Origin of the sequence: Prolixibacter sp. NT017 (assembly GCF_009617875.1) — a bacterium.
In the GTDB taxonomy this organism is placed as follows: Bacteria; Bacteroidota; Bacteroidia; order Bacteroidales; family Prolixibacteraceae; genus Prolixibacter.
The window spans coordinates 230,686-288,356 of the sequence record NZ_BLAV01000001.1 but is presented as its reverse complement, the minus strand read 5'-3'; the positions used below and the strand labels follow the sequence as shown (position 1 = coordinate 288,356).

Genomic DNA, 57,671 nt, shown 5'->3' with positions numbered 1-57,671 from the left:
CGAAGTAGACAATTCGATGGCTGCTGACTCATTGACTTCGCAGCAAATTGAAGATTACATTGTTATGAATTACTCTGATTGGGAAATCATTCGAAACTACAATCAATAAAATACCGGAATAATGAAAAAGCTGATACTAATCGCCATATTGTTCCTGACCGGACCTTCGCTTTTTGCTCAACATCACTCCAAAAAAGATTTTCCCGGATGGGATGCCATCAAAAACCAGAAAATCGCGTTCCTCACAGAACAACTTTCATTGACCCCCGAAGAGGCGCAAAATTTCTGGCCTGTTTACAACATGCTGGAAGATGAACGGGCAAAGATTTGGCACGAAAAGAGGGATTTGGAAAACAAGTTCCACACCGATTCAGTGAATATGACCGAAGCCCAATTTCGTCAAATGGCCGAAAAATACGCCGATATCCATCTCCGCGAAGGACAAATGATGAAGGAGTATAACGACAAACTACTCAAAGTACTTCCTGCCAATAAGGTCGTAACACTTTATTTCGCCGAGCAGAAATTTATGAGTTACCTGATGCGGGAATATCGACGAAAACATGATAAAGACTAAAAGAAAAGCCGGAGCGATAAACTCCGGCTTTTTTGTTTATCAGGCAAATCTGCCTTTATCCAAAAAGTCGATGGTTTGATTGATGCCCTCATACATCAGCGTGTCTTCTTCTACAAAGTCAACGCGGGTGCGGTACTGTTTCAAGAAATCTTCCAGATAAGGAGAAGTCTTCATCGGGCGTCGAAACTCCAATGCCTGCGACGCATTGTAAAGCTCGATAGATAGAATCTTCAAGGTATTGTCTGCCACCTTCAACACCTTGGTTGCCGCGTTTCCTCCCATACTCACATGGTCTTCCTGCTCATTCGACGAAGGAATGGAGTCGACTGATGCAGGCGTACACAACTGTTTACTTTGACTTACAATAGAAGCAGCGGCGTATTGCGGAATCATGAAACCAGAATTCAATCCTGGATTCGCCACCAGAAATTCAGGCAAATCACGTTCGCCGGAAATCAAGCGGTAGGTTCTTCTTTCTGAAATACTACCAAGCTCCGACAATGCTATCGACAAGAAGTCAAGCGAGAGCGCCAGCGGTTCACCATGGAAATTACCACCAGACACAATCATATCGTCATCCGGGAAAATGGTTGGGTTATCAGTCACCGAATTCATCTCCACTTCGATTACGTTTGCCACATAATCGACAGCATCTTTCACTGCGCCGTGAACCTGCGGGATACAGCGGAATGAATAAGGATCCTGAACGTGCTTTTTGGGTCGGTTTATCAGTTCACTTCCCGAAAGGATGGAACGAAAATTACGTGCTGTTTCAATTTGACCATGATGTGGCCGGATTCGTTGAATGCGCTCTTCAAAAGGTCCGATTAGGCCATTAAATGCATCAAGCGACAACGCTCCGATAACATCTGCGTATTTGGCAATGCGGAAAGCCTTGAGCAAAGTATAAATGCCGTGCGCCAGCATAAACTGTGTTCCGTTCAAAAGAGCAAGACCTTCCTTTGCCTCAAGGCGGATAGGCTCCCAACCTAATGTTTCCAGCACATATGACGCTTCCATCCGCTCGCCGCGATAGTAAACTTCACCTTTGCCAAGCAATGGAAGAAACAACATGGCAAGTGGTGCCAAATCACCTGACGCTCCGAGTGAACCTTGCTCGCAAACCACGGGAATCACATCGTGGTTAAACATTTCGATAATGCGCTGAACTGTTTTCAGCTGTACTCCCGATTTCCCGTAAGACAGAGCATGCGCTTTGAGGAAGAGCATCAGCTTCACCACTTCGTGCGGGATTTCGGGTCCTACGTTGCAGGCATGCGATAAAACCAGGTTCTCCTGAAGTTTACTCAGATCATCTTTTGAGATTTCGCGATCGCACAGGGCGCCAAAGCCCGTATTGATTCCGTAGATCGGTTCCTCACTGCCGGCCAGCTTTTTATCCAGCCAGGCTTTGCAATCGATGATCAGCTTTTTCGATTCCTCGGAAAGAGCGAGTGTTTTATGATTTTCCAGCAACTCCTCAACATCTTCAAACGTCAGTTTTGCCGGAGAGATGTAATGAATATTTTCAGACATAAAAATTCCGGATAAATTGTTCAACATAAATTCGTCGCATCCCAGGAAGTGGAATACGCCATTTTGCTAACGTTTCATCCGGATTCACGGGAAGCGAATATCGCCTCCCACCGTTTTAACCTTTCGATAGGATTTATTTTCCCGGCTTCTTTTCATGACGCCTGAAAAATAAGAACCTCATCGAAAATAAAAAACCTATTTTGTCAGGGTTTCGAGCAACTGACGAGAATCAAATTGTTGCTGATTACCTGTTTCCATGTTTTTCAGAGTGAAAAGGCCGTCTGCAATCTCATTTTCACCAGCCATCGCTACAAAGGCAATTCCTTTCTTGTTGGCGTAATTCATCTGCTTCTTCATCTTGGCAGCTTCCGGATAAATCTCCGCATTTACACCAGCAGCACGCAGTTTGGCCAACATCGGCAAACAATATTTCTCTTCTTCCGGACCGAAATTCACAAACATAAGTTTGGTGCTGGTTACACGGTCTTTCGGGAAAAGATCGAGTTGGGTCATGACATCATAAATACGATCGGCACCGAATGAAATTCCCACACCGGACACATCGGGCAAACCGAAAATACCAGTCAGGTCATCATAACGGCCGCCGCCGGTGATGGAACCAATTTCCATGTCTTTGGCTTTTACCTCGAAAATCGCTCCGGTATAATAATTCAATCCACGAGCCAGCGTTAAATCGAGCTCTACTTCCGTACCCAAATCAAGTTGTTTCAGGTAATTGAAAATCGTTCGAACTTCCTCGATACCCTTCAGGCCTGTTTCCGAGCTGTTAATCACCCGCTCAATCTGCTCCAGTTTCTCTTCGTTGGTTCCGCTTAATTTCAAAATGGGTTGCAGTTTGCCAATGGCTTCGCCCGAAACTCCTTTTTCTTCCAACTCGGCATTCACCTTCTCCAGACCAATTTTATCGAGCTTATCGATTGCTACGGTAATGTCGACAATCCGATCTTTCTCGCCAATAGTTTCCGCTATTCCCGAAAGGATTTTCCGGTTATTCAACTTTAAAACCACGTTGATATTTAAACGACGGAAAACCTCATCGACAATCTGAATCAACTCTACTTCGTTCAGCAACGAATCGGAGCCAATCACATCCACATCGCACTGGAAAAATTCGCGGTAACGGCCTTTCTGAGGACGATCGGCGCGCCAAACCGGCTGAATCTGGAAACGTTTGAACGGGAAGGTAATCTCGTTGCGGTGTTGCACCACGTAACGGGCAAACGGAACGGTCAAATCGTACCGCAACCCCTTTTCCGAAATTTGATTGGTAACTTTTATGGAATCTTTTCCAGCCAGTTCACTATCGTTAACTTTCGACAAGAAATCGCCGGAATTCAATATTTTAAAAAGAAGTTTATCCCCTTCTTCCCCGTACTTGCCCATCAAAGTAGAAAGGTTCTCCATGGCCGGAGTCTCGATGGACTGAAAACCATACAAACGAAACACCTGTTTGATGGTATCGAAAATGTAATTTCTTTTCACCATTTCTTCCGGTGAAAAATCGCGCGTTCCTTTGGGGATAGATGGTTTCTGTGCCATGAGTTGTTTATGATTTTCTTTACTATGCTTATCGTTTCACTGAGAAACTGCAAAATTAAAGAAAATATTGAAACCACTAAGATTCACGGTAGTTTACCACTTATTTATAAGGCAATATCTCCAACCAATTTCCTACCGTGAAATTCACCGGATGGCACCAGGCTTTTTACCTGCTCTAGATTTTCGTTGGTTACTTTTCCTGCAACAATAATGCGCATATTATCGCCGCCAATTTCCAGCATCTGCTTTAGCATTACGGCTCCTTCAAGTGCAGTTGGCTTTCCCCCGGAAGAAAGTATCCGGTTCACACCTAACTCTTTCAATTGCCGGGTTGCCCCGGGAATATCTTCTACCACGTCAATTGCCTTGTGAAACGTTACCTGCATCGGACGAGCTAATTCAATCAATTCACGCGTTCGCGGAATATCAATCTGCCCGGAGGTGGTGAGTAAACCCAAAACCACTCCCGTTGCTTTCAGTTCTTTACAAACCGCGATATCATCCTTCATCAAATCGAACTCATCATCCGTGTAAACAAAATCGCCACCACGTGGACGAATCATTACCATAAAAGGAACCGGCAACACCTCTTTGCATTTCTTTATCGTGCCATACGACGGCGTTGTTCCTCCTACTGTCAGATTTTCGCACAGCTCAATACGAGTCGCTCCGGCATGAACCGCATTCAGGGCTTCAGCCAGACTCTCCACGCACACCTCTTTAATCATATTTCGCTAAAAATTGATTACTGAATAAACCGAATGGTCATCGGATACCGGTAACTCCTACCTTCAGAATTTCTCACCGCGGCTACAATCACCACAGTTATCCAAAAAATAAGCAGTGCCGGTAAAATAATAATGCCAATAATGGCAAATACCAGCGGAATGCAAATCAACAGGTAAATCGTCATCGAAATTTGAAAATTAATCGACTCTTTTCCCTGTTCTTCCACAAAACGGTAAATGTCTTTTTTCATCAGGTAAACCAGCAGCGGTCCGAGGATATTCCCCAGTGGTACAACAAAACCCAAAAATGAGGCAAAGTGGCACATCATACCCCAGGTTTTCTCGTCATGATCGGTTACAATGAGTTCCATGGCAAAATGTTTTTATAAAAATAAGGGAAAAAAACGGCACACCCAATGCATTTCAGCTTCATTATAGTTAAATACAGGTTAACCACCTTTCGCAAAGATGAAGAAAGAATTAAGTTCCCGTGATTCGTCTCTGCTGCCTGTTCCAAAATGAGTTTACACCTGAAATAATTTCTACCTTTGGGCAAAATCAAATAAATACATGGCACAAGAAACTGAGCGGAAATTTCTCGTTACAAACGAAGACTGGCGCATTATGGCACCTCCCGTCCACTATATTCAGGGATATTTAACCATCGATCCGGAAAGAACTATCCGGATTCGGATTGCCGGCAACCGTGGCTATCTGACCATCAAAGGAAAAGTGGAGAGCTTTACACGGCCTGAGTTTGAGTACGAAATTCCGGTTAGCGATGCCCGTGAACTGATGAACCTAAGTGTTACTCAGCCGGTGGAAAAATTCAGAAGTAAAATTCCTTTCGAAGGAAAAATATGGGAAGTAGACGAGTTTATTGGAGCCAACGAGGGTTTGATTATGGCTGAAATAGAGCTCGAATCGGAAGATGAAGGTTTTATGCTCCCGCCCTGGATTGGAGAAGAGGTAACCGGAGATCCGCATTATTTTAATTCCTATCTTGCCAAAAATCCATTTTCGGAATGGTAAATGCATGTGAGTTTACCTGAGTTTCATTGATTACTTTCGAAGCATATTCTAATGTACACCAAACGTTTCGCAATTTTTCTCCTGGGCATATTAAGTCCCGTCCTGCTGCATGCACAGTCGCATGCAAACGGAAAAACCTATCGTCCCAAACTGGTGGTGGGAATTGTAGTAGAAGACATCCGGCCCGATTACATCGACCGTTATTGGGATAAGTTCCGGACAGATGGTTTTCGACGACTGGTCAACCAGGGATTTGTTTGCCGGAACAATCACATCGATAATCTTATTCAGCGCCCGTCCGTTGGAATGGCCACACTTTTTACCGGTGCCGCTCCATCGTTAAACGGAATTGTGAACGATCAGTGGATCGACCGGTTGAAGAAGAAAGTAATCAACTGCACACACGACGACTATTACACCACGGTTGGTTCGAACAGTGCGCAAGGCGACCGTTCGGCGATGAAACTGATGACGCCAACCATAGGCGATGCCCTGAAAATAATGACCAACGGGAAAGCCAAGGTCTACAGTGTTGCATTGAATGCCCCGGCTGCTATTTTTTCAGCGGGTCATTCGGGTGATGGAGCTTACTGGTTCGACACGGAGAGTGGCAATATGATTTCCAGTTCATACTATGTCGAAAATTTCCCCGACTGGGCTTTCAACTTCAATAGTCAAAAACTGGCTGACGATTATCTCAGCCGGAAATGGGAGACCTTGTACCCCATTTCAAATTACACCGAGAGTATTCCGGACAATTACATTCTCGAGCCCGGCTATTACGATAAATGGAATACATTCCCCTACGATCTTTCCAAAATTCAAAAACGTTCAGGCGATTACCGCGTGTTAAAAACCACTCCTTTCGGGAATCTGATGGTTTCGGACTTTGCCACTTCACTCATTGCCAACGAAGGACTTGGACAGGACAGTGTCCCCGATATGCTTACAGTGACGTTTTCGTCGATGGACTACGAACGGAATTCATTTGGTCCGGCTTCAGTTGAAATGGAAGATACGTACCTGAGAATGGATCAGAATATTGCGCACCTGCTGAATTACCTTGACAGAACAGTTGGCAAGGACAATGTAGTTGTGTTTTTGACCGGAACATCCAGCGCGTCTTATCCTTCTTCTTACCTAAAAGAAGAATTTCATATGCAGGCCGGAACTTTCAATCCGGAAGGAGCCGTCGCACTGCTGAAAGCCTACCTCAACATTAAATACGGGCAAGGCAACTATGTGGAGACCTACATGAACCAGCAGGTTTACTTCGATCGTGACCTCATCAGTGAACGAAATATCGATTTGGCAGCCATGCAAAAGGACGCAGCGACTTTCCTCAATCAATTTCAGGGAGTGGCCAGTTGCCGTGCAGCATCCGATCTCGAATCGGTCAACTTACTGGGAAGCGCTTTCGCTCCGTTCCAGAATAGTTACAATCCGAAGCGTTCAGGAGATGTGCTTCTTCGTTTCGAGGAAGGCTGGCAACCCAAAGAAAAATACCGCCGCATCGATTACACTGAAAACAGCCAGGTTCCTCTGATATTTTGGGGCGGACACGTAAAACACGGAACACTGAACCAACGCACCAATATTATGGATGTGGTTCCAACTTTGGCTGATTTCCTCGGAATCATGCCTCCGAATGCAGCCAGAGGCAGCATTATCAATGTCAGAAAGTAATATTCTACTCATCATAAATGTATTAAGCCGGCACATAAATACCGGCTTCTTTTTTGCTTCTCCATTTTAAGGAATCTCCACCCAAACGTTAAACAACTGTTAATCAATAGGCCACAACTTGATTTATTTCAGATTATTCTGTAATTTACAAAGTTGCAAGGCATGGCGAAGAGAAAAAAGAAAAAGGAAGTATCATCATCTGTTTGCAAACAGCAAGCCAACGACCAAACTTTTATCCTGCATTTTAATGATTTGCTTACCTGATTTATTCAGGAATACATGAGCGACCGGAAATCTGTTTCAGACTGCAATTTCGCGCCATCTAATGGTAACTTAATGGGAATCCTTCGCTTTTCTCAACACCTGTGTCTACGATATTGCGACTATTTACAAATTCAATTATTAACTTAAAATTATTCACATGACACATGCCGGAACCATATCGATACCGGATATCGATTTTGACTACAAAATGTGGAAAAACCGGATTGCTTTTTTACGGAACAAAATCCGTTTATACCAAGCCCGGATTAAGGAGTTGAAGGCGGCATCGCCTGAGTGGAAACACGAGCAAAATCTATCGGAGCTGGAATTGGCATTTCACAGCCTGCGCAACGATTTAATCGATGTTTTAAATGAAATCAAAGTTCAGGAAGAGCAAATTCCGTCACACGCACCGGATTATCCAATCAGCGAGACCCACCAGGATTTTGATTCGCACGAAAACATTAACCTGATGATGAAAGATGCTTCGATGAAGATGGACGAACTGGAAAGAGCATTTCTTCCCTACCGCCTATGAGGTAGATTTTCTTTTTATTAACAGACGTTCAGTCTCTTTAACCAGACTGACACGTAACTTTACAGCAATATTCTTAGAGATATTTAAAACGATTAAGGCTGTAAAAAAGAGGATGACCATTTGACCATCCTCTTTTTTGTTTTTTATTCTCCGCTTTCCAGCGAATATTCTTTCAAATAGCTTTTCGGCGTTTTTCCGTAAGCTTTCTTAAATGCTTTAATAAACTGACTGATGTTTGAATATCCCAACGAATATCCAACTTCCTTCACCGAGTATTCACGCGAGATTAACTGCAGACGGGCCACTTCCATCCGCGCTTCCAACCGGTATTGATACACCGATTTTCCGAATACCTGCTTAAAGGTTTTGTGTAGTTTGCTCTCACTCATCACAGCAATGGATGCCAACTCCGGAATACCGGGATGTGCATTCAAATCAGAAAGGATTTGTTCCCTTACCTGAAGTATGCGGGTAATATCGTCGGGCTTGGCTGTAAATTCAAATTTCCCCTGGTATTTTTCCTCCAGACTATCCAGCAACAAGCTGATAAACTCGAGAGATTTTCCGTGAAGGAATATTCCCCTTACGGAAGAATTCACCGATGGAGAAATGAGTTTGGCCGCTATTTTTTGCAAATCGGGTGTAATTGGATGCTGTAACAGGAACGGGCGCCCTGAATAGAAAACACCTTCCAGATACTCATTATCAATGTCCGGAAAAAACTCCCGCACCGAAGGTGAAGAAAAAAGCAAGGTGACTACCGAAGTCGTTTTTCCAACCTCGAAGCCCAGCAACCTGCTCTGCTCTGCCGATCCGAAGAAAACCCCGTTGGTAGCAACCATATTCGGCCCCAGTCGGTGATCGTTGTAAAACAGTGTCGACTGATCCTTTTGATTGAAAAGATGAATCTGAAAGTATCCTTCCATAAAAGACGGGACCTTCAATAAAATGGAAGGGACAGGATCCTTCAGTTTCAACTCAGTAATGGCCGCGTAGAACGAAGGAGTAAATTCCACCAGTTCAAAGAAGCCTTCACCCATCGATTGAGGGATAATAACCTTGTTTCCTTTTATTTCACCACCGGTCTGCTTGGCAAAATCGCTTAACCAGTCGCTAAGCTTTGTCGATTGAATACGGAAGTTCATTATTCATCCATTTTTGATAGAAAACACTCATGAAACCTAAAAGGTTTATGACTTATGCAATATACTGTATATAATTAGAAGAATATCTGCATATGTTTAATAACAAATCATCCTCTTATGTCAATTTAGTGATTAATAGTGATTTCTGGTAATAATATCTTCTGCATTTTTTCTCAGCTTTTTCCGAAGAGGTTTATCAGTATATCCTAAAGCTATGATTAACGGAATACGTTTACTGTCCGGAACTCCCAGTGTATTACGAACTTTGGCTTCATTAAACCAGCCAATCATGCAGCTTCCCACACCTTCGGCAGCTGCGGCCAGACAAATATGTTCTGCAACAATTCCAATATCCATCAACGGGAAATGCTTCTTTTTTATCCATCCGCCGGCTTTGGACGTAAAGTTCGGCTTCTCCTCCACGATAACGATTTGAACCGGTGCCTGCCATGAAAAATGGTTCATTCCCAATGCGCGACTCGATGCGGCTTCAGCAATTTTATGCCGTTTGTCTTCATCATCAACCACAATTAAATGCCAGGGTTGCGCATTGCAGGCCGATGGAGCCAACCGGGCACACTCCAGAATCCGTTCCAGCTTCTCCGGTTCGACGGGCTTATCGGTGTAAGAACGATCGCTTTGGCGTTGGGTTACCAGCTGCAGAAAATTCATATCGAAACCATTTGGATACAAACAAGAAAAGCAGCTCCGAAAACCGGTAACTGCTTTTCCCTCATTTGTAAGTTATATTACTTCAGTAAATCAAGCTTAACTAAATCCTGTACATCGAGCATTCCGACCGGTTTGCCGTCCTGTACAACTACAAGGTTATCTACCTGGCTTTCCTCGATCAGACCAGCTGCTTCTTTCAGCATCGCCTTTGAATCGATGGAAAGTGGATTTGCCGTCATGTGCTTTTCGATCTGCTCGTGCAGGATATCCTGCCCATTGTCGCGAAGCTGGCGACGCAAATCACCGTCGGTAAAAATACCTTCCAGCCCGCCGTCTTTGTCGACTACCGAAACGGCACCCAAACCGGACTCACTCATTTTGATTAAGGCCTCCATCACCATTGCTGATTTCTCAATCACCGGATTGTGATCAGAAATCACCTCTTTCACCTGCATGGTAATCATTCGGGTATCGGCAACAAACTGGTCTGTTCCCACTTTCGTGAAATTGTTATCAGCCAGTTTCTTCATAACCTTCCACGGGATGGTAATGTTATGAGCGCCCAGCAACATCGCATTACGAATGTGTTCAGCATGACGCACTGACGAAAACATCAGCTTCGACTCATAACCATAATGATTAATTGTCTCAACGATATCCCCAACCAATTCCAGCGCATTATGTCCCTGATCCTGCATCCGGCCAACCAGCACACATACATAATTGGCACCCGCGGTTAATGCCAGCAATGCCTGTTGGATATTGTATACCAAGTGAATATTCACCATGATATCCTCATCGCGCAACATTTTGCAAGCGCGGATTCCTTCCATGGAGACTGGAATCTTGAAAACAGTTTTCTTTTTATCGAGCCCCAGGGCCAATTGCCTGTGAGCCTCTGCGACAATATCTTCAGCCTTTTCACCAAGCGCCTCAATCATCAGTACCGGCACCATTTTCGACAATTTCACAATGGCGCCGTCAACGTCTGTCAGGCCATTCAGGTGCATAAATGTCGGGGTGGTTGTAACGCCATCGATGAATCCAAGCTTGAGCGCTTCTTCAATTTCTTCGAAGTTGGCTGAGTCAAGGAAAAATTCCATTCTTTGTGAGTTTATTTGTTTAATTAATCACGATATTTTACTTCCAGATCATGGAACTCGATGAGCGGTTTCAGGAACGATTCCACATCATCGATACACATCTGACTGGCAGCGTCACATAACGCTCTCGAGGGATCGGGATGGGTTTCGAGGAAGAGACCATCGATGCCTGCAGCCACACCAGCCCTTGCCAGGGTAGGAATAAATTCCCTTGAACCACCTGCCGGATCGGCACTTGGGATTCCATATTTACGGATGGAGTGAGTAACGTCGAAAATAACCGGGTAACCAGTTTGACGAAGATGATAGAAACTCCTCGGGTCAACAACCAAATCGTTGTAGCCAAAAGTATACCCACGTTCCGTCAGCAAAATCTGATCATTTCCTGAACTCACCGCCTTTTCAACCGGTTTGATCATGTTCTCAGGTGCCAGAAATTGTCCGTGCTTGATGTTAATCACCTTCCCGGTCTTGGCAGCCTCAACAACCATTGTACTCTGCATGCAGAGATAGGCCGGAATCTGAATGATATCGACCACGTCGGCCGCCATTTTTATCTGCTCCGGATAATGCACATCGGTAATGATAGGCACCTGGAACTGTTCCTTTATTTTCCGAAGAATTTCGAGGCCACGCTCCATTCCCGGGCCCGAATAAAATTCGAGCGAACTCCGGTTGTCTTTCTGAAAAGATGATTTGAATACGAGCGGAATATTCAGTTTCTGTGACAGGTCAACCAGAAATTCAGCTGTGACCATCATTGTTTTGACGTCTTCCACCACGCATGGTCCGGCAATTAGAAACAATTTATCGGAGCCACAGGCAATATCACCAACGTGTACTATTTTCTTATCCATGGTACCAAATTTACATTTTCATGTATAAATCCCTGAGTTTTTCGCGGGTAATTACTTTTTCCCACTCGGGACCAGCCACGTGCGCCCACATGAAAGTCAATGTCAGAGCCACATCCACCATCTTCTCGATATCTTCGGAAGAATAATCTTTTAAGACACCTTTCGGCAGATCCACTTTGTTTATCTCCATCATCTTGCGGAATTCTTTCACTTCCTCCGGATAGAACTCATCCAGCTGGTTGAAAACAATACAGTTTCCGATTCCGTGGTGAATTCCGGTTACGGTAGCCAATCCATACGAAATAGCATGGCAGGCCCCCACTTCGGAATAAGTTAGCGAGAGTCCACCCAGATAAGAGGCGACCATCAGTTTTTCATCATTTTCCGGTGTGCGGCTATTTCCCGAAAGGAAAATTTCCTGACATAGTTGCAACGACTCACGACCAAGAGAAGCTCCCATGACTGTTTTCCGGTTTCCGTTCAGTGCCTCCACATTATGAATGTAACAATCCATTGCCGTGTAGAAATGCTGCGGATCGGGAACTGAACTAATCAGATCCGGATCAAGTACGACCTGGTCAGCCGGAGTAAAATCGCCTTTAATTCCCAGCTTCTTTTCCGGACCAGTTAAAACGGTCGTCATCGAAACTTCGGCACCGGTTCCAGAAATGGTCGGTACCACCGTACAATGAACACCTTTGTTTTTAATCAGGTCCAAGCCCTGGTAACGGGCAGATGAACCGGGATTGGTAAACATGAGACGGGTCGCTTTGGCATAGTCCATCACGCTTCCGCCGCCGATTCCGACAACCGAAACAGGAGCCATCCCCTTCTCGTTCATCACCTCTTCAACCAAAGCATCCACCACTTTTGTTTTTGGCTCGTCAGTTACATCCATAAAGCGGATCAAATCCCCATTTTTCATTGGAATTCTTTTCACCAGGTCTTTTCCTTCAAAATACTCGTCGAGCAGAAAAAGAACATAGGAACCAGCGTCAACTCGAAGCGGTTCGAAGATATCATCTAACTGAGCAAATGCGTTCCGGCCGTAAAGTACACGGCCAACGGCTTTATAATTCCTGAGCATCCATTATTTGTTTAGTGCGCTTTGCAGTGCAGTTCTTAGTTTCGCTTGCAACTCTTTTACTTTTTCATCACTCCAGTTCACCATAATCTGAATCATTACCAGACGTTCCATAATGGCATCCGTTGCAGGTAATGAGAGATTCTCGTAATCGGGCACATTATCCACAGCAGTCAACGGCAGCGGATAAATCGATTTCAGCTTTTTCAGATGCTCCCATTGTCTGTGATAATGGAAATTGTTCTGATACCAGTAAGCCGAACCAATTCCCTGCTCCTGAATCGCGTCGAATACAGCACGTGCTTTTGCTGCATCCGGCAGGAAGAAGCTCAGGAAAGTAGCTGAATCGCCTTCCGGATCAGGCACTTCTCTGAGTTGAATTTCGTCGAACTCACCGAGTACTTCCTTCAATGCAGCCTGATTTTTCCGCTGCTGTTCAATAATGTATGGCAATTTACGCAATTGTGCCAAAGCAACTGCTGCGTGTAGCTCCGATCCGCGGAAATTAAATCCGAGTATCGGATGCTGCTCTGCGCCGCGGTTATTCCCAATGTGATCGTGTCCATGATCGGCGTACATGTGTGCTTTTTCAAACAACTCATCGCTATTCATGGCTACAGCACCACCTTCACCTGCAGTGATGATCTTGTAAAAGTCAAATGAGAACGCAGAAACATCACCAAATGTTCCGAGCATTTTGCCTTTATAGCTTCCGCCTAATGCCGGAGCCGCATCTTCAATCAGTTTCAGGTTATGTTTTTTACACACCTCAACGATCTCGTCCATGCGCCCCATTGACCCGAAAACCTGGATGAGCAACACGGCTTTGGTTCTTGGCGTAATAGCTTTCTCAATTGCTTCGGGACTCAAACACAAAGTCTCGTCAATATCAGCAAATACAGGAACACCACCGGCCATCAACACCGCTTCTATAGGTGCTATAAACGTATATGGAGGCACAATTACCTCGTCGCCAACACCGATACCACTTACTGCCAGCGAGATGGCATCTGCTGCTGTCCCACTGGAACAGAAATGGGCATGTTTGCTACCCAGATATTTGGCGAACTCCTGCTCAAATGTTTTCGCTTTCCAGATATTTTTCCGTTGGTCATCGTGATTATAGCGAAAGAGAATGCCTGTCTCCAGCACATCCATAACCTCTTTTTTCTCCTCCGCACCGAAAAGTTCTGTTCCGGCCATAATAAGTATATTTTAGATTATTTTATTTTGAAAATTTGGAATAAAAACAAAGCGAATGCTTTGCTAACTATGTAGAAATGAATTTAAATAATTGTAACATCAGTCGTGGATTTTAGCTCTCTAAAATAACGAACTTATTCCTGATTGAAAAGACCCCTCTTTTTTTCTTTGTACAGATGGCTCTCTCATTGATTCCCGGAAGGCTAAACCTCGAAAGTTTCATGCACATTTGCAATGCTGCAATGTATCAATCTGTTGATTGTCGCCAACCATTTTTCAATAATTGCTCTCTCGCGTTAATAAAACTAACATTTTGATACATCACAGCCCTCCTGCTGATTCATTTAATCGTCCTGCCCGGTTTTTATGCCTCCTGCACATACATTTCGTCTTCTGCCGAACAATTTGTCAATCTCTGCAGAGGTATCTACCATCTTTGCAGCTATTTTGGCTGTCTTTGCATGGAAATCCCCCCTCTTTGCAAGGATAATTCCCCTCTTTGCTGTCATTCTGATAGTCTTTGCCAGGAAAACAACTCTTTTTGCACAACTTTTGGTCATCTTGGCATTAAAAGCTCCATTTCAGGCGGGCAAACCATGCCTTTCCATAATCTCCGAACTCTGTTCCGGGACTGCCTTCAAACAGTTGTCCCATAACAAAGAAATCCAGGTTATCGGTAATGGAAAGCGTCGCACCTGGTCCAAGATAGAATGAGCCGTCGCCCGGATTGACTATCGATGAAAAATCGGCATTGATGAGTGGCGTAACCGGATAACTGACCTGTCCAAAGAGTGACCATTTTGCCAGCGACAACATCTTAGCCGAAAGGTTGGCATTCATCAGGTAATTCATCCCGCCAGCCGGGCCGTTCGTGCCATGACTGTTATACAGAACACTGCTGTGGATATAAAGGCTGTTTGTAAACGTATAATCAGCCGATACCGAAGCTACCGTCGAAGCAAACGAGACATCCTTCTTATCGGGCAATGGTTCAAAATGAGTGATTTCGCCGCGAAAACCCGCTCCATGGATATCGCCGGCCCAACCAGTTCCGACAATCCAGTCGGTGCCAACCCAACCACCGATGACCTGAAAATCATAATTGTGCAAATTAAACCGGTAACGCCCGGCCAGTGCCATTTGATCGCTGTTACGACCTCCTTTGTAGACCAACTCTGCTGAGGACATTACCCCGGTGTAACGGGTAATTTTAATTGCATCCGTTCCAGGCCGTTCTTCGTAATCGAAATCAAAATAGTCGAAAGCATTGAACACATCGTTTGGATTCCATACCAGGTTGATTCCCCAGTTGATACGTTGCCGGCCGACACGAACATTCCACTTATTAAAATTCATATCGAAATAAATCCGGTCAATCGTCGTATTCACAAACCAGCCTTTCCCGGTAGCCCAGTTCCACGACAAATCCATCCATCCATTGTCCTTTTCAATCATGCTGGCATATTCCGGATAATCATTAATAAATTTTCCGGAAAACAACCGATTGCGAAACTCGAAGGTTGTAGTTAACCACGAATTGGTGTACCATTTAAAATTCAACCGGTTGTGCAGCAGGTTGTAGGTAATATTATCGAAGGTTTGCCCGGGGCCAAGCGTAACCGGCATCTTCAGATTATAAAAGGTCTGCATATCCTTTATATAACCATTGAAGGCAAGCTTGCTGTCCTGAGCTGACACGTTCCCAATTGCACCAACGAGCGCGATGAATATCAGATATTTCCTAAGTCTCCTTAACAACATTTCTTCTACACTTTAAGAATGTTGGCTATTTACTCGTTCGAATGGCTTACTCCCGCTTTTTCTCTCACCTCGTCCGAAATCACTTTACCGTCTTCGAGGACAATTACGCGGTGCGCCTTTTTGACTACGCGGGCATCGTGGGTTGAAAACACAAAGGTGATGTTCTCTTTGTGGTTCAACTCTTCCATGATGTCAAGCAGATTCTCGGTTGAATGAGAATCGAGGTTGGCTGTCGGTTCATCGGCCAGCACATAACGGGGCTTCGAAGCAAGTGCCCGGGCTACAGCGACACGTTGCTGCTGTCCGCCGGAAAGCTGTCCGGGACGACTATTCAGACGATCTCCCAGTCCTACCGCTTCCAGTAATTCCCTGGCACGCGCATGTCGTTCAGCACTCGGAACTCCCTGCAAGTGCATAATAAACTCGACGTTTTCCAGAGCCGTTAACACCGGTATCAAGTTATACGACTGAAAGACAAAACCAATGTGATGGAGACGGAAATCAATCAATTCCGAATCTTTCAGTTGGCTCAAATCGGTTCCGTTAATCAAAACCTGCCCCGAGGTAGGACGATCGAGCCCACCAAGCATATTCATCAGGGTCGTTTTTCCTGAACCGGAAGGCCCGACCAATGCCGAAAATTCACCTTCTTCGATGTTCAGGGTAACTCCGTTTACCGCATGGACCTCAACCTGGGTTCCATCGTAAACTTTATGCAAATCATTTATTGTTATAATTGACATGGCTTGACATATTTTACTATTGTTTTGGAGATTATTCAGTTCGTAAGGCTTCCGCCGGATTCAGTTTTAATGCTTTGAGTGCCGGATAAATGGCCGCCACAATTCCGGTGACAAAAACCAGTATCATCACATTAATCGTAATACCCCAGTCGATAATCGGATGGACCGTTGTTCCGTAACCCAACGCTTCAAAACCGGTTTTGTAACTATCGAAACTGATACCGGTATGATTGGTCCAGATAGTGACCAACAGGCCGATGCCTACCCCGAGCGTGCCACCAATAATGCTCATCATCACCGACTCCCACATGATCATCCGGAATATCCGGCCCTTTTTCATGCCAATAGCCATTAACATTCCCAGCTCTTTTACCCTTTCCAGGATGGCCATCAAGATGGTGTTGACAATGCCGAAGCCAAGCGCCAGCAAAATAATGATGATGAACACATACAGGTAGTAATCGTACACATCATTGATGTAACCAAATTCCGGATTCAGCTTCTTCCATGTCAATACCTCCAGATTGGGATACATGTTGCTCAACTTGTTCTTTACCTGATTCAGATATTTCTGACTGGAAAGATGGACAGCAATTTCCTGGGCGGCTCCCGGAGACAGTGCCGCCAGCTGATCCAAATCGTTGAAGCGAACATAAACGTGTGTCTCATCGAAACTGGTATTTACCGTCTGGTAAATTCCGGCAATCCGAAAAGCGCCGCTTGTAATATTTCCTTCATCATCCTGGAAAGTGAGGACTATTTTGGAACGGACATGCACATTCAGTTTGTCAGCCAGTTTCTGTCCGATAACCACCGGGTTGCGGGAGATTCCTTCGAACCATTTTCCTTTTTTGATATAGGTATACAGGTTGGAAACCGTTTTTTCCCTATCGGGATCGGTTCCAATCAATTTCACTCCGGAGCCGGTTTCTGCGGAAGCCACCATTGCCTGAATGACAATCCGCGGGCTAACACCGTTGACGCCTTCAATTTTTTCAATGTCTTTTGTTTTCTGAAAGACATCTTTGACCTGGTATTTCAGCTCATCAGCCTCGCGAAATTTGGGATGATGAATCTGAATGTGGCTCACCTCTGTTTCAATACCGCGATTGAGCCGCTCCTTCATCATTCCCTTGGCAAAGCTGACCATGAAGATGCCGGCGAACATTCCAACCACCATCGCCAAAATGACCACCAGGCTCCGTGTTGGATTCCGCCAGATATTTTTCCATGCTACATGTATAATCATGACAGTAATTTTTCGGTTAATCAATCAGGCCCGCAAGGCTTTGTTTTCTTTCAACATCAAAGCACTGGCAAATGGGTAAATCGAAATCACCATGATGATGATGAAAATGATTAATACCTGGAATGTGAATACTTTCGGTGCCAGCGAGAAATACATATAGGGCTCAAATCCCATATCGACCATCATCTGGCCGGCTTGTCCACCTAGTTTAATCGGGTGGAAATACTGGTAGTACAGAATGGGTAACGCAGCGAGCGAACCGCTTAGGATTCCCAGCAACCCGATGATGAATGTCTCGTAAATCAGCATCCAGGCGAGACGTGTTTTTTGCATTCCCACCGACACCATGACACCAAATTCACGCCTTCGTTCAGCAACCATCATGATAATGGTTCCCAGAATACCGAATCCGATAACGAGGAACAGGATGATTTTCATGATAGCTCCACTGTCACGGTCTCCGTTGATTTGCTGTACCAATTCCGGTTGCATTTCATCCCAGCTCATGATTCGGTACGGACTGTGAATCTTTGCTTTTAGCTCCTTCACGATATGCGGGACTTCGTCGGCTTCATTCACCAGCATAGCCAGCGAAGTCAGCAAATGGTCAGCCGAATAGAAATTCTGAGCAGTGCTTAAATCCATGTAAATCAACTGGCGGTCGAGTGTTGGCGACGGGTGCTTGAATATTCCCCGGATGGGAAAAAGTCCGGCCGCATTGATTCCGTGATAACCTTGCCCCAGTAAGACCAGCGTATCGCCTACGTCAACCTGGAGATATTTGGCCAGCGTTTCTCCCATCAGAATTCCGTCACTTCCTTTTTTCAGATATTTGCCCCGAACCATCTTTTTGCTGATTTCAGTCAGTTGGTCCTCTTTCTGCGGATCAACGCCAAGCACCATCGCTCCTTTGGTTAGCTGTTTGCTGGAAGCCAGCGCAAACGACTCTAATCGAGGTACGACCAACTGGATTCCCGGAACTGAAGCAATTTTGGCTTTCAGCGAATCGGTCTCTTCGAAGGTGTTGTTAATGGTTTTATTCTCCCAGAAATCCTCATTCTGTACCTGTATATGACCGGAATAAAACCGCACAGCATTCTCGACCATTTTTTCGTACGAGCCTTCCTGCATCGAGGTCATGTAAGTGGAGAGAATCACCCCAAAAAATATCGATGCGATGGTAATGATGGTCCTCCGCTTATTGCGCCACAGATTGCGCCAGGCCAGTTTTATATCTGTTTTCATGCGTTGGTATTTTACCTGATTAAATAATTCCCGGCAGCTTTTTTAGTGAACCCGCTTCATATTCTGAATACTGAAAAAGCTGTCCTTAATGGGAACATTGAATTTTACCTCATTGAATTCCATGGTCGTTTTATGCCCTTTCTTATCAACCGGAACGATCTCATAGTAAGTAGGCAGTGTGCGATCACCCATCTTTTTAATCTTCGACAAGGTCTCCACATTCACCAGGTAACCGTCTTCATCGTAGTACTCATTTTTCAGTGTGTAATAGTGCTCTTTGCTGATCCATGTAATTATTTTTCCCCACACAACAGCGGCATCCTCCTTCGGAGTCATCTCTATTTTGTAACAATCGTAACCGTTGAGCTTCTCTTCACCAATTACTTTGTGGTTATAGTCTTCCACAATCGATGACTCCTTCACCAGGTCGTCGTTTGTTAGGTCGGACCCCATCCACGATTGCATCATCATGCTCGGCGGAATCTTAATCATTCGCTCGATGGACGGTACCCAGTTCCAAATTTCCTTATCTCTTTTCAGGAAAACCTGACCTTTTTCCTTCGCCGGTTCGAGAACATAAATAAGCGAATACTCATTCCCTTTCGACCAGCCTTTGAATTTTAGCGTTCGTTCCCATTTGGGCCGGATAATCTTCATGGTCATCACCGATTCGTTCGACTGTCCACGAAGAAGATCGTTGGCCTTTTTAACAATTTCCTGTGCATCCTGAGCTTGTGCGGTCAGACTGCCGAACGCCATAACCAGAAGAAATACGATTACCTTTTTTGTTTTCATGATTCAGTCAATTTATAGTCTGAAGATGTGTTCTATCTAAATTCCCTTCCGGGAAAAATACATCACTGTTTCCGATTAGTTTTTATGATGAACTGCTGCGTTCTTAGCGTAAAGCTTAACGATGCGGTTTCGTACCGGAGTGATGTCAAAATCTATCGGGCTAAACAACAATTGAAGAGTAGCTCCCTTTAGAGTTGATGACAGAAAGAACAACTCTTCAATCGGTTCCTCATAACCTTCTTCTTCCAGGTAACTCAATAATATTTGGACAACAGGTCGGGAGCTTTCTTTCAGCTGATTTTCGACAAACTCAACCACATGTGGTTGCATCAGAATGTGAATATAAAATAACCAAAACTCCCTGTTGTTATTGATGCTTTCAATAAGCCGATCGATAAAATATACGAACTCATCTTCGGTAAGAACGCCGTCGTGATTGATGTCCAAATTCTCATATATTTCCTGAAAACCAACCTGGGCAATCTCTTTCAGCAAATCATCCTTACTCTCGAAATAGTTGTACAGTAAACCTTTCGAGATGTCAGCTTTCTCAGCAATTTTGGCAACCGAAGTGGCATGATATCCTTCGCTGGCAAACAATTCCAGGGCCACATCCATTATTTTGCGTCTCTTCTCCTGACGCATCTGTTCATATTGTTCGGGCGTACGTGGCATAGCATTCTTTTTTATGACTGAACGCACAGTCATTTTTTGACTGAACGAACGGTCAAAGTTAAAAACAAAAAAACGAGTTTGTCAAGTTTTTGGGTAGTAAAAAATTGGAATCGAGAAAGAAGGATAGAAAAGGACCAATAAAATAGCCCTGTTCAGGAGACAAAAAATTTTTGAAGGAAAAGGCTGAACAAGCCTACCGAATGAAGAAAACGGCGATGCCACCAACAGTAATAAATGCGCCTAATACTTCCCGCCAGGTAAGTTTCTCTCCGAAAAAAATCACCGAAGGCAAGAGGATGAAAACCGGAACGGTAGCCATCAACGTAGAGGCAATTCCGGCCGAGGTATGCTGAAGAGCGACCATACTGAGTCCGACTCCAATGAAAGGCCCGAAAAAAGCGCCAATTAAAATGGGCTTCATCGCATTAACGTTTTTAATCGTCGAAAAAACGCCCTTCCATCTCCGCATTACCGTAAAAATGAGCGAGAATCCTAACACGCCGGCAATTACCCGGATTTGTGAGGCAGAAAATGCATCATAGCTCGCCATGCCAAATTTCGAAAGAACCGCACCGGAGCCCTGCCCTATTGCTCCTCCAAACGCCAACAGTATTCCTTTCATGGGATATTTGAACCGACGATTATTTTCGCTTTTGTCACCACGATTGAGAATCACCATGGCAATTCCGGTAAGAACAAGGAGCAAGCCGACCGTATTCAGTAAGGTAAAGCGTTCTCCCAGGATAATGTAACCTAACAAAGCAGCCACGGGTGGTGCCAGTGACATCATCAACATGGAAATCCGTGCACTGACAAAAGCATAAGATTGAAACAGGAAAAAATCTCCCAGCACAAAACCGATAAGACCGGATATGCCCAACCATTTCCACGCTTCGGGAGAAGCATCCGTTGGAAGCCAAAGACCGCGGCTCATCCTCATGTACAGCACATAAAAAATAAACGCCATAAAAAGGCGTATGATATTGACATTTAGCGAACCGACTTTACGTGTAGCTACCTGGAAAGCCATAGAAGTGACTGTCCAGAACATGGCAGTAGCAATGCCAGCTATTTCTCCAATGTAGTGCATCTATATCCTCAATCCAATCAATACACGGCAGGTTTTTCCTATGTCCTGCACCTATATCGCAATGGTTTTTTATTATGAAGCCCCGAAAGTAAGAATAATCCGGTTACTTGCGCAGATCTTTCGCTCCGAGTATGGTATTAACCAATGATACCAACAAACTAAAAATGATGGCCCAAAACAATCCGGAAACGTAAAACCCGTCAACCAAAGCACCGGCCAACATCACGATTAGGCCATTCAGGATCAACAAAAATATCCCGAGCGTCACAATTGTCAGAGGAAGAGTTAGGATAACCAATACAGGTTTCACCAGCAGGTTCAATAGCGCCAGAACAACTGCCACGACCAGGCCATCGAAAAAACTGTTAATTTCAATTCCCGGGAGGATATAAGCAACCACCAGTACCGCGATGGTATTGATTAGAATCTTAGCGAGTACATTCATAAGACTAATTTTTTGGTTAAATTAATGCTTTCTGATAAAACTCTTTATAAAAATCTTGCTTGTTCCGCTTTTGCAAATTTAATTAGCACTTTTTACAATAATTGCATCTAATTTTGTTAGCTGATTCAAGAAACAATCTGTTATGAGACTAATCATTCAACCGGCACCTGATGATGTAGCACGCTGGGCTGCCAATTACATTGTTCGCAAAATCAACCTGGCCAATCCTACAGAAGAAAAACCTTTTGTGTTGGGACTCCCTACGGGCAGCACACCACTGAACACTTACCGCGAACTAATTAAGTTGCATCAGTCAGGAAAGGTTTCTTTCCAGCACGTCGTCACATTTAACATGGATGAATATGTTGGGCTTCCGGAAGAACATCCCGAAAGTTACCATTCTTTTATGTGGACCAACTTCTTCAAGCATATCGATATACAAGAGAAAAATGTCAATATCCTCAATGGAAATGCGGAAGATATAAAAGCCGAATGCGCCCGCTACGAAGAAAAAATCAAATCGGTTGGCGGCATTGATTTATTTATGGGTGGCGTTGGAGCTGACGGACATATTGCCTTTAATGAACCGGGGTCCAGTTTAGCTTCACGAACAAGAGACAAGGAACTGAATTACGATACACTGGTCGCCAACTCCCGCTTTTTCGACAATGACATCGATAAAGTGCCCAAATCAGCATTGACTGTTGGTGTAGGAACCGTAATGGACGCAAAAGAAGTGCTTGTTCTGGTAACCGGACACAACAAAGCCCGCGCATTGCACCAGGCAATTGAAGGTGGAGTCAATCACATGTGGACCATCACCGCTTTGCAACTTCATCCGCGTGGCATCATTATTTGTGACGAAAATGCCACGGTTGAACTTAAAGTTGGAACCTACAAACACTTCAAAGACATCGAAAAAAATAATCTTTCACCTGACGCAATTTGGGAGAAAGACGGCAATTTAGGCTGGTAGAATCTGTTTTTAGTCATTCTGAACTAAATGGTTGTCCAACAAATTACCACTCCATAAGAACACACTAGATACTGAAATACTGACAATTAAATAAAACAACAAGGAAATTACATTTGAAAATCGCGATAAATTTTCATCCGTTAGATGCATTGAACATCATAATTTCATATATTTATAGCAAGAAACAGAACAACTAAAAAAAGAGCGATGTGAAAACGGTTGTTTGAAACAAATTTCTTAATTTTATGTTCTGTTATTAAAAGTGACCTGTAATTATCCCTCCTCATATCTGTCTTGGTCTTTTATGAACAGTTGCCTGTCAATCCCCGACGGGCAACTTTCTTTTTTTTAGCCATAACAGTCATGTTTTAAAACACAGCAGAATGCCTGTTTATGAATTAAGTCGTTCAAAATTTATTGGCTACCTTTAATGCCCCAATAAAAATGTTAACTTCCAGATTTTGAATGAACTTATCAGTATACAGATTATATTATTTACAATCTGTCCCCCGATCTGATCCGAATTTCGTTCAACCCAAGAACATAGTTTTACGTTTAGATATAATCTACCATTGAAAATAAAGATTAGTTTTGCAACAAATTCATCATAGTTAATTCGAATTAATATTCAACACTTTATGGCTAAGAATGTATACAAATTCGGTAATGGCCAGGCGGAGGGTCGTGCCGATATGCGTAATTTACTGGGAGGTAAAGGAGCCAATCTGGCAGAGATGAACCTGATTGGAGTACCAGTTCCTCCGGGCTTTACCATTACCACAGATGTATGTACGACTTACACCAAAGAAGGTCGTGATGCTGTACTCAAACTCATCAATGATGAAGTAAAAGATGCAGTTGCACATATCGAGGAATTGACCGGAACCAAATTCGGGGACAAAGAAAATCCGTGTCTGGTTTCTGTTCGTTCAGGAGCAAGGGCTTCCATGCCGGGCATGATGGACACCATCCTCAACCTCGGTCTGAATGATATGGCAGTGGAAGGAATGACAAAGAAAACCGGTAATGCACGTTTTGGTTGGGATTCATACCGCCGCTTCATCCAGATGTATGGTGACGTGGTAATGGATCTGAAACCGAAGAATAAAGAAGATATCGATCCTTTCGAAGAAATCATCGAAGCGATGAAGGAAGAAAAAGGCATCGAGCAGGATACCGAGTTCACCGTTGACGACCTAAAAGTTCTGGTTCTTCGTTTTAAAGAAGCTATCAAAAACGAAACCGGGAAAGAATTCCCGACCGACCCGTGGGAACAACTTTGGGGAGCCATTACTGCTGTATTCGACAGCTGGATGAACGACCGTGCCATCCTGTACCGTCGTTTAAACAACATTCCTGAAGAATGGGGAACTGCTGTTAACGTTCAGGCAATGGTATTCGGTAACATGGGTGACAACTCGGCTACAGGTGTAGCATTTACACGTGATGCTGCAACCGGCGAGGACCTGTTCAACGGTGAATACCTCATCAATGCACAGGGCGAAGATGTTGTTGCCGGTATCCGTACTCCGCAGCAAATTACCAAAGAAGGTTCACTGCGTTGGGCAAAACTGGCAGGTGTTAGCGAAGAAGAGCGTGCAAGTAAATTTCCTTCTCTGGAAGAATCGATGCCAGCCGCTTACAAAGAGCTGAACGAAACACAGCACAAACTGGAAGAACACTACCAGGATATGCAGGATCTGGAATTTACTATCCAGGAAGGCAAACTCTGGTTGCTTCAAACCCGTAACGGAAAACGCACCGGTGCTGCTATGGTAAAAATCGCCATGGATATGCTGAAAGAAGGCAAAATCGATGAGAAAACTGCCATTCTTCGTCTCGAAGCCAACAAACTCGATGAGCTTCTTCACCCGATTTTCGACACGAAAGCTCTTGAGCAGGCAACTGTAATTGCCAAAGGTCTTCCTGCATCTCCTGGTGCAGCTACCGGCCAGGTTGTTTTCTTCGCTGATGAAGCTGAAAAATATGAGAACTCAATTCTCGTTCGTATCGAGACTTCTCCGGAAGATCTTGAAGGTATGAACGTTGCCCGTGGTATTCTGACCGCACGAGGTGGTATGACTTCTCACGCAGCTGTTGTTGCCCGTGGTATGGGTAAATGCTGTGTTTCAGGTACCGGAGGTATCAAGATTGATTACAAAAACCGTTCTTTCGTCGCTGACGGAAAAACATATAAAGAAGGTGACTGGATTTCTCTGAACGGAAGTACAGGAGAAGTTTATGATGGTAAAGTAATTACCAGAAATCCGGATTTGAGCGGAGATTTTGGTCATATTATGGACCTGTCAGACAAGTTCACCCGCATGCATGTCCGCACTAACGCCGATACGCCAAAAGATGCCCAGGTAGCCCGCAACTTTGGAGCTCAGGGTATCGGTCTATGCCGTACCGAGCATATGTTCTTCGAAGGAGAGCGTATCAAAGCCATGCGTGAAATGATTCTGGCTTCCGATGAAGAAGGAAGACGCAAAGCACTAGACAAACTGCTTCCTTATCAGCGTGAAGACTTTGAAGGTATATTCGAAGCAATGGCTGGTTACGGAGTAACTGTTCGTTTACTTGACCCGCCGCTTCACGAGTTTGTACCTCATCAGCAGGCTACTCAGAAAGAGCTGGCTAGCGAAATGGGTGTTGCCATCGACGTTATCCGTTCGAAAGTAGCTGAGCTGGAAGAATTCAACCCGATGCTCGGACACCGTGGTTGCCGTTTGGGTAATACCTACCCGGAAATTACCGAAATGCAGGCACGCGCTATCATCGAAGCAGCATTGAACCTGAAAGCAAAAGGTGTTGATGCCCGTCCTGAAATTATGGTTCCGCTGGTAGGTACCATCAAGGAGCTGAAACTTCAGGCTGACATCATTAACGAGGTTGCAGAGAAAGTATTCGAAGAAAAAGGTGCTCGCATCGATTACAAAGTGGGTACCATGATTGAAGTTCCGCGTGCAGCTCTCACTGCTGATGAGATTGCTGACGTTGCCGAGTTCTTCTCATTCGGAACCAACGACCTCACCCAGATGACCTTCGGTTACTCTCGTGATGACGCCGGTAAATTCCTGCCGATTTACATCAAGAAAGGTATCCTGAAAAACGATCCGTTCCAGGTACTCGACCAAGAAGGTGTTGGACAGTTAGTTGATTTGGCAACCAAACGCGGTCGCGAAACCAACCCGAAACTGAAAGTAGGTATCTGCGGTGAGCACGGTGGTGAACCAAGCTCTGTTGAGTTCTGCAACGGTGTAGGCCTCGACTATGTAAGTTGTTCTCCTTATCGCGTTCCGATTGCACGTCTGGCAGCAGCTCAGGCCAACCTGAAACAAGGATAAAGCACAATCAAATATTGCTTTTCAAAATAAAAGAAAAGGGTGTCCTAGCGGGCACCCTTCTTTTTTGCTACTTTTTGCAAGCTATTCTGATTGATTAATAACGGTCGACATATCCATACATTTCGGGATATCCATGGTAATTGGCAATCCGGTATCCACGTGAACCCAGTTCAAAATAGACATCTCCTAACCGGAACATCAATTGACCATTCACTCTTACCCTTACGGCTCCTCTCGGTATCGTTGCAAATACCATATCACGAGGCAACTGAATCTGCACGTATCCGTATCTAGGATAATAAGTGTAGAAGTTTCCACCGAAACAGTAGATATCTCCATACTTATGCCTGATTACCATCGGATGACGACGTCCCCACGGAGCCCTGGCATAAACCCTTACTCTTCCGTTGTAACGGGGAATTCTGTAGTGCCGGTGATTTACGTATACCGGATGCTCCCTGTGCCAGCGCCGGTCATTATCCCAGTGTCCATTTCTATTCCAATTCCGGTCGTTATCGCGATTGTAACGCGGCGTATGGTACGCGTAATTTCGATCATGGTCACGATCCCGGTTGTGATTATTTTTTTTAAACCGATCATCATTTCTTTCGTTACGGTTGCTTCTTTCCCTATTACTTGAACGATGATCTCTGTTTTCGTATTTCCCTTTGGAATGTTCACGCCTCTCAGGCTGATATTTCCGGGTGCGCCTCTGTGCAAATGCAGGATTTACAGCAGCGACTGATAAAACAGCCATCAAAAATACAGTAGCGCTTATTTTATGGAATTGTGTCGTTTTCATAGTTTTCGGGTTTTTAAAGTTAAACTTCAATATTTCCCGACGTCGTCGTAATGGTATACCTCATTCTTTGCTCAAGCAAAATCAAAGCCCGTGCCAAAACCAGGTAAATTGTTAAAAAAAGATAAGAGTAAAGATTACACCCAAAACCCAAAAACACTGTATACAAACAAATTACGATAACACTATTTTTTACATCTGCATTTCATTTTAATCTTAATGGATATCGAATCCTTTCACAAAAGTTTCCGGAAACATTCGTAATCCCTTTATACTGAAATGAGAAAAAATCAAATAATCGTGTATCTTTGCCCCCTGAAAATCAAAAACAACATGGGAAGGATTCTGGCCCTCGATTACGGCAGAAAGCGAGTTGGAGTAGCGGTAACCGATCCGCTTCAGTTAATCGCCAGCAGGCTCACGACAGTAGCAACACACGAAATCTGGGATTTTCTGAGTGACTATTTAAAAAAGGAAGATGTTGAATTGCTCGTTATCGGTTACCCGGTACAATTAAACAACGAACCATCTGAATCAATACGGTACATCAATCCGTTTCTGAAAAAATTCAGCAAACTCTATCCCGACATGCCTGTTAAGCAAATTGATGAGCGTTTTACATCGAAAATCGCTTTTCAGAGCATGATTGATGCCGGCTTGCGAAAAAAGTCGCGTCAGGACAAAGCAATGGTAGATGCCGTAAGTGCCACCATCATTCTACAATCTTATTTGGAAGAAAATAAATACAAAAAATAAATAGCATGATTTTACCTGTAACCGTTTTCGGCGACCCGGTTTTACGAAAAGTGACACCGGACATTGACAAAGACTACGAAGGTCTGCAGGAACTTATCGATAACATGTTCGAAACCATGTATAATGCAGAGGGAGTAGGACTGGCCGCACCACAGGTTGGTTTATCTATCAGGGTTTTTGTGGTCGATGCCACGCCCATGGCTGAAGAAGAACCAGAGTTGAAAGACTTCAAAAAAGCATTCATCAATCCTCATATCATCGAAAAAGACGGTGAAGAAGTGCTCATGGAAGAAGGTTGTCTGAGCATTCCGTTTATCCGGGAAGAGGTGAAACGGAAAGGCCGTATCCGCATGAAATATTTCGATGAGAATTGGGTGGAGCATGACGAAGTGTTCGAAGGATTTGCCGCCAGAGTTTTGCAACACGAGTACGATCACCTCGATGGAATCCTGTTTGTTGACTACGCTACTCCTCTGAAGAAGCGCTTGCTGAAAAGTAAACTGACGGCGATTACCAAAGGGAAAGTGCAGCCCTCGTACCGGATAAAGCTTCCAAAAATCTGATTCAGGTAAATTCGCTTCTGATATTCAAGGTATTTTAGTGAGATTATCGTAATTTAAATCATGTGATTACGGTAATCTCATTTTTATGACCAGCCTGACTGACCATCTTCGTCGAATTCCTTTCTTCCGTTTTCTCCTTCCATTCGTCGCCGGAATTCTGGCGGGTTATTCCATTGAAGGCCTCCAATTATTAACTGGCCTCGCCGGGCTCACTATTCTTTTTCTCTTACTAGTAACATTTCGTCGAACGGGCTACAGGACAGCGCCTTTGTTCGGTACTCTCCTCTATTTTTTCCTGTTCATTTTCGGATGGTACTGGCACCAGCAACGACAATATCAGCCAAAATCGATACCAGACAAAACAAGCCATTTTGCCGTTGTTGCCGGTTTCCCGGAAAAAAAAGCGAACTCATTCAAAACCATTTTGCAACTCCTTCCCGAAAAGCAAAACATATTAACCTACCTGGAAAAAGATTCAACAGCAGCGAACCTGATTCCAGGGCAGGTAATCGCCTTTCATCGTCAGCCGACAGCTATCGAGCCGCCGAGCAATCCCGGCGAATTCAATTACCGGGCCTACATGCTCAGACATCATATTACGCACCGACTTTACCTCCGGACGAAAGATTATTTCATCACTACGGGAAAAGTAGGATTAAATCTCCAGCAAAAAGCGCTGATCGTCCGGGAACATTTCCTAAGCATATTTGAACGATATGGCTTCTCCGGCGACGAAATGAGTATATTATCGGCGTTGGTATTGGGCGATCGCGAAAATATCGATCCGGAAATAAAATCAGATTTCGCCAACTCGGGCGCGATTCACATTCTGGCGGTATCGGGCTTGCACGTGGGAATTATCTACTTCGTTTTCAGCTTTCTGCTCAAATTACTAAAAAAATATCGAAAAGGTCGTTTAGCCCGGCTGTTCGTTTTGCTTGCAGTTATCTGGATTTACGCTTTCATTACCGGTTTGTCTCCTTCTGTTCAGCGAGCGGCCACCATGTTTTCATTCATTGCCATTGGCGAAAACGTCAACCGGCAGAACAACATTTACAACACGCTCGCTGCATCAGCATTTTTGCTGTTACTCGTGAATCCTAACCTACTTTTTGAGGTAGGCTTCCAACTATCGTATGCAGCAGTTCTTTCCATCGTATTCTTCCAGCCACTAATTTACCACACCATCTACATAAGCAACTGGTGGCTCGATAAAGTCTGGGGGCTACTGACAGTTTCCTTAGCCGCGCAGATTGGCGTTTCACCGCTTTCCATCTACTACTTTCATCAATTTCCCGTTTATTTCTGGTTGACCAATCTTTTCGCTATTCCGTTAACCACATTAATTATTTACGCCGCATTTCTTTTGCTTACTCTCTCATTCATTCCGTTCATCGGCAAAGCAATTGCCCTGTTACTACACATATTAGTTAAAGCCCTGCTCGCTTCTGTTTGGACAGTCAACACACTTCCCGGAGCAGTTATTCCCAAAATTTCATTCACCGCCCCTATGTTGCTCACTTCTTTTCTCGTCATCATCTTTCTCACACTGTTTATTATCAGGAAACAAAAAATTTTCCTCCAGCTGATACTGGTCTCATTCATCATCCTGGCAGGAATAACGACGATTAACAAGTATCGAATTTTAACCCAACGCAAAATCGTTTTCTTCCATGTTCCCCGAAAAACACTGATTGCCGCCGTCCACGGTAAAAGCATCGTTTGGATTTCTTCGGAAGATTCGGTAATAACCCGACAAAAAATGAGCATTTACATGAAACCCTTCGAGCAATTGCATGGTATAAAATCGTCAGTCATTATTCCTTTATCAGGAAAAAGTGCGCAGCAATTTCCATTTCTGAAAAAGAAAAACAATATGATAAACTTTGCCGGCATGAAGATTTGGAGTCCTGAAAAAGCAGAATTAACAGAGTTTATGCCGCCAACCGACCTGATTTATCTGCACGAAATCTATCGAAAGGAAATTGCAAAATTCGAGGCAAAAGAATCCCCTGTTGCACAACTTGTTACGAACACCCCATTGTTTTCTGATAAACGATTAGAAAATGAAGAAAAAAGTAATATGCTCCCGAAAAACATACACTCGCTTCCCGATAAAGGTGCGTTAAGCGCAAATATCTTGATTTCAGATAAAAACAAAAAAAGTGGCATCAAAATTGGATATATAACTCATTAATAATTTACTTTGCGGTGCATTTAAAATTTGGCTGGGAGAATTATGAAAATTGTAATTGCCGGTGCCGGTGAGGTGGGAACACACCTCGCTAAAATGTTATCTAAAGAAGATCACGATATTGTCCTGCTGGACGACAACGAGGAAAAACTGAACAATATTTCCTCCATGCTCGATGTACTGACGGTGATTGGAGCAGCAATATCGGTTAGCGATCTCAAGGAAACCGGCGTTCAGCATGCCGACTTGTTCATTGCGGTAACGCCCTATGAAGAGCGTAACATTGTGGCCTGTCAGTTGGCCAAACACCTTGGGGCCGGTAAAACGGTCGCCCGTATTGATAATCAGGAATTTCTTTTTCCTCAAAATAGAGAATACTTCGCTAGTCTGGGAATCGACGAATTAATCTACCCGGAACATCTGGCTGCAAAAGAAATTGTCACCTACCTGAAGCAGACCAGTACGCGCTTGATTCATGAGTTTTCGGGCGGAAAATTGATTCTGTTCGGAGTAAAGATTCGTAGCAATAACAAAATTGTTGGTAAAACGCTTCGTGAGTTAGCTCAGGAGAAAGAGGAGTTCAGAGCAGTAGCCATCACTCGTGAATCGGAAACCATCATCCCTCACGGAGATGATAAAATACTAATTGGAGACATCGTCTTCTTTGTATCTAATCCAACCACGGTCCCATCCATTCTTGAAAAAGCCGGAAAGAAAAAGTTCGAGGTAAAGAATGTGATGATTCTCGGTGGAAGCCGGATTGGTATGAAAACAGCCATGCGACTGGGCGAGCATTTCAATGTAAAGCTAATCGAACAGGATAAAGCCCGCAGCCTGAAAGTTGCTGAGAAAGCGAACAAAGCCCTCGTTATTCACGGTGACGGTCGTGACATGGATCTGCTGAAGACCGAAGGAATCGACCAGATGGATGCTTTTATTGCCGTAACGGGAAATTCCGAAACGAATATTCTTTCCTGCCAGCTGGCGAAGAAAGTAGGTGTTAAACGTACCATTGCTGAAGTCGAGAACATCGATTACATCGATTTTGCCGAGCGGATTGGCATTGGCGGTGTGATTAACAAAAAGCTGCTGGCAGCATCTTATATTTATCGTTTTACATTGAATGCCGAAGTGTCGCATGTTAAATGCCTGACGGCATCAGATGCGGAAGTTCTCGAATTCATCGTGAAAAAAGATTCGCTGGTGACCCGGAAAGCCATTCATGAACTAAGTTTCCCGGAAAATGCAACCATCGGTGGATACATCCGGCAGGACCAGGGGTATATTGCCAACGGCGATACCAAATTCGTGGAAGGTGACAAAGTGGTTGTTTTCACCCTTCCTTCAGCATTGAAGAAACTTTCGAAATTTTTTAAATAGCTCCCAACCAGCCTAAAGAGAAGAAATTCTGTGTTTAATTTCAAGGTCATCGTAAAAATAATGGGATTGCTTCTCGTTGTAGAAGCAGCAGCCATGATTGTTGCACTCCTGGTGGCGATTGGTTACGGTGGCCCGGATGTAAATTCTTTTCTTTACGCGGTAGGAATTACAACTGTTTCCGGCGGCATTCTCTTTCTACTCGGAAGAAAAAGTTCCAATCATATTGCCAAGCGCGATGGCTATATTATCGTCACGTTAACCTGGATCGTATTTTCCCTTTTCGGAAGCCTCCCTTTCATGATCGGAGGTTTTATTCCTTCGTTCACCAACGCTTTTTTTGAAACCATGTCGGGATTTACCACGACAGGTTCATCGATTCTGACGGATATTGAGGCACTTCCTCATGGAATACTGTTCTGGCGCAGCATGACACAGTGGCTCGGCGGTATGGGAATCATTGTTCTTTCTCTGGCCATCCTTCCTGCTCTTGGAATTGGAGGGATGCAGCTGTTTGTGGCGGAAGTTCCCGGTCCTACTCCGGACAAATTGCATCCGCGAATTAAGCAAACAGCCAAGCGTTTGTGGGGAATTTACGTACTCTTCACCGCTCTGGAAACCATACTTCTGTACATCGGAAAAATGCCGTTATTCGATGCGGTTTGCCACTCCTTTACCACGATGGCCACCGGAGGATATTCGACCAAACAAGCCAGCGTTGCCTATTTTACTTCGCCTTACATTCAGTATGTCATCATCATATTTATGTTCCTGGCGGGAACCAACTTTGCATTGTCCTATCTTGCCCTTAACGGGAAATTGAAGAAAGCCTGGGCGAATGAAGAGTTTCGGTGGTATGGATTTTTCATCCTCTTTTTTACGGCCATCATCACGCTGGGTTTGATGCGAAATACCAACACCGGGTTCGAGCATTCCTTCCGGGAATCTCTTTTCCAGGTAGTTTCGATCATCACAACCACCGGTTATGCAACAGCCGATTACCTGAAATGGCCTGCAATTATGACCGTCTTTCTCTTTTCGCTTTTCTTCTTTGGAGGTTCTGCGGGGTCAACAGGAGGTAGTATCAAAATTGTGCGTATCGTGCTGCTTTTGAAAAACAGCTGGTACGAGCTACGGCGGCTCATTCATCCCAATGCGGTGATTCCTGTCAGGTTTAATCAGCGGACGGTTTCCGACCAGATTATGCTGAACGTTCTGGCCTTTTTCATGATTTACGTACTGGTCTTTTTCGGAAGTGTCGTTGTTTACACGTTTATCGAACCCGATCTGAGCTCAGCGATTGGAGCTGTCGCCACCAGCCTCGGCAATATTGGCCCGGGATTGGGCAACGTAGGGCCAGCTGAGAATTTCTATCACGTTCCCGCTTTCGGAAAATGGTTCCTCTCCTTCCTGATGTTATTAGGACGACTGGAGTTGTTCACCATCCTGATTCTGTTCACTCCCTCTTTCTGGAAGAACTAAGAAAAAAAGATTACTCGATCAACTCTCCTTTTCCCTGACGGATAATTTCCGGAACATCACCGGTACAATCCACTACCGTAGAAGGAGTATTGTCACCATATCCACCGTCGATCACCAAATCGACCAAATCGCCGAATTTCTCTTCAATCAGTTCCGGGTCAGTCGTATATTCCAAAATTTCATCCTCGTCACGAACAGAGGTCGACATAACCGGGTTCCCCAGTTCGCGGACGATCTCACGAATAATGTTGTTATCCGGTACTCTAACCCCGACGCTCTTCTTCCGGTTTTTAAACATTTTCGGCACCTGGCTATTCGCCTGAATAATAAAGGTAAACGGTCCCGGAAGGTTCTTCTTCATCATCTTGAAAACCGGGTTAGAAATGGGCTTGCTAAAATCGGATATATGGCTCAGATCATGACAAATAAAGGAGAAGTCAGCTTTTTCCGGTTTCAGATTTTTCAGCCGGGCCACCCGCTCAACAGCTTTGGGCTGCGTAATATCACAACCAATACCGTAAATTGTATCGGTTGGATAAACGATGACTCCACCGTTCCGCAGAACCTCGACCACCTTCAGAATGTCCTTCTGATTTGGATTTTCATCATAAATACGTATCAACATAGCGTTCTTGCTTTATGTCGGAGCAATATCCGGCAAGATTGCCTAAAATTAATTTTTTCAGACTAAATTCGCCCGCGATTAATCATAAAAGATTCTCAGTTTTGAAGCAGTCTACTGATCTGACATACGGACATATACCACAACAGATAATCAAGCTATCGGTTCCCATCATGGGCACATCTTTCATTCAGATGGCCTACAGCATGATTGATATGATTTGGCTGGGGCGCGTGGGTAGTGATGCGGTAGCCGCTGTCGGTGCAGCTACGTTCTTCACCTGGCTCGGCATTTCGCTCATGCTGATAACCCGAACCGGAGCTGAAGTCGGGGTTTCTCAATCTCTCGGAGCAGGCGACAAAAAAAGAGCTATTACCTTTGCCCAACAATCACTCACCGGGGCTTTGGTACTGGCCATCCTTTACGGAATTCTAACTTATATTTTCGCTCCCGGATTAATCGGCTTTTTTAAGTTGACCAACAAAGCAGTTAACCACAATGCTGTTTCCTATCTCCGGATTATTTCAGCCGGCTCGCTGCTTTATTATTCCAATCCAACGTTCTCAGGCGTATTCACCGGAGCCGGAAACTCAAAACTACCTTTCCGGATAAACTCAATTGGATTGCTCCTGAATATTGTAGCCGATCCGTTATTGATTTTCGGAGTTGGTCCCATTCCGCAGATGGGTTCCAACGGTGCGGCTTATGCTACCGTTGCATCGCAGGGACTGGTGTTGCTGTTGTTTATAATCAGAATAAGGAGAGGCAAATCGCCTTTAAAAAAGGCCAGCATCATTACCGGTTTGAACATTCCCTACATGCGAAAGATCTTTAAACTGGGGCTACCGGTAGCCATGCAAAGTATTTTGTTTGCCATCTTCGCCATGATTCTGGCTCGGATTGTCGGGCGCTGGGGAGCACTTCCCATTGCCGTACAAAGTGTTGGTGCACAAATCGAAGCCCTGAGCTGGATGACCGCCAGCGGATTCGCCACTGCACTGGGCGCTTTCGTGGGGCAGAACTTTGGCGCTGCCAAGTGGGAACGCATCTACAAAGGATTTCTCATCACGGTAGGTTTCAGCAGTGTCGTAGGGCTAATTGTCGGCCTTCTTTTCGTGGGATTCGGCAAACAAGTGTTTGGCATATTCATTCCCGAACACGATGCCATCCAGATGGGCGGTAAATACCTGGAAATTCTGGGATACTCGCAAATATTCATGTGCATGGAGATTGCTACATCCGGAGCGTTCAACGGAATCGGACGTACCATGCCGCCTTCGATTATTGGAATAACGTTAACCGGAATGCGAATTCCCATCGCGCTGGCTTTGGCACTGGGAACTTCGCTGGGGTTACTCGGTGTCTGGTGGAGCCTCTCCATCACCTCCATCCTGAAAGGAACCATTCTGTTTATCTGGTTCTACCGTGTAGTCACCAAACATCCCGACAATTTGGCTGCTCAGGGCCGACCATTACAGTTTATCCGACTGATTCCGAATCGTATCAGGCAACAATTTCTCGGCATCAAAACTAAATAAGCAATGGAACGGAAGATACTGAAAACCGAAGATGGCTCGCATACGCTTTACGTTCCGAATATGGACGAGCATTACCATTCCATTCACGGGGCCAAACAGGAATCAATGCACGTTTTCATCGATGCCGGATTGAATATGCATTCCGGAAGGGAGTTAACCATTTTTGAAGTCGGTTTTGGCACAGGTTTGAATGCTTTTCTCACGGCTGTGGAAAGCAAGCGTCAACAGCGAAATATTAAATACTATACCATTGAGAAATACCCTTTACAGGAAGAAGAATGGGAAAAACTAAATCCTGAGCCTGACACAGCCAAGAAGGAAAACAGCTTATTCAAGCAACTCCATAATTGCCAGTGGGAAAAGCTGAATGACATAAACGGTACTTTTCAGCTACAAAAAATAGAAGGAGATTTAACCAGCTTCAATTTTAAGGCACTGCCGCCGTTTGATTTAGTCTACTTCGACGCTTTTGCCCCGGATAAACAACCCAAACTTTGGTCGCCCGAAATATTTGCGGCTATCTTCGCTCACATGACTAAAGACGGAATTCTGGTAACCTACAGCGCCAAAGGAGCAGTCAGGAGAACGATGCAGTCGGCAGGTTTTCAGGTGGAAAGAATTCCCGGCCCACCGGGAAAAAGAGAAATGCTAAGAGGTAGAAAACCATGATTTTCTTTTGGTTTTTTTAACAGCTAGCCAAAGGTCTCCTCATTGAAAAAGTATATCTTCGCAAGACATAAAAAGCTCAATATTATTATGTCAAAAAAGGAGTTGAACTCACAAGTAGAAAAATTTAGTTATTCCATTGGCTTAAGCGTCGCTAGCAACCTCATTGGCTCAGGAATCAAAACAATTGATACCGAAGCTTTTGATATGGCAATCAAAGATGCATATGAAGGAAAGATGCCACAGATAAGCGCCGACGAAGCCAATCAGATTATTCAGGAATATATCAGCCGGGTTCAGGATAAAGAAAAAGATGAAAACCTGACCGCCGGAAAAGCATATTTAGAAGAAAATAAAAAGAAACAACACGTTGAAGAACTCCCGAGCGGGATGCAGTTTGAAGTGATGGCACAGGGCGACGGCGAATTGCCTTCAGCCAGTGATAATGTAAAATGTCATTACCACGGAACCTTAATCGACGGAACTGTGTTTGATAGTTCAGTTCAACGGGGCGAACCGGCAACATTCCCGGTTAACGGAGTTATCCAGGGATGGCAGGAAGCCCTCCAGCTGATGCCTGTAGGTTCCAAATGGAAATTGTTTATTCCGCCGCACCTGGCTTACGGAGAGAACGGCGCTGGTGGCGTGATTGGTCCTAACGCGACCCTGATTTTCGAAGTAGAACTACTGGAAATTGTGAAATAAGAATAAACTTAATTATAAAGTCTTTGCACTAAAATTTTAACATTTACACAACTATGAAAATTTTCAAAATTGCACTTATCCTTGTTGCTGCAGTATTGGTGATGGCATCTTGCAATCAGCAGCCGAGCCGTAATGTTACGCTCAAAACAGCTGCCGACTCTGCCAGCTACGCCATTGGTGTTGATCTGGGAAACAACATTAAGAATAACCTGAAGAATACTCCGGGCGGTGTAAAACTTGATTCAAGTATCATGCTGGCTGGATTTGAAGATATGTTGATGGAAAAAGACCTGAAAATTCCTTCTGAAAAAGGACGTACAGTTATTCAGTCTTTCTTCTCTAAAATTCAGGACGCACTGGCCCAGAAAAACCTGGAAGCTGGTCAGAAATTCCTGGAAGAAAACGCTAAAAACGATAGTGTAAAAACTACCGATAGCGGTCTCCAGTATAAAATCATCAAGCAAGGCAACGGTCCTGTACCGAAAGCCGGACAGAAAGTAAAAGTTGATTATACCGGAAAAACCATCGACGGTAAAGTATTTGACAGCTCAATAGAGCGTGGCAAACCAGTTACTTTCCAGGTTGACCGCGTAATCAAAGGATGGACTGAAGCACTGGAAATGATGCCTGTTGGTTCAGAATGGATGCTTTATATCCCGGCTGATTTGGCTTATGGCAAGCGTGGTGCAGGTAAAGACATCGGTCCTAACTCGACCCTGATTTTCGAAGTTCATCTTTTGGGAATTGAAAAATAATCCCATTTTCATGGGGTGACAAAACCCCGGAAAAGGAACATAATCAGGACTCGGAACAGCACATGCTCTTCCGGGTCTTGCTTTTTATCAACCGACAGACAAACGTTACTTAAAAGAGAAACCAGATTATGAGTTTTAAAGTAAAGGGACGGATTGAACAGTTGCTTCCAGTTGTAACCGGAACCAGCGCCAGAGGAGAATGGCGGAAACAGGAATTTGTCATTGAAACTGACGAGCAGTACCCGAAAAAGATTTGCTTTACCTTATTCAACGACAAAATTAACCTGCTGGAGGGCTTCAACAGCAATATGGAGGTAGAAGTGTCCTTTAGTGTAGAGTCGAGAGAATATAACGGAAGATGGTTCCATAATGTGAATGCTTATCGCATCGATAAGGCGAGCGGGGAACCGGAAGGATTTAATCCGCCACCATTTAACGAGAACGATATCCCGCCGGAAACGGATGACGATGGCGGCGATTTACCATTCTAAAAAAACTCCCGGTTGATGAGCCGGGAGTTTTTTTATTTGATTGGAATTTGCCGCTTGAATTCCTGTTCTAAAGAGATAAAGGTCTCCGTCCGGGAAATTCCATCGATGCCCTGAAGGTCGGTATCGATAATCTTTTTCAGATGCTTATTCGTTTTGGTCTGTATTTTAATAAAAATTGCGTACTGGCCAGTAGTATGATGACACTCAACAATTTCCGATATTTCGCGCAATTGCTTCACAACTTTTCTGTCGTAGCTGGCTTTTTCGAGATAAATCCCCATATAAGCGCAGGTATTGTATCCAAGCTTTTGCGGACTTACAATAAATTCAGAACCGGTAACTACACCTAAATTCAACAGGCGCTGAACACGTTGATGAATCGCAGCGCCGGAAACACCACATTCGCGGGCCACTTCCAAAAAAGGAATACGGGCATTGGTGGTGATGAGCTTCAATATTTTCCTGTCTAAATCATCGATTTGGATGATTTGCTCCTGAAACTCCTCTTCATTTTCTGCATTATACTTTTTTACCATACTTTCAATTTGTCACAAAAATGGCTATTTTTTTTATACTTTAAAAGGTTCAATGTTATAAAACATCAGCATAAATGATTCCATAATTCTATAGTGAAAAACGGGAAACTCTCCACCTCACAAAACATTGTATTAAAACAATATAAACATCACCGATGGCGCTGTATCCCTTCACTATTGGGGAATGCAAACATACGAAATTCAGGCATCATTATTACTGATGTGCTTCAAAATGCGAAAATCTTCACCAGAAGGATTCTGGAAAACCCGTAACCCGAATTCAGGTAGCACAGCCAGAATATGATCGAAGATATCGGCCTGCAGTTCTTCGTAGTTTGCCCACCGCTGATCCTTGCTGAACACATAGATCTCGACAGGAATTCCTTTTTCAGTTGGTTGCAGATGACGAATCAGGAAGGTCATCTCATCATGTACGCCAGGATGGGCATGCAAATAAGCCTCGAGATACTTGCGGAAAATTCCCAGGTTAGTCTGCCGCCTGCCGGAAACATAATCACGCTCATCGAGCTGTTTGGCCCTGTTGTATTCTTTTACCTCCTCTTCTTTTTTCTCAACATATTCCCTGATAAGTGAAAACTGGCGAAGATGTTCCAGCAACTTAGTGTCAGCAAAACGCACTGTCGTCATATCAATATTAATGGACCGCTTGATACGGCGACCGCCTGATTCTTCCATCCCGATCCAGTTGGTCATCGAGCCCGAAACCAAAGCATAAGTTGGAATGGTGGTAATGGTTTTGTCCCAGTTTTGAACTTTCACCGATGTGAGGGAAATATCTTCCACGGTTCCATCCGCATTGTACGAAGGCAGAGAGACCCAATCTCCCGGCTTCACCATTTTATTGGCGGCCAACTGAATACTGGCAACGAACCCAAGAATGGGATCTTTAAATACAAACATCAACACGGCGGCCATCGCGCCCAACCCGGTAAAAAGGTTTCCCGGACTTTTCGATACCAAAACAGAAATCAAAAAGATGGCTCCGATAAAGTATAGCAACAGTTTCATCAACTGCACATATCCCTTAATGGGGCGTTCTTTTGAAAAAGGATACGTCTGATAAATATCGAGGGAAGCTGTTAAAAGTCTGTTCAACAATGCAATGATGACGGCAATCAGATAAATCTTTGCCAGGCCATTTAATATGCCATCCATCCATTGAATATCATTCCCGGCAAAGTTGGAAGCCCATCCAATAATCAAAACCGGAGCAATATGCGCCAGCACATTAAAAACCCGGTTCTTAAACAAAATATCGTCCCACTCGAAGCGGGTACGTTTCACGATTTTGGAGAAAATACCGCGCAATGCAGCACGCAAAATCAAATGGAAAATACCGGAAAGGGCTGCAATACTGAGAAGAACGACAAGCGCCGAAAAAAATACAGCCATCTGCTCATTTTGAGAAACATCGAGAAAGAGGTTCTTGATCCAATTATAATATGTTGACATTTTTATGCTTTTAAATAAAAAAGGTTGATTAATTTACCGTCCACGAAAACAAAAATAACTAAAGATACCTTCATGAAAAACATCCTGATAAACATACTTTTCATATTATTGCCCTTTTCTGCTATTTCCTCTCCCCGATTCGGACAATATTTTACCGATGGCGCACTTCGCTTTGATTATTTGCTGGCCGGAAACAACAAAACAGTTCATGTTTTCCCGGTTACCACTAAACGGGAAAAGTTCTGGAGTGGTTCCCACGATTATTTGGTTGATACGTTGAACCTGGGAGCTTATCGTTACAGAGTATTCGATAAAAAAAGCGGCAAATTAATTTTCAGCCGTGGCTTTGCCCCCCTTTTCCAGGAATGGCAAACTACGCCGGAAGCCAAAAAACAAGAGCGTTCGTTTTACCAGGTACTCCGATTTCCGTTTCCTCAAAATGAAGTTAAGCTTGAAATTGACCAACGAAACTGGGACGGCAAATTTGTTTCAGTCTTCCAAACCGATGTCGACCCGAAAAACTATTTCATCATTAATGAAGCACCGGAGAAAGAGAAAGTCGTTGATATTGTGAATTCCGGCAAACCGGAAAATCATGTCGACATTGCCATTTTAGCCGAAGGTTACACGGCCGACCAGATGGACAAGTTTGTCCGCGATGCCACGCGCATGACCAATTACCTATTCACCGTATCGCCGTTCTCCGAAAACAAAAGCAAATTCAATGTTTATGCGGTCGAAACGCCGTCGATTGACTCCGGCACCGATATTCCCGGACAGCATGTATACAAAAACACCGCTTTCAATACAACCTTCTACACATTCGATGTGCCACGCTACCTGACCACTACCGATATGAAATCGGTCTGTGATGCCGCTGCATGCGTTCCTTACGACCAGGTAATTGTGCTGGTCAACTCGATGAAATACGGCGGAGGTGGATTTTACAATTTCATCAATGTCTGTACGGCCGACCACAACCTGTCGAAACTGGTGTTTGTGCATGAATTCGGTCACGGATTTGCCGGACTCGGCGATGAATATTACACGTCGACGGTAGCGTACGAAGATTATTACAATCTGAAAGTGGAGCCATGGGAACCAAATCTGACTACGCTGGTCGATTTCGGAAAGAAATGGAAAGATATGGTAGCTCCTTCCACCCCAATTCCGACACCACGTACTCCTGAATACAATAATAAGGTAGGTGCTTTCGAAGGCGGAGGTTATATGAGTAAAGGAGTTTACAGTCCGTACGAAGACTGCCGGATGAAATCCAACGAAGCATCAGGTTTTTGTCCTGTTTGTAAAAGGGCCATCACCCGGGTCATCGATACGTACACAAAATAATCGTATTCCGATAGCAATAAAAAAGGGCTGCAGTAATTTGCAGCCCTTTTTTGTCCATCAACCAGCTATAATCTCCTCTTACTCTTTCGTTTCTCTTTTCCGTTCAATAAGATGAACAACGATAAGTGACAAGCCTCCAAAAAGGAAGATCATGGAAGGATAAGCAACTTCTTCAGCTAAAACATTCGCAGAAGATAAAGCCGATGCCAAAATGATTCCCACTGCGATACCGACCATAAACATTCCCCACTTGAATATATTGGAAACTCGATCGGGATTTTGAAACAAGGAAGCATCAGCTCCTTTTTCAATCATCGCCAGACGCTCACGATTACGTGTAGAATAGTACACGTAAAGAATTCCGAATAACATGGCAAAAAAGCCAATCGGAACTAATATCGATACAACAAATGGTGCCATAACACATGATTTTTAATTCAACATTCTGCCCTTTTGACGCCGGGGATTTTCAACAGGTTACACATTCACTTCATTTTTTTTGACATCTGAAACCCATTCTTAAAAAAGATATTACACAACGTTGGTTACATTTTTGGAGTCTTTATTGTAAATTTATCTGGTAACGTGTAACGAATCTACATTGGGCATCGTCTAATAGGTCAGAAATGGTAACCAACAAAGACGAATATTACATCCGGGAAATTTTAAATGGCGATCCCGGTTCGTTTTCTCACCTGGTTGAAAAGTACAAAGACTTAGCTTTTCATGTTTCTCTGAAGATATTGCTCAACAGAGAAGAGGCGGAGGAAGCGGCACAGGATGCCTTTATAAAAGCCTATCGTGCCTTGCCATCGTTTAAAGGTGGCGCTGCATTCAAAACCTGGTTTTACCGGATTGTTTATAACAATGCCATTTCAAGACTTCGTTCATCGCAAAATAAAAGAGATGTCAGTCTCGAAGACGTTCGAATCACTGACAGGGAAGTAGAAGAAACCGAAACGGCTTTGAGTCGTTTAAGTTCAGAAGAAAGACAACAATATCTTCAGGCAGCACTGAATAAAATGGCTCCCGAAGATCGCGGTCTGCTGGTGATGTTTTACTTCGACGAGCTATCGGTTATTGAAATAACTGAGGTAACTAATTTTACCGAGTCGAATGTGAAGGTGAAACTTCACCGGGGACGAAAAAAACTTTTTGAGTTATTGAAGGGTATTTTGAAGGACGAGATAATTTCGATATTATGAGCACCGACGACAAATTACAGGAGTGGTTCCATGAAATACCGGAGGAGAAAGCCCCCGGAGATTTCAATCGGAAAGTCATGCAGGAGATTATGACGGAGTGGTCAAAAAATCCAACGGCTTACAAACCGATCATTGGTCGAAAAGCCTGGTGGATTGTTGGAATTTTCTTCTTCCTGCTAATCATTGTGCTTTTCATGTTGAAAAATGCCATGGGCGTTGCTGATTCAACAGTTGATTCGCAAACGGTTGCCGGCATCAACCTGGAATATATTTGGACATTTATTGCTGACTTCTTTGAGAAACTGAACCGAATTTCGCCGGCTGTCGGTGTTGGAGCACTCAGTATTATTGCCCTTTGGTTCTTCGACCAGCTTTATACCCGAATGGCACGACACAATTAAACAAATACAATCCATCATAAATGAGAAATCCTTCGTTTTAAAATGAAGGATTTTTTTATGCCCAATGGTTAAAGGCCTTTTCAATTGATGTCTGATTAGTCAAAAAACCACCAAAAACACCACTTTCACTTTTAATTCATAACCAAAAGCGTTTCTATTTCAATCTTCGTGAAGTCAATTCTCCGTTTTAGCATAGTTGTAATACATGTTCATATATTGATTTATTGACCATTACATGAATTAAAGCTTACTTTTATGCTGTACAACATGCAACTTTCAATTTATTACTTAAACATACAAAACCGAATATAACCGAAATCAAAAATCCACCAAACACTTCCAAGAAATAGAAAACCTGAATTGCCTAATTTAAAAGATAAAGCAGACACATTTTTGCAACACTCATCAATGGCATTTTCCCTTTCAAAAAGCGATTGCGGAATTCAAAAAAAGTAGTTGATTTGCATCATCAATTACAATTTAAAACCAGTTAAACACACACTAAAAATTCTAAGTCATGAAAAACTTGAAGCAATATTTCGCAATTACAATCATGGCATTGGTTATATCACTCTTCAGCAATAGTACATTTGCCATTGGTAATGAAAACAGCAATGATTTGAATGATTTCAAAATCACCGCTGTTGAAAATATGGGAACCAGCCATACCGATGTATGGAACCTGGAATATTCCAATTCAGCTAACAGTATTAAAATTGTAAAATCGGTTGAGAAAGGTGTAACTCAGTACATCGTTCGTGGTAAATTCCTCGAGGTACGTTATGTATCTTCAAAGAAAGGTTTTGGAGCACGCCTGATTAAAAATTCTGAGGCTCATGTACCCAGCGCTATTCGCGACAACGTTATTAACCTGGCAGCCGTTAAACAGCAACGCATTATCAGTTCAGAACCTGTAGACGATCAAACAGCGCTCAGTCTCATTGCAGCATACCTGCCTGAGTTGGTAAACAACAATTACAAGCACATTTTACAGTAAGTATTCACACAGGATTAAACGATGTAAAGCCTTCCGGTAACCGGAAGGCTTTTTTTATGTTCGGACCGCATCCACAATTGTCAGAAAGGTTATAATTTTGTTGAAAATAAAACGTCTATGCTCGACCTACTTTACCACCGTCGCAGTACGAGAAAATTTCTCGACAAACCGGTTGAAGTTGAAAAAGTTAAACAACTCATCACCGCCGGTTTACTGGCACCGTCTTCGAAAAATAATCGTCCCTGGGAATTTCTGCTTGTCGACGACGCCGACCAACTAAAAGCCATGGCTTATACGAAGCCTCATGGTTCATCTTTTCTGGCCAATGCTCCATTAGCTATCATCATTTTGGGTGCGCCCGGGAAGAGTGATGTTTGGGTTGAAGACTGCTCCATTGCGTCGACACTCATTCAAGTGGAAGCAGAGTCACTTGGATTGGGTTCGTGCTGGGTGCAGGTTCGCAACCGCTCACACGACGAGGAAATTAGTGCAGCCCAGTATTTGAGGCGCCATTTTGATATTCCGGCTGATATGGAAGTTCTCTCCATTATTGGGATTGGATACAAAGGGCAGGAAAGAACGCCTCTTGATGATGAAGATCTGATTTGGTCAAAAGTCAGAAAGAACAGCTACGATTCGAAGATGAAATTCTAAAAAACATTTTTCCTACAAAGAAAAAGAGAAGCCAAAACTGACTTCTCTTTTTCTATTCTATCGGAGCATATTTTCTACTTACATATATAAGCGCAGCATTTCGTGGGCACCTGTACCTGTAGTCAGGGTCTTTTTCACCAACGTGCTGTCTTTCCCCATATATTCAAACTGGTAAGTTGTTTCTTTCTTCAAACGAAAAGGCAAAAGCCGATTCATATCATCAGTTGGCGACGGAGAGAAGCCAAAGTCGACCTGCTCTCCATTTTGGGTAACCGTTATTTTTTCATGCACCCGGTTATTACTATCATCTTCGGCTGCTTTCGGGTCCTTCAGCAATACAATCCTTACCCACAACTCATCTTTTTCCAATTGTTTATTAGCCATTTGCTTGCGGTACAAATCGATGTAACGTTGGGTCACATCAACGCCGTGTACATAGGTCGCCTGCTCGTCCCACACCAACGGATAAACCATCCCGGTAGGCTTGTACGATGTAGCGTAAATGCGATGCTCGGGTTGTTCCGGATCTGCTTTCCCCGCATCGGACAGAAACCAGCTTTTGTTAAGCGCATCCATATAATACTCGGTAAAGTACCATTTCCCGTCAATCCAAACTTCTACCCAGGTGTGATTGCCGCGCATGTTTGTCCACATGGGTGTACCAGCAATACGCGCAGGAATTCCTACCGAGCGAAATGCGTCGACAAGCAAGATGGAGAGACCAGTACAAGTCGCCATTCCCTGCTGAATCGATTCATAAGGCGCCTGATCGACTTTTTTCCGTTTGATATTATATTCCACTTTCAGAATATCTTTCACATGAAGATTTACGCTGTCAATCGCAGCCCGAATATCCGGAGCCTTCTTGACCGAAGGCATAAACCAGTTGTAAAAATCCTCCCGCCAACACTGGCGCTTTTCTGAAAGAACAGCGTAGGGCAGAACGTCGTTATAAAAAATGGAATCGGGTAATGCAGCGCACCATTTGAATTTATCCCGGGCCTTAAAAGCTTTGTCCACGTTCTTCATCAAAAACTCAGCGGAAAGACATTTCAAATCACGCTCAGGCATATAACCAATCAGGAAAGCCATTGCCAGCTTTTCATCATGGCTCGCATCTTTCAGCGCGATTTTCAATTCATTTCTGTTATCGTCCGCTTTCCAAAGGGCCTTACGAACGAGCAGTCTCTCTTGTTTGCTCAGGTCACGATGCCATGAATCATGGCAAGAAGTAGTAAAACCGGCAAGTAGTAGGATGATTAGTATTCGATACATCGATATGCTTAACTAAATAATATTTTCACGAATTAAGATATTTTTACCTGCCTCGCAAAATATTTGCTGAAACAATAATGCTCTGGTTTTCAGAAGAGCTTAATTCATATTGAATCCAAATCCACGCAGTTAATTTTGCTTGTCACTCCATGTCTTTAAGTAAAAAGGAAGAGTTGAGTTAATGTATTTTTTAATAATACAAGGTTTTCTACCGAAATCAAATAACTGTTTTAGCTGACAAAAAGTTAAGAATTGTTACAAATGACGACAAATAAGAATTGTTTATTGAAGGTTTATAAACATTTATCTTATTTTTGAAGAAGGAAAAATTAGCGACCATGACACATAAACACCATCTCGACGAAATCGATCTGAAAATACTGGATATTATCAGTCAAAATGCCCGTATACCCTTTAAGGATGTTGCTGCTGAATGCGGAATCTCCCGTGCGGCTGTGCACCAACGGGTCAATCGAATGATTGAGATGCAGGTCATCACCGGGTCAGGTTACAATATCGATCCGAAGAAAGTAGATTACCACACCTGTACGTATATTGGAATTTTCCTGGACAAAGGAGAGTTATACCATAAAGTTGCCCGGGAATTAATGTCGATTCGCGAAATTGTTGAGTGTCATTATACCACAGGTCAGTACGCGATTTTCGCTAAGGTTTATGCCCGGAATAACGAGCATCTGAAAGAAATTCTGAACGATAAGATCCAACGAATTTCCGGAATTACCAGTACAGAAACCTTTATTTCGCTGGAAGAGACATTCAACCGACAAGTTCCTATTTATAAGGATTAGGAACTTGCCTGCATGCGCTGGCGAACAGCTTCGAAAATTAACACCGAAGCCGCTACCGAAACGTTCAGCGAAGCAATCTGCCCGAATTGCGGAATTTTCACCCACTCATCTGCAAGCTTCAATAATTCAGGTTCAATGCCTTTGTCCTCGGCTCCCATAAGAATGGCCGTCGGTTCCTGCATTGAAGTTTCGAAATAATTTTTGTCACCCTTTTCGGTCGCAGCCAGAATGCGTAAACCGCTTTCCTGAAGAAACACAATGGTTTCACGCAGACTTTTCACCCGGCAAACCGGAATCATATTCAAAGCACCGGCCGATGTTTTCAGCGCATCGGCATTTACCTGCGCCGCGCCTTTTTCAGGAACAACAATGGCATGAGCTCCGGCCACCTCAGCCGAGCGAGCAATGGCTCCAAAATTCCGAACATCTGAAATTTTATCGAGTACCAATAGCAGCGGAACTTCGCCTTTTTCGTAGATTCCGGGAATAATATTTTCGAGCTTCTGATAAGTAATCGGCGAAAGGAATGCCAAAACTCCCTGATGGTTCTTCCGGGTAATACGATCAATCCGTTCAACCGGAACGTTCTGAACCGGAATATCCATCTCCCGGACCAGAGAGAACAACTCACGTGATAACTCGTTGGAGAGTCCCTTTCTTACCAGGATTTTCTCAATTTCTTTGCCTGATTTAATCGCTTCGATAACAGCGCGTGTGCCAAACACGTAAGTGCTTTTATCGATTGGGGCACGATGATGTCTTACCACGTTTTTTTTGCGTTCCATTCTTCCAGTTCTTCTGTTGTTTTCTCCCAGTTTTCCATCTCTTTATCCAGATCTTCCTTTTTCCGGGAATAAGTTGAGAGCAATTGCTCCATATCTTCATTATCAGGATTAGCTAACCGCCCGTCCATCTCTTCAATCTCGGTTTCCAGCGAAGTAATTTTCGACTCTGCTTCGCTTAGTTGTTTTTCCAGACGCGAAATGGTCCGATTTACTTCTTTCCGTTCCTCGTAACTAAGTTCGGGACCATCATTTTTCGGTTCTTCTTTTTCAACGACCGGCTGTGCAGGCTGATTGTTCTTCCTCTCTAATTCTTTCAGCGAATCCATCTTCTTCCGACGGAGGAATTCATAAATACCGCCAAGATGCTGCTTCACTTTCTTATCACGAAACTCGTAAACCACATCCACCAGACCATCTAGAAATTCACGGTCATGCGAAACGAGTAACAAGGTTCCATCGTAATCCTGAAGCGCTTGTTTCAGGATATCTTTCGAGTGCATATCCAGGTGGTTCGTCGGCTCATCGAGTACCAGGAAGTTCACCGGTTCCAGCAACAAACGAATCATCGCTAAGCGAGAGCGTTCACCACCGGAAAGCACCTTCACTTTCTTATCGACATCTTCGCCGCTGAACATGAAGGCGCCTAGAATATCCCGGATTTTCGTCCGGACATCACCAACAGCAATCCGGTCGATGATATCGAATGCCGTAGCACTCTCATCCAGCAAAGAAGCCTGGTTCTGGGCAAAATATCCGATTTTCACATTATGTCCCAACTTGGCATGACCGGTAAACTCCAGTTCCTGCATGATGATCCGCGCCAGCGTGGTTTTCCCTTCGCCGTTTTTCCCGACAAAGGCCACGCGGTTCCCCCGCTCGATGGTCAAATCAACATCTTTCAACACCAGGTTATCACCGTAACTTTTGCTCATCTGCTTTGCCTCGAAAACCACGGTACCGGAACGAGGCGACGGCGGAAACTTAATATTCAGCGAACGAACATCCTCTTCGTCGATTTCGATGCGGTCGATCTTTTCCAGCTGCTTGATGCGTGACTGCACCTGGACCGCTTTGGTTGCCTTGTAGCGAAAACGCTCGATAAAGTCTTCTGTGTCCTGAATCATTTTTTGCTGATTGCGGTAAGCGGCCATCTGCTGTTCGCGGCGCTCTTTGCGCAACTCAACATATTTCGAGTAACTGACTTTGTAATCGTACACATTTCCCAGCGAGATTTCCACCGTCCGGTTGGTCACATTATCGAGAAATGCGCGGTCGTGTGAAACCAACACAACTGCACCGGCGTAATCTTTCAGGAAATTCTCCAGCCATTGAATCGATTCGATATCCAGGTGGTTCGTCGGCTCATCGAGCAGAAAGACATTCGGCTTAGCCAGCAAAATCTTAGCAAGTTCGATACGCATTCGCCAACCTCCGGAAAACTCCGTAGTTTGTCGATTGAAATCCGAACGTTTAAATCCGAGACCAACCAGCGTTTGCTCAATATCGGCATGAAAATTACCACCTCCCAGCAGTTGAAAACGGTCATTCGCTTCGGTAACTTCCTCGATGATTTTGTGGTACCCCTCCGACTCATAATCTTCGCGGGTAGCCAACTGATGATTCAGATGCTCGATACGTTTTTCCAGTCCTACGATTTCATCGAAGGCCGTAACCGCTTCTTCCATCACCGTTTTTCCATCGGCTGTCACCATGTGCTGCGGTAAATAGCCAATGCGAAAATCTCCCGGTTTTACCACCCTGCCGGAGCTGGGTTGCATTTGCCCGGAGAAAATTTTCAGCAGTGTCGATTTACCGGCACCATTTCGTCCAACCAGACCAATCCGGTCCCGCGGATTCACGACAAAACTTATCTGCTTGAATAATTCAAATCCACCAAATTCGAGGTGTAGATCTTCGACTGAAATCATAAAAACACTGCTTCTTCTAAAATTGGGACAAAGATAACAGAATTTACAGGGCTCCCATTGGTTGGTTCGGATTATCAACCACGGTTTTTGTTCTCTCCCTGCAAGAAATTACCCACTCAAAATCAAACCTTTTGGTCGATTACAATAAGCGCTCACAGTACCCGATGAATTTATATCTTTGGGAAAATTTAAAACCGAAGATTTTGGGCAGAAGAAGAAAGCCGTTACCGCTTTACGAAAAGGTAACCATTGCGGATGTAGGAGCTGAAGGAAAAGCAATTGCGAAAGTGGATGATGTGGTTATTTTTACCACGCATGTAGTTCCCGGCGACGTGGTCGATTTGCAGGTATTCAAAAAGAAGCGCCGTTTCATGGAAGCGCGGGTGGTCAATATTCACGAATATTCCGACGAACGCACCGAAGCTTTTTGCCAGCATTTTGGCACCTGTGGCGGCTGTAAATGGCAATTCTTACCATACGACAAACAACTTTTCTATAAAGAAAAACAAGTCACCGATCAGCTGAGGCGTATCGGACATGTTGAATTACCTGAAATTACACCCATCAAAGGCTCGGAAAAAACCACTTTCTACCGGAACAAGCTGGAATTTACCTTCTCGAACAAACGCTGGCTTACGCAGGAAGAAGTTGATACGGAAAAGACTTTTGAAAACATGAATGCGCTGGGATTTCATATTCCCGGAATGTTCGATAAAGTGCTGGACATTGAAAAATGCTGGCTTCAGACCGAATCTTCCAACGCCATCCGGAATGAAATCAGAGCTTATGCCTTGCAGAACGACCTCTCCTTTTTCGATATCCGAAACCAGGAAGGCTTTTTGCGTAATCTGATCATCCGCACAGCCAGTACCGGCGAGCTAATGGTCATTGTCTCCTTCTTCCACGAAAGTGAAGAAAAACGAGTTGCTTTGCTGGAACATGTAAAAACGAAGTTCCCGGAAATCACTTCGCTGATGTACGTGATTAACGAGAAAGCCAACGATACGATCACCGACCAGGAAATTATCTGCTATTCGGGACGTGATCACATTTTCGAAGAGATGGAAGGTTTACGGTTCAAAATCGGACCAAAATCGTTCTACCAAACCAATTCGGAGCAGGCATACGAACTGTACAAAATTGCCCGCGACTATGCTTCCCTTTCGGGAGACGAAGTAGTTTACGACCTGTACACCGGAACGGGAACCATAGCCAATTTCGTAGCAGGGAAAGCGAAGAAAGTAGTTGGAATCGAATATGTGCCGGAAGCCATAGAAGATGCAAAAGTGAATTCGGAACTGAACGACATTCAGAATACATCGTTTTTTGCGGGAGATATGAAAGCCATCTTAACGCCGGAATTTGTCGAGCAAAATGGACAGCCGGATGTTATCATCACCGACCCGCCACGCGCCGGCATGCACGACGATGTGATAAAAGTGATTCTTCAGGCAGCGCCGAAAAAAATTGTGTACGTGAGTTGCAACCCCGCCACACAGGCACGCGACCTGAACCTGCTCGATGACGAATATAAAGTGGTAAAAGTTCAGCCCGTCGATATGTTTCCTCATACACACCACGTGGAAAATGTGGTATTGCTCGAAAAACGGGAAAGCGAATGAGGTAATTTTCAGCTAAGCGGGATAAAATAAAAAACGCCGGTTGGAAGCATCGAAGCTCCTGACCGGCGTTTTTCGCATATCGTTAAATCACTACGATTGATCTTTCAAAACCACATCGTGCGCACCACCTTCCACAATACTGGTCGATGAAACCAATGTAATCTTACCATTTTCCTGCAACTCTTTCACCGACAAAACACCGCAGCTGCACATGGTCGATTTGATTTTTCCCAGGGTAATATCCAGGTTGTCCTTCAGTTTTCCGGCATACGGCACGTAGCTGTCAACGCCTTCCTCGAACTTCAGGTTTTCACTGCCGCCCATATCGTAACGCTGCCAGTTGCGGGCACGGTTCGACCCTTCGCCCCAGTATTCCTTCATGTAGTTGCTACCTATTTTCAACTTACGGGTCGGACTTTCGTCGAAGCGGGCGAAGTAGCGTCCCATCATCAGGAAGTCAGCTCCCATAGCCAGCGCCAATACCATGTGATAATCGTGCACAATGCCGCCGTCACTACTAATCGGGACGTAAATACCGGTTTCCCGGAAATACTCATCGCGGGCTTCAGCAACTTCAATCAATGCCGTTGCCTGGCCACGACCAATTCCTTTTGTTTCGCGGGTAATACAAATCGAGCCGCCACCGATTCCAACTTTCACGAAATCAGCGCCAGCTTCTACTAAATAACGGAAACCTTCTTTATCGACCACGTTTCCGGCTCCCACCTTTACATCGTCGCCGTACGTCTTCTTAATGTATTGAAGCGTTTCACCCTGCCACTCGGAGAAACCGTCGGATGAATCAATACACATCACATCGACACCAGCTTCGAGAAGAGCAGGAACCCGTTCCTTATAATCACGGGTATTGATACCGGCACCGACCATCAACTTTTTACTGCTGTCTGACAATTCGTTGGGATTATCCTTATGATCGTCATAATCCTTACGGAATACGAAGTACTGCAGCTTTTGATTTTCATCGATAATCGGAAGACTATTCAACTTGTTGTCCCAGATAATATCATTGGCTTCGTTCAGCGAAATCCCCAATTTACCGACAAATAAATCTGAAAACGGAGTCATAAACTCTTTTACCGGTTTGTCGAGACTGTCTCTGGAAACGCGATAATCGCGACTGGTCACAACTCCCATCAGAACGCCGTTAGGAGTTCCATCGTTGGTAATTCCTACCGTAGAGTGACCGGTTCTTCTCTTCAATGCAATAATATCAGCCAGCGTATGTTTGGGAGTGAGATTTGAGTCACTTATCACGAAACCAGCTTTGAATTTTTTCACTCTCCGCACCATTTCAGCTTGCGTATCAATCGGCTGAGAACCAAAAATGAAGGACAAGCCTCCATTCCGCGCCAGCGCAATTGCCAGGTTATGGTCGGAAACCGACTGCATAATGGCTGAAACAAACGGGATATTCAGTTGGAGAGAAGGCGTTTCTCCTTTCCGGTACTTGACCAGTGGAGCGTTCAGCGAAACATTATTGGGAGTACACTCTTTCGTTGTGAGTCCGGGAATCAGGAGGTACTCGTTAAATGTCCGGGATACTTCGTTATAATACTGGGCCATATCGATTGGATTGTTGTGTGTTAATGCACGCTATTGCTTTGAAAAATTTCGCAAAGGTAACCAGCCCAGTCTTAAATTACAAAATATTGATATGATTTCGATACCGCTAAAGCTGACAATTATTTCTGAACGGAAGGAGAATTGCTGGCTCGCTTGATTTCGATAAAGAAAGTAGAACCTTTACCAGCCTTGCTCTCCAGCCATATTTTGCCACCACTTTTTTCCACGAAATTTCGGCAAAGCTTCAGGCCTAGTCCGTTTCCACGTTCACCCCGAACACCATTGGTGGTAAAATACTTCTCTTCGCTGAAGATTTTATATTGGTCTTCTGGTTTGATTCCGACACCTGTATCGGTGACATATAAAATAACATGGCCATTGGTTTTCGAAACTCCCATCTCAATATAACCGCCCGATGGGGTAAATTTCAAAGCATTGGAAAACAGATTGCGAATGACCATCTTCAACATTTGGTAATCACTGTAAACTGTAGTTTCAGGTGAACAGGCATTCACCAGATTGATATTCATTTCCCGGGCATCAGGCTGAAAGAATGTGATGATTTCGTTACCCAAATCATACACATTAATCGTTGTATAATGCACAGTTGTTGTATTCAGCTGCTGCCGTGTCCATGACAGGAGATCTTCTACCATATTCAACGCCCTGTCGGTCAGCTGTATATTATCCCGAATGAGTTCGCGCTTCTCTTCTTCCGACAATTCATCGACGGAAAGCAATTCCAAAATATTATAGAGCGACATCATCGGACTTTTGATATCATGCGAAATAATTGAGATGAGTTTATTCTTGAAGGCATTCTCCTTTTCGAGTAACTTATTTTGCTCTGTTATTTCGTTATTATTTGAAATCAGCGCGTTGTTCAGTCTCGATTTTAACCGGGAACGATAGTACAAGAGAATGGATATCAGCAGTACGCTGATGATGGTAATAATCGACAGAAAAATCAGTATTCGCTGTTGTTCCAGCTTCAGACGGACATTAGTCAGCACCTGTTTGTCAAGCTGCTGACGCTGCATCAGGATTTTATTGGCCGTTTCCTTTTTCTGTAATTCATAAAGGAAAGCAAAATTACGCGTTGTCTTATTATTGATGGTGTCCTGATACTGAGCGTTATACTTACTGTACAAATCATAGAATTTCAACGCCTTGCCTGTGTTCCCTGCCGCCCGATAGTTATCAGCAATCAGCTTGCTGGTTTCGGGTAAGAGGTTCAACATGTTATTATTGACAGCAAGCTGATACGCTTCATTCGCATATTTGGCAGCCAGATGAAATTGATTGTGATTTTCGTAGTACCGGGCCATCTCCATACATCCCTCACCAAGTACATCGTAAATATGAAACTTGCGCGCCAGCTCAATTGACTTGCTAATTTCTTTGTAGGAAACTTTGGCGTTCCCCAGATTTCGGTGTATTAAGCCAAGATTCAGGTATATAATGGAATGTAGATAAGATTCGTATTGTCCCCCGAGGAGTGCATTTGCTGCCTTTGTGTATTTTAAGGCTTTATCATTTTCATTATTCTCATAATATAAATTACCAATATTGATAAGTGCAGTAGCCTGCATGCTTTGATAGTTGAGCGAATCAGCCAACTTGCCTACCTTCTGGTAATATTTCATGGCCAATGAATCGTTGCCCAAATAGAGATAAATATTGGCCAGGTTGTTTAGTGGTTCAAGGTAGTACTCTTTGCTCTTCATTCTCTCGAGAGTATCGAGAGCAGCACGATAATACTGCAGCGCCATCGAATAATTTCCCCGAATATCAAATGCCTTCCCGAGGTTATTATACAATACCGCCATGTATTTCTTATTTTTCCTCTTCCTGGCAATCTCCAGAGCCTCTTTAAGGTAATTGATTCCAGTCTCGGAATTATGCCGGTCAATCATCGCATTTCCTAAATTAATCATAGCAGGTAATGCAGCAATCGAATCATGCCGTAACTGTGCGATATGCAATGACTTACTATAGTAGTAAAATGCAGAGTCCCGGCGACCTTTTATCTGCATGATCTTGCCTTTCGCATTCAGAACCACTGCCAGCAGGGAAGAATCATTCAGCTGCAAAGCATAAGTTCCTGCCAGCTCTGACAAACTATCAGCCAGGTAGATATTACCTTTCACAGCTTCCTGCCCTGCTACATGCGCCATTACCGACACCACAGAGTCTGGAGTCACTTTTGACACCGAGTCAATTTTACCCAATAGCTCGGGCAAAATCACCCGTGATGAGTCGTAAGCAATAGTCAGATACTTGTCATACTTCGTAACAAGCGCACGCAACTCACCCCGAGGTTGCTGCCTATTTTGTTCACTTACATCTTTAGAATGGCATCCCGAAACAATGAGTAAAAGAATCCCAACAATAACTCTGGTTACCGAAAATGAATGTACAGTTTTATAATGTCTCCTCTCCAATATTTTCCTAATATTTAAAGTGTTGATATAACAACCTTTCTACTTTAAACCGAAATTAATCAGCCTGCCATAAGATATTCCGCATACAGGTAAAGGGAAAACGATGATTCGTATAAATTTATTTTACAAAACTCCTACAATCTGCGCTCTGACAATGTAGTTCACTAACCAGAAAAGAGTTAGGAATTAGTTTGTTTTCATTCTACACCGGCGAAGCTCCCAAACATGAGTACAGGAGCAGTAGAGAATGACCAGGAAAGCAACTGGAAGTCAATGCATTTTCAGTCGCTTCCGCGGAACGCAATACAAAATACCGGTTTCAAGGGGGTATACAACCGATATGGGATAGATAGAGGAGAAAATGTCTAAAGTTTCTGCTCTGACATCTGGCGTCTTTTCACAAAAAAAGGCAGCCGTTTGGCTACCTTCACACACAACACTCCTGTCCATTCCCGGTCGGACCGGAACTCACTAATCAATCCCTTCAGAGCGTACAATATCTTAAATATCAAGACCGGTGTCTTTTGTCTCTTATCTGGTGTCTAATATCTGAAGTCTATTGCCTTTCGGATATAAAAAAGCCCGACTCCAATAAAGGAACCGGGCTTTAAGTAAAATAAGCGGCGACCTACTCTCCCACATCTCTGCAGTACCATCGGCGCTGACGGGCTTAACTTCTCTGTTCGGAATGGGAAGAGGTGGAACCCCGTCGCTGTAGCCACCTAAAGTTTTCAGCTTTGCTTTTCAGCTATACAATATCTTATAGTCATACAGAAGTCTCTGTCTGATGTCTCTTTTCTGACATCTTGCTTCTTTTGACTGACATGAACCCTGGAAGAAAACAATTTCATTACAACAAAAACACCAATTTATAAAACCGGCAAGGAAAGTTTCGGGCAATTAGTATCGCTCGGCTTTGACGTCACCGTCTTTACACCTGCGACCTATCTACGTCGTAGTCTCCAACGACCCTCTAAGGAGACCTCATCTTGAGGCGAGCTTCGCGCTTAGATGCTTTCAGCGCTTATCTCTTCCACACATGGCTACCCAGCGGTGCTCCTGGCGGAACAACTGGTAAACCAGAGGTATGTCCAACGCGGTCCTCTCGTACTAACGTCAGGCTCTCTCAAGTCTCCTACGCCCACAACAGATAGGGACCGAACTGTCTCACGACGTTCTGAACCCAGCTCGCGTGCCACTTTAATGGGCGAACAGCCCAACCCTTGGGACCTTCTCCAGCCCCAGGATGTGACGAGCCGACATCGAGGTGCCAAACCGCTCCGTCGATATGAGCTCTTGGGAGCGATCAGCCTGTTATCCCCGGAGTACCTTTTATCCTTTGAGCGATGGCCCTTCCATACGGAACCACCGGATCACTATGCTCTAGTTTCCTACCTGATCGACTTGTAGGTCTCACAGTCAAGCGCGCTTATACCATTATGCTCTGCTGGCGGTTACCAATCGCCATGAGCGCACCTTTAGAAGCCTCCGTTACTCTTTTGGAGGCGACCACCCCAGTCAAACTACCCACCACACACTGTCTCCCATTTCTGGGATTAGGCCCCAGGCAAGCAAAGGGACGTATTTCAAGGATGACTCCACGAATCCTGGCGAACCCGCTTCAATGTCTCCGTCCTATCCTACACATCACTTACCCAGAACCAATGTGAAGTTGCAGTAAAGGTTCACGGGGTCTTTCCGTCCCGTTGCGGGTAAGCGGCATCTTCACCGCTACTACAATTTCACCGAGCTCGTGGCCGAGACAGTACCCAGATCGTTGCACCATTCGTGCAGGTCGGAACTTACCCGACAAGGAATTTCGCTACCTTAGGACCGTTATAGTTACGGCCGCCGTTTACCGGGGCTTCGATTCAATGCTTCTACCCGAAAGTATAACATCCCCTCTTAACCTTCCGGCACCGGGCAGGTGTCAGGCCATATACATCATCTTGCGATTTAGCATAGCCCTGTGTTTTTGATAAACAGTCGCCTGGGTCTTTTCACTGCGGCTGGCTCGCGCCAGCGCCCCTTCTCCCGAAGTTACGGGGCCATTTTGCCTAGTTCCTTAGCCACGAATCACTCGAGCGCCTCAGGATTCTCTCCTTGACTACCTGTGTCGGTTTACGGTACGGGTTCTCTACACCTGTAGCTTAGAGGTTTTTCTCGGAAGCCCTTAGGACCACTATCCGATTGCCCGAAGGCTCTCGGTACTGTCGGGGTTCACCTCACCGCGCGGATTTGCCTACGCAGTTCAACGGCTACGCCCTTCAACGTACTATTCCGTCAGTACGCGGGTCTTTCATCACTTCGTCACCCCATCGCAGTCTAGAGAAGTATCGGAATATTAAC

At 44.2% G+C, this 57,671-nt stretch carries 53 protein-coding genes and 2 rRNA genes (2 of these 55 only partly in view); 24 read left to right on the top strand and 31 right to left on the bottom strand.

Going from position 1 to position 57,671, the window contains the following annotated elements; translation table 11 throughout:
- On the top strand, positions 1–109 hold the final stretch of the coding sequence (locus GJU87_RS01150; protein WP_153637836.1) for a hypothetical protein. Its footprint begins 383 nt before the window's first position; the window shows 109 of its 492 coding nt (coding positions 384–492); its start codon lies off the left edge, out of view; it ends in the stop codon at positions 107–109.
- Between the two features lie 12 nt (positions 110–121).
- Positions 122–577 carry a hypothetical protein gene (locus GJU87_RS01145; RefSeq protein ID WP_153637835.1) on the top strand — a complete coding sequence of 152 codons (456 nt, stop codon included), beginning with the start codon at positions 122–124 and terminating at the stop codon, positions 575–577.
- A 39-nt stretch (positions 578–616) separates the two neighbouring features.
- Here the strand turns inward: GJU87_RS01145 and hutH are convergent, their stop codons facing one another.
- The 4 genes from hutH to GJU87_RS01125 all read right to left on the bottom strand — a co-directional run bounded on the left by hutH (position 617) and on the right by GJU87_RS01125 (position 4,772).
- Positions 617–2,113 carry a histidine ammonia-lyase gene (gene hutH, locus GJU87_RS01140; RefSeq protein ID WP_153637834.1) on the bottom strand — a complete coding sequence of 499 codons (1,497 nt, stop codon included), beginning with the start codon at positions 2,111–2,113 and terminating at the stop codon, positions 617–619.
- A gap of 195 nt (positions 2,114–2,308) precedes the next feature.
- On the bottom strand, positions 2,309–3,673 hold the full coding sequence (hisS, locus tag GJU87_RS01135) for a histidine--tRNA ligase (RefSeq protein ID WP_153637833.1): 1,365 nt from the start codon (positions 3,671–3,673) through the stop codon (positions 2,309–2,311).
- Between the two features lie 104 nt (positions 3,674–3,777).
- Positions 3,778–4,401, bottom strand: a complete 624-nt coding sequence (locus GJU87_RS01130) for a copper homeostasis protein CutC (RefSeq protein ID WP_153637832.1) — start codon at positions 4,399–4,401, stop codon at positions 3,778–3,780.
- Positions 4,402–4,418: 17 nt separating this feature from the next.
- Positions 4,419–4,772, bottom strand: a complete 354-nt coding sequence (locus tag GJU87_RS01125) for a DUF4870 domain-containing protein (protein WP_153637831.1) — start codon at positions 4,770–4,772, stop codon at positions 4,419–4,421.
- 199 nt (positions 4,773–4,971) lie between these two features.
- Between GJU87_RS01125 and GJU87_RS01120 the strand changes: the two genes are divergently transcribed.
- From GJU87_RS01120 to GJU87_RS01110, 3 genes are all read left to right on the top strand, one after another.
- Positions 4,972–5,433: a CYTH domain-containing protein gene (locus tag GJU87_RS01120; RefSeq protein ID WP_153637830.1), complete on the top strand. Its 462-nt coding sequence runs from the start codon at positions 4,972–4,974 to the stop codon at positions 5,431–5,433.
- Positions 5,434–5,484: 51 nt separating this feature from the next.
- Complete coding sequence (locus GJU87_RS01115) at positions 5,485–7,119, top strand: alkaline phosphatase family protein (RefSeq protein ID WP_153637829.1); 1,635 nt, start codon at positions 5,485–5,487, stop codon at positions 7,117–7,119.
- Positions 7,120–7,540: 421 nt separating this feature from the next.
- The gene (locus GJU87_RS01110) at positions 7,541–7,921 is read left to right on the top strand and encodes a hypothetical protein (protein ID WP_153637828.1); all 381 of its coding nucleotides are present in this window, start codon (positions 7,541–7,543) and stop codon (positions 7,919–7,921) included.
- Positions 7,922–8,064: 143 nt separating this feature from the next.
- Here the strand turns inward: GJU87_RS01110 and GJU87_RS01105 are convergent, their stop codons facing one another.
- The 15 genes from GJU87_RS01105 to GJU87_RS01035 all read right to left on the bottom strand — a co-directional run bounded on the left by GJU87_RS01105 (position 8,065) and on the right by GJU87_RS01035 (position 21,988).
- A complete protein-coding gene (locus GJU87_RS01105; RefSeq protein ID WP_153637827.1) occupies positions 8,065–9,066 on the bottom strand; it encodes an AraC family transcriptional regulator in 1,002 nt (333 codons plus the stop codon).
- A gap of 132 nt (positions 9,067–9,198) precedes the next feature.
- Positions 9,199–9,738: a nitroreductase family protein gene (locus GJU87_RS01100; RefSeq protein WP_153637826.1), complete on the bottom strand. Its 540-nt coding sequence runs from the start codon at positions 9,736–9,738 to the stop codon at positions 9,199–9,201.
- Between the two features lie 77 nt (positions 9,739–9,815).
- Entirely contained in the window at positions 9,816–10,841 is a 1,026-nt protein-coding gene (locus tag GJU87_RS01095; RefSeq protein ID WP_153637825.1) for a transaldolase family protein, read from the bottom strand.
- A gap of 23 nt (positions 10,842–10,864) precedes the next feature.
- Entirely contained in the window at positions 10,865–11,698 is an 834-nt protein-coding gene (gene kdsA / locus GJU87_RS01090) for a 3-deoxy-8-phosphooctulonate synthase (protein ID WP_153637824.1), read from the bottom strand.
- A gap of 10 nt (positions 11,699–11,708) precedes the next feature.
- Positions 11,709–12,785, bottom strand: coding sequence for an iron-containing alcohol dehydrogenase family protein (locus GJU87_RS01085; RefSeq protein WP_106542434.1), 1,077 nt, complete (start codon positions 12,783–12,785; stop codon positions 11,709–11,711).
- A 3-nt stretch (positions 12,786–12,788) separates the two neighbouring features.
- Positions 12,789–13,985: a DegT/DnrJ/EryC1/StrS aminotransferase family protein gene (locus GJU87_RS01080; RefSeq protein ID WP_153637823.1), complete on the bottom strand. Its 1,197-nt coding sequence runs from the start codon at positions 13,983–13,985 to the stop codon at positions 12,789–12,791.
- Between the two features lie 344 nt (positions 13,986–14,329).
- A complete protein-coding gene (locus GJU87_RS01075; RefSeq protein WP_153637822.1) occupies positions 14,330–14,494 on the bottom strand; it encodes a hypothetical protein in 165 nt (54 codons plus the stop codon).
- Positions 14,495–14,552: 58 nt separating this feature from the next.
- Positions 14,553–15,746 carry a hypothetical protein gene (locus tag GJU87_RS01070; RefSeq protein WP_153637821.1) on the bottom strand — a complete coding sequence of 398 codons (1,194 nt, stop codon included), beginning with the start codon at positions 15,744–15,746 and terminating at the stop codon, positions 14,553–14,555.
- Positions 15,747–15,775: 29 nt separating this feature from the next.
- Positions 15,776–16,489, bottom strand: coding sequence for an ABC transporter ATP-binding protein (locus tag GJU87_RS01065; RefSeq protein ID WP_153637820.1), 714 nt, complete (start codon positions 16,487–16,489; stop codon positions 15,776–15,778).
- Between the two features lie 31 nt (positions 16,490–16,520).
- Positions 16,521–17,738: an FtsX-like permease family protein gene (locus GJU87_RS01060; RefSeq protein ID WP_153637819.1), complete on the bottom strand. Its 1,218-nt coding sequence runs from the start codon at positions 17,736–17,738 to the stop codon at positions 16,521–16,523.
- Between the two features lie 24 nt (positions 17,739–17,762).
- Positions 17,763–18,983, bottom strand: coding sequence for an FtsX-like permease family protein (locus GJU87_RS01055; protein ID WP_153637818.1), 1,221 nt, complete (start codon positions 18,981–18,983; stop codon positions 17,763–17,765).
- A 42-nt stretch (positions 18,984–19,025) separates the two neighbouring features.
- Positions 19,026–19,778, bottom strand: coding sequence for an outer membrane lipoprotein-sorting protein (locus tag GJU87_RS01050; RefSeq protein WP_153637817.1), 753 nt, complete (start codon positions 19,776–19,778; stop codon positions 19,026–19,028).
- 75 nt (positions 19,779–19,853) lie between these two features.
- Positions 19,854–20,453 carry a TetR/AcrR family transcriptional regulator gene (locus GJU87_RS01045; RefSeq protein ID WP_194831407.1) on the bottom strand — a complete coding sequence of 200 codons (600 nt, stop codon included), beginning with the start codon at positions 20,451–20,453 and terminating at the stop codon, positions 19,854–19,856.
- 193 nt (positions 20,454–20,646) lie between these two features.
- Positions 20,647–21,543 (bottom strand): DMT family transporter, encoded by an 897-nt coding sequence (locus GJU87_RS01040; RefSeq protein WP_153637815.1) that lies wholly within the window; start codon positions 21,541–21,543, stop codon positions 20,647–20,649.
- A gap of 103 nt (positions 21,544–21,646) precedes the next feature.
- Positions 21,647–21,988 carry a phage holin family protein gene (locus tag GJU87_RS01035; protein WP_106542443.1) on the bottom strand — a complete coding sequence of 114 codons (342 nt, stop codon included), beginning with the start codon at positions 21,986–21,988 and terminating at the stop codon, positions 21,647–21,649.
- Positions 21,989–22,130: 142 nt separating this feature from the next.
- Here GJU87_RS01035 and nagB point away from each other — a divergent pair, with 142 nt between their 5' ends.
- Together nagB and ppdK are read left to right on the top strand one after the other, a co-directional pair.
- A complete protein-coding gene (gene nagB / locus GJU87_RS01030; protein WP_153637814.1) occupies positions 22,131–22,964 on the top strand; it encodes a glucosamine-6-phosphate deaminase in 834 nt (277 codons plus the stop codon).
- Positions 22,965–23,602: 638 nt separating this feature from the next.
- The gene (ppdK, locus tag GJU87_RS01025) at positions 23,603–26,311 is read left to right on the top strand and encodes a pyruvate, phosphate dikinase (protein ID WP_153637813.1); all 2,709 of its coding nucleotides are present in this window, start codon (positions 23,603–23,605) and stop codon (positions 26,309–26,311) included.
- Positions 26,312–26,405: 94 nt separating this feature from the next.
- On the opposite strand, the gene GJU87_RS01020 is transcribed toward ppdK, so the two are convergent.
- Positions 26,406–27,113 carry a hypothetical protein gene (locus GJU87_RS01020; protein ID WP_153637812.1) on the bottom strand — a complete coding sequence of 236 codons (708 nt, stop codon included), beginning with the start codon at positions 27,111–27,113 and terminating at the stop codon, positions 26,406–26,408.
- Between the two features lie 330 nt (positions 27,114–27,443).
- Here GJU87_RS01020 and ruvX point away from each other — a divergent pair, with 330 nt between their 5' ends.
- The 5 genes from ruvX to GJU87_RS00995 all read left to right on the top strand — a co-directional run bounded on the left by ruvX (position 27,444) and on the right by GJU87_RS00995 (position 33,482).
- On the top strand, positions 27,444–27,866 hold the full coding sequence (ruvX, locus tag GJU87_RS01015; protein ID WP_106542447.1) for a Holliday junction resolvase RuvX: 423 nt from the start codon (positions 27,444–27,446) through the stop codon (positions 27,864–27,866).
- Positions 27,867–27,871: 5 nt separating this feature from the next.
- On the top strand, positions 27,872–28,429 hold the full coding sequence (gene def / locus GJU87_RS01010; protein ID WP_153637811.1) for a peptide deformylase: 558 nt from the start codon (positions 27,872–27,874) through the stop codon (positions 28,427–28,429).
- A gap of 85 nt (positions 28,430–28,514) precedes the next feature.
- Entirely contained in the window at positions 28,515–30,626 is a 2,112-nt protein-coding gene (locus GJU87_RS01005) for a ComEC/Rec2 family competence protein (RefSeq protein ID WP_153637810.1), read from the top strand.
- 42 nt (positions 30,627–30,668) lie between these two features.
- On the top strand, positions 30,669–32,003 hold the full coding sequence (gene trkA / locus GJU87_RS01000) for a Trk system potassium transporter TrkA (RefSeq protein ID WP_106542450.1): 1,335 nt from the start codon (positions 30,669–30,671) through the stop codon (positions 32,001–32,003).
- A 60-nt stretch (positions 32,004–32,063) separates the two neighbouring features.
- On the top strand, positions 32,064–33,482 hold the full coding sequence (locus GJU87_RS00995) for a TrkH family potassium uptake protein (RefSeq protein ID WP_228491793.1): 1,419 nt from the start codon (positions 32,064–32,066) through the stop codon (positions 33,480–33,482).
- 10 nt (positions 33,483–33,492) lie between these two features.
- Here GJU87_RS00995 and GJU87_RS00990 read toward each other — a convergent pair whose 3' ends face one another.
- Entirely contained in the window at positions 33,493–34,107 is a 615-nt protein-coding gene (locus GJU87_RS00990; RefSeq protein ID WP_153637808.1) for an L-threonylcarbamoyladenylate synthase, read from the bottom strand.
- A 101-nt stretch (positions 34,108–34,208) separates the two neighbouring features.
- Between GJU87_RS00990 and GJU87_RS00985 the strand changes: the two genes are divergently transcribed.
- The 5 genes from GJU87_RS00985 (at position 34,209) to GJU87_RS00965 (ending at position 38,259) form a co-directional block, all read left to right on the top strand.
- Positions 34,209–35,642 carry an MATE family efflux transporter gene (locus GJU87_RS00985; RefSeq protein WP_228491792.1) on the top strand — a complete coding sequence of 478 codons (1,434 nt, stop codon included), beginning with the start codon at positions 34,209–34,211 and terminating at the stop codon, positions 35,640–35,642.
- 3 nt (positions 35,643–35,645) lie between these two features.
- The gene (gene mnmD / locus GJU87_RS00980) at positions 35,646–36,311 is read left to right on the top strand and encodes a tRNA (5-methylaminomethyl-2-thiouridine)(34)-methyltransferase MnmD (RefSeq protein WP_153637806.1); all 666 of its coding nucleotides are present in this window, start codon (positions 35,646–35,648) and stop codon (positions 36,309–36,311) included.
- 87 nt (positions 36,312–36,398) lie between these two features.
- Entirely contained in the window at positions 36,399–37,013 is a 615-nt protein-coding gene (locus GJU87_RS00975) for an FKBP-type peptidyl-prolyl cis-trans isomerase (RefSeq protein ID WP_153637805.1), read from the top strand.
- Positions 37,014–37,066: 53 nt separating this feature from the next.
- Positions 37,067–37,768, top strand: a complete 702-nt coding sequence (locus tag GJU87_RS00970; protein WP_211297817.1) for an FKBP-type peptidyl-prolyl cis-trans isomerase — start codon at positions 37,067–37,069, stop codon at positions 37,766–37,768.
- A gap of 128 nt (positions 37,769–37,896) precedes the next feature.
- The gene (locus GJU87_RS00965) at positions 37,897–38,259 is read left to right on the top strand and encodes a DUF3127 domain-containing protein (RefSeq protein WP_153637804.1); all 363 of its coding nucleotides are present in this window, start codon (positions 37,897–37,899) and stop codon (positions 38,257–38,259) included.
- 32 nt (positions 38,260–38,291) lie between these two features.
- Here GJU87_RS00965 and GJU87_RS00960 read toward each other — a convergent pair whose 3' ends face one another.
- The gene (locus GJU87_RS00960) at positions 38,292–38,795 is read right to left on the bottom strand and encodes an Lrp/AsnC ligand binding domain-containing protein (protein WP_106542457.1); all 504 of its coding nucleotides are present in this window, start codon (positions 38,793–38,795) and stop codon (positions 38,292–38,294) included.
- Between the two features lie 201 nt (positions 38,796–38,996).
- The gene (locus GJU87_RS00955) at positions 38,997–40,268 is read right to left on the bottom strand and encodes a mechanosensitive ion channel family protein (RefSeq protein ID WP_153637803.1); all 1,272 of its coding nucleotides are present in this window, start codon (positions 40,266–40,268) and stop codon (positions 38,997–38,999) included.
- A 72-nt stretch (positions 40,269–40,340) separates the two neighbouring features.
- Here GJU87_RS00955 and GJU87_RS00950 point away from each other — a divergent pair, with 72 nt between their 5' ends.
- The gene (locus GJU87_RS00950) at positions 40,341–41,618 is read left to right on the top strand and encodes a M64 family metallopeptidase (protein ID WP_153637802.1); all 1,278 of its coding nucleotides are present in this window, start codon (positions 40,341–40,343) and stop codon (positions 41,616–41,618) included.
- Positions 41,619–41,696: 78 nt separating this feature from the next.
- Here the strand turns inward: GJU87_RS00950 and GJU87_RS00945 are convergent, their stop codons facing one another.
- Positions 41,697–42,038, bottom strand: a complete 342-nt coding sequence (locus GJU87_RS00945; RefSeq protein ID WP_106542460.1) for a DUF6249 domain-containing protein — start codon at positions 42,036–42,038, stop codon at positions 41,697–41,699.
- A gap of 206 nt (positions 42,039–42,244) precedes the next feature.
- Here GJU87_RS00945 and GJU87_RS00940 point away from each other — a divergent pair, with 206 nt between their 5' ends.
- The 4 genes from GJU87_RS00940 (at position 42,245) to GJU87_RS00925 (ending at position 44,875) form a co-directional block, all read left to right on the top strand.
- Positions 42,245–42,823 (top strand): RNA polymerase sigma factor, encoded by a 579-nt coding sequence (locus tag GJU87_RS00940; protein WP_153637801.1) that lies wholly within the window; start codon positions 42,245–42,247, stop codon positions 42,821–42,823.
- On the top strand, positions 42,820–43,224 hold the full coding sequence (locus tag GJU87_RS00935; protein WP_153637800.1) for a hypothetical protein: 405 nt from the start codon (positions 42,820–42,822) through the stop codon (positions 43,222–43,224). Before GJU87_RS00940 ends, GJU87_RS00935 begins: the two co-directional genes overlap by 4 nt.
- A gap of 517 nt (positions 43,225–43,741) precedes the next feature.
- The gene (locus tag GJU87_RS00930) at positions 43,742–44,221 is read left to right on the top strand and encodes a hypothetical protein (protein WP_106542463.1); all 480 of its coding nucleotides are present in this window, start codon (positions 43,742–43,744) and stop codon (positions 44,219–44,221) included.
- Positions 44,222–44,338: 117 nt separating this feature from the next.
- Entirely contained in the window at positions 44,339–44,875 is a 537-nt protein-coding gene (locus GJU87_RS00925; RefSeq protein WP_153637799.1) for a nitroreductase family protein, read from the top strand.
- Between the two features lie 78 nt (positions 44,876–44,953).
- Here the strand turns inward: GJU87_RS00925 and GJU87_RS00920 are convergent, their stop codons facing one another.
- On the bottom strand, positions 44,954–46,150 hold the full coding sequence (locus GJU87_RS00920; protein WP_153637798.1) for a transglutaminase family protein: 1,197 nt from the start codon (positions 46,148–46,150) through the stop codon (positions 44,954–44,956).
- 338 nt (positions 46,151–46,488) lie between these two features.
- Between GJU87_RS00920 and GJU87_RS00915 the strand changes: the two genes are divergently transcribed.
- Complete coding sequence (locus GJU87_RS00915; protein WP_106542466.1) at positions 46,489–46,959, top strand: Lrp/AsnC family transcriptional regulator; 471 nt, start codon at positions 46,489–46,491, stop codon at positions 46,957–46,959.
- Here the strand turns inward: GJU87_RS00915 and rlmB are convergent.
- Together rlmB and GJU87_RS00905 are read right to left on the bottom strand one after the other, a co-directional pair.
- A complete protein-coding gene (rlmB, locus tag GJU87_RS00910) occupies positions 46,956–47,744 on the bottom strand; it encodes a 23S rRNA (guanosine(2251)-2'-O)-methyltransferase RlmB (protein WP_153637797.1) in 789 nt (262 codons plus the stop codon). The genes GJU87_RS00915 and rlmB overlap by 4 nt on opposite strands.
- The gene (locus GJU87_RS00905) at positions 47,720–49,672 is read right to left on the bottom strand and encodes an ABC-F family ATP-binding cassette domain-containing protein (protein WP_153637796.1); all 1,953 of its coding nucleotides are present in this window, start codon (positions 49,670–49,672) and stop codon (positions 47,720–47,722) included. The genes rlmB and GJU87_RS00905 overlap by 25 nt, the downstream gene beginning before the upstream one ends.
- Before the next feature lie 203 nt (positions 49,673–49,875).
- On the opposite strand from GJU87_RS00905, the gene rlmD reads away from it, so the two are divergent.
- Positions 49,876–51,294, top strand: a complete 1,419-nt coding sequence (gene rlmD / locus GJU87_RS00900) for a 23S rRNA (uracil(1939)-C(5))-methyltransferase RlmD (RefSeq protein ID WP_153637795.1) — start codon at positions 49,876–49,878, stop codon at positions 51,292–51,294.
- A gap of 90 nt (positions 51,295–51,384) precedes the next feature.
- On the opposite strand, the gene GJU87_RS00895 is transcribed toward rlmD, so the two are convergent.
- From GJU87_RS00895 to GJU87_RS00880, 4 genes are all read right to left on the bottom strand, one after another.
- Positions 51,385–52,878, bottom strand: a complete 1,494-nt coding sequence (locus GJU87_RS00895) for an IMP dehydrogenase (RefSeq protein WP_153637794.1) — start codon at positions 52,876–52,878, stop codon at positions 51,385–51,387.
- Between the two features lie 119 nt (positions 52,879–52,997).
- Entirely contained in the window at positions 52,998–55,187 is a 2,190-nt protein-coding gene (locus GJU87_RS00890) for an ATP-binding protein (protein ID WP_153637793.1), read from the bottom strand.
- A gap of 750 nt (positions 55,188–55,937) precedes the next feature.
- Positions 55,938–56,048 (bottom strand): 5S ribosomal RNA (rrf, locus tag GJU87_RS00885).
- Between the two features lie 155 nt (positions 56,049–56,203).
- Positions 56,204–57,671 (bottom strand): 23S ribosomal RNA (locus GJU87_RS00880); it runs 1,419 nt beyond the window's last position.

What these genes read in the sequence shown, in the direction of transcription:
- GJU87_RS01115 (WP_153637829.1), top strand. Translation starts at nt 5,485, where the DNA reads ATGTACACCAAACGTTTCGCAATTTTTCTCCTGGGCATATTAAGTCCC.
- GJU87_RS01060 (WP_153637819.1), bottom strand. Translation starts at nt 17,738, where the DNA reads ATGATTATACATGTAGCATGGAAAAATATCTGGCGGAATCCAACACGG.
- GJU87_RS00960 (WP_106542457.1), bottom strand. Translation starts at nt 38,795, where the DNA reads ATGGTAAAAAAGTATAATGCAGAAAATGAAGAGGAGTTTCAGGAGCAA.
- GJU87_RS00975 (WP_153637805.1), top strand. Translation starts at nt 36,399, where the DNA reads ATGTCAAAAAAGGAGTTGAACTCACAAGTAGAAAAATTTAGTTATTCC.
- GJU87_RS01040 (WP_153637815.1), bottom strand. Translation starts at nt 21,543, where the DNA reads ATGCACTACATTGGAGAAATAGCTGGCATTGCTACTGCCATGTTCTGG.
- GJU87_RS01050 (WP_153637817.1), bottom strand. Translation starts at nt 19,778, where the DNA reads ATGAAAACAAAAAAGGTAATCGTATTTCTTCTGGTTATGGCGTTCGGC.
- GJU87_RS01145 (WP_153637835.1), top strand. Translation starts at nt 122, where the DNA reads ATGAAAAAGCTGATACTAATCGCCATATTGTTCCTGACCGGACCTTCG.
- GJU87_RS01075 (WP_153637822.1), bottom strand. Translation starts at nt 14,494, where the DNA reads ATGACAGCAAAGAGGGGAATTATCCTTGCAAAGAGGGGGGATTTCCAT.
- GJU87_RS00925 (WP_153637799.1), top strand. Translation starts at nt 44,339, where the DNA reads ATGCTCGACCTACTTTACCACCGTCGCAGTACGAGAAAATTTCTCGAC.
- GJU87_RS01070 (WP_153637821.1), bottom strand. Translation starts at nt 15,746, where the DNA reads ATGTTGTTAAGGAGACTTAGGAAATATCTGATATTCATCGCGCTCGTT.
- GJU87_RS01065 (WP_153637820.1), bottom strand. Translation starts at nt 16,489, where the DNA reads ATGTCAATTATAACAATAAATGATTTGCATAAAGTTTACGATGGAACC.
- GJU87_RS01105 (WP_153637827.1), bottom strand. Translation starts at nt 9,066, where the DNA reads ATGAACTTCCGTATTCAATCGACAAAGCTTAGCGACTGGTTAAGCGAT.
- GJU87_RS01110 (WP_153637828.1), top strand. Translation starts at nt 7,541, where the DNA reads ATGACACATGCCGGAACCATATCGATACCGGATATCGATTTTGACTAC.
- GJU87_RS00895 (WP_153637794.1), bottom strand. Translation starts at nt 52,878, where the DNA reads ATGGCCCAGTATTATAACGAAGTATCCCGGACATTTAACGAGTACCTC.
- kdsA (WP_153637824.1), bottom strand. Translation starts at nt 11,698, where the DNA reads ATGGATAAGAAAATAGTACACGTTGGTGATATTGCCTGTGGCTCCGAT.
- GJU87_RS00955 (WP_153637803.1), bottom strand. Translation starts at nt 40,268, where the DNA reads ATGTCAACATATTATAATTGGATCAAGAACCTCTTTCTCGATGTTTCT.
- ruvX (WP_106542447.1), top strand. Translation starts at nt 27,444, where the DNA reads ATGGGAAGGATTCTGGCCCTCGATTACGGCAGAAAGCGAGTTGGAGTA.
- hisS (WP_153637833.1), bottom strand. Translation starts at nt 3,673, where the DNA reads ATGGCACAGAAACCATCTATCCCCAAAGGAACGCGCGATTTTTCACCG.
- GJU87_RS00995 (WP_228491793.1), top strand. Translation starts at nt 32,064, where the DNA reads ATGGGATTGCTTCTCGTTGTAGAAGCAGCAGCCATGATTGTTGCACTC.
- def (WP_153637811.1), top strand. Translation starts at nt 27,872, where the DNA reads ATGATTTTACCTGTAACCGTTTTCGGCGACCCGGTTTTACGAAAAGTG.
- GJU87_RS00965 (WP_153637804.1), top strand. Translation starts at nt 37,897, where the DNA reads ATGAGTTTTAAAGTAAAGGGACGGATTGAACAGTTGCTTCCAGTTGTA.
- GJU87_RS00940 (WP_153637801.1), top strand. Translation starts at nt 42,245, where the DNA reads ATGGTAACCAACAAAGACGAATATTACATCCGGGAAATTTTAAATGGC.
- hutH (WP_153637834.1), bottom strand. Translation starts at nt 2,113, where the DNA reads ATGTCTGAAAATATTCATTACATCTCTCCGGCAAAACTGACGTTTGAA.
- GJU87_RS01100 (WP_153637826.1), bottom strand. Translation starts at nt 9,738, where the DNA reads ATGAATTTTCTGCAGCTGGTAACCCAACGCCAAAGCGATCGTTCTTAC.
- GJU87_RS01085 (WP_106542434.1), bottom strand. Translation starts at nt 12,785, where the DNA reads ATGCTCAGGAATTATAAAGCCGTTGGCCGTGTACTTTACGGCCGGAAC.
- GJU87_RS00970 (WP_211297817.1), top strand. Translation starts at nt 37,067, where the DNA reads ATGAAAATTTTCAAAATTGCACTTATCCTTGTTGCTGCAGTATTGGTG.
- nagB (WP_153637814.1), top strand. Translation starts at nt 22,131, where the DNA reads ATGAGACTAATCATTCAACCGGCACCTGATGATGTAGCACGCTGGGCT.
- GJU87_RS01020 (WP_153637812.1), bottom strand. Translation starts at nt 27,113, where the DNA reads ATGAAAACGACACAATTCCATAAAATAAGCGCTACTGTATTTTTGATG.
- GJU87_RS01125 (WP_153637831.1), bottom strand. Translation starts at nt 4,772, where the DNA reads ATGGAACTCATTGTAACCGATCATGACGAGAAAACCTGGGGTATGATG.
- GJU87_RS00930 (WP_106542463.1), top strand. Translation starts at nt 43,742, where the DNA reads ATGAAAAACTTGAAGCAATATTTCGCAATTACAATCATGGCATTGGTT.
- rlmB (WP_153637797.1), bottom strand. Translation starts at nt 47,744, where the DNA reads ATGGAACGCAAAAAAAACGTGGTAAGACATCATCGTGCCCCAATCGAT.
- GJU87_RS01120 (WP_153637830.1), top strand. Translation starts at nt 4,972, where the DNA reads ATGGCACAAGAAACTGAGCGGAAATTTCTCGTTACAAACGAAGACTGG.
- GJU87_RS00935 (WP_153637800.1), top strand. Translation starts at nt 42,820, where the DNA reads ATGAGCACCGACGACAAATTACAGGAGTGGTTCCATGAAATACCGGAG.
- GJU87_RS01005 (WP_153637810.1), top strand. Translation starts at nt 28,515, where the DNA reads ATGACCAGCCTGACTGACCATCTTCGTCGAATTCCTTTCTTCCGTTTT.
- GJU87_RS00920 (WP_153637798.1), bottom strand. Translation starts at nt 46,150, where the DNA reads ATGTATCGAATACTAATCATCCTACTACTTGCCGGTTTTACTACTTCT.
- GJU87_RS00945 (WP_106542460.1), bottom strand. Translation starts at nt 42,038, where the DNA reads ATGGCACCATTTGTTGTATCGATATTAGTTCCGATTGGCTTTTTTGCC.
- GJU87_RS01055 (WP_153637818.1), bottom strand. Translation starts at nt 18,983, where the DNA reads ATGAAAACAGATATAAAACTGGCCTGGCGCAATCTGTGGCGCAATAAG.
- GJU87_RS01035 (WP_106542443.1), bottom strand. Translation starts at nt 21,988, where the DNA reads ATGAATGTACTCGCTAAGATTCTAATCAATACCATCGCGGTACTGGTG.
- ppdK (WP_153637813.1), top strand. Translation starts at nt 23,603, where the DNA reads ATGGCTAAGAATGTATACAAATTCGGTAATGGCCAGGCGGAGGGTCGT.
- GJU87_RS00915 (WP_106542466.1), top strand. Translation starts at nt 46,489, where the DNA reads ATGACACATAAACACCATCTCGACGAAATCGATCTGAAAATACTGGAT.
- GJU87_RS00950 (WP_153637802.1), top strand. Translation starts at nt 40,341, where the DNA reads ATGAAAAACATCCTGATAAACATACTTTTCATATTATTGCCCTTTTCT.
- GJU87_RS01130 (WP_153637832.1), bottom strand. Translation starts at nt 4,401, where the DNA reads ATGATTAAAGAGGTGTGCGTGGAGAGTCTGGCTGAAGCCCTGAATGCG.
- GJU87_RS00905 (WP_153637796.1), bottom strand. Translation starts at nt 49,672, where the DNA reads ATGATTTCAGTCGAAGATCTACACCTCGAATTTGGTGGATTTGAATTA.
- GJU87_RS00990 (WP_153637808.1), bottom strand. Translation starts at nt 34,107, where the DNA reads ATGTTGATACGTATTTATGATGAAAATCCAAATCAGAAGGACATTCTG.
- trkA (WP_106542450.1), top strand. Translation starts at nt 30,669, where the DNA reads ATGAAAATTGTAATTGCCGGTGCCGGTGAGGTGGGAACACACCTCGCT.
- mnmD (WP_153637806.1), top strand. Translation starts at nt 35,646, where the DNA reads ATGGAACGGAAGATACTGAAAACCGAAGATGGCTCGCATACGCTTTAC.
- GJU87_RS01045 (WP_194831407.1), bottom strand. Translation starts at nt 20,453, where the DNA reads ATGCCACGTACGCCCGAACAATATGAACAGATGCGTCAGGAGAAGAGA.
- GJU87_RS01080 (WP_153637823.1), bottom strand. Translation starts at nt 13,985, where the DNA reads ATGGCCGGAACAGAACTTTTCGGTGCGGAGGAGAAAAAAGAGGTTATG.
- GJU87_RS01095 (WP_153637825.1), bottom strand. Translation starts at nt 10,841, where the DNA reads ATGGAATTTTTCCTTGACTCAGCCAACTTCGAAGAAATTGAAGAAGCG.